At 58.4% G+C, this 57,671-nt stretch carries 44 protein-coding genes and 1 pseudogene (1 of these 45 running past the window's edge); 9 read left to right on the top strand and 36 right to left on the bottom strand.

Going from position 1 to position 57,671, the window contains the following annotated elements:
• A protein-coding gene (locus PA598K_RS22495; protein ID WP_128659117.1) for an ABC transporter substrate-binding protein crosses the window boundary here: on the bottom strand, positions 1 to 310 show its 5' end (the start). 1,061 nt of this gene lie to the left of the window's left edge; 310 of the gene's 1,371 nt are visible here — the first part of the coding sequence; its start codon is at positions 308 to 310; its stop codon lies beyond the left edge, outside the window.
• Between the two features lie 353 nt (positions 311 to 663).
• Entirely contained in the window at positions 664 to 1,689 is a 1,026-nt protein-coding gene (locus PA598K_RS22490; RefSeq protein ID WP_128659116.1) for a LacI family DNA-binding transcriptional regulator, read from the bottom strand.
• A gap of 577 nt (positions 1,690 to 2,266) precedes the next feature.
• On the opposite strand from PA598K_RS22490, the gene PA598K_RS22485 reads away from it, so the two are divergent.
• The 4 genes from PA598K_RS22485 (at position 2,267) to PA598K_RS22470 (ending at position 6,830) form a co-directional block, all read left to right on the top strand.
• Positions 2,267 to 3,175, top strand: coding sequence for an FMN-binding protein (locus tag PA598K_RS22485; protein ID WP_128659115.1), 909 nt, complete (start codon positions 2,267 to 2,269; stop codon positions 3,173 to 3,175).
• A 51-nt stretch (positions 3,176 to 3,226) separates the two neighbouring features.
• Positions 3,227 to 5,083, top strand: coding sequence for an FAD-dependent oxidoreductase (locus PA598K_RS22480; protein WP_128659114.1), 1,857 nt, complete (start codon positions 3,227 to 3,229; stop codon positions 5,081 to 5,083).
• 54 nt (positions 5,084 to 5,137) lie between these two features.
• Positions 5,138 to 5,572 (top strand): hypothetical protein, encoded by a 435-nt coding sequence (locus PA598K_RS22475; protein WP_128659113.1) that lies wholly within the window; start codon positions 5,138 to 5,140, stop codon positions 5,570 to 5,572.
• Positions 5,573 to 5,834: 262 nt separating this feature from the next.
• On the top strand, positions 5,835 to 6,830 hold the full coding sequence (locus PA598K_RS22470) for a polyprenyl synthetase family protein (RefSeq protein WP_128659112.1): 996 nt from the start codon (positions 5,835 to 5,837) through the stop codon (positions 6,828 to 6,830).
• Between the two features lie 727 nt (positions 6,831 to 7,557).
• Here PA598K_RS22470 and PA598K_RS22465 read toward each other — a convergent pair.
• The 5 genes from PA598K_RS22465 to PA598K_RS22445 are packed head-to-tail and all read right to left on the bottom strand — an operon-like array spanning position 7,558 to position 10,958.
• The gene (locus PA598K_RS22465) at positions 7,558 to 8,349 is read right to left on the bottom strand and encodes an energy-coupling factor transporter transmembrane component T family protein (RefSeq protein ID WP_128659111.1); all 792 of its coding nucleotides are present in this window, start codon (positions 8,347 to 8,349) and stop codon (positions 7,558 to 7,560) included.
• The gene (locus PA598K_RS22460; protein WP_128659110.1) at positions 8,334 to 9,200 is read right to left on the bottom strand and encodes an ATP-binding cassette domain-containing protein; all 867 of its coding nucleotides are present in this window, start codon (positions 9,198 to 9,200) and stop codon (positions 8,334 to 8,336) included. The genes PA598K_RS22465 and PA598K_RS22460 overlap by 16 nt, the downstream gene beginning before the upstream one ends.
• Positions 9,143 to 10,033 (bottom strand): ATP-binding cassette domain-containing protein, encoded by an 891-nt coding sequence (locus PA598K_RS22455; protein WP_260405549.1) that lies wholly within the window; start codon positions 10,031 to 10,033, stop codon positions 9,143 to 9,145. The genes PA598K_RS22460 and PA598K_RS22455 overlap by 58 nt, the downstream gene beginning before the upstream one ends.
• Before the next feature lie 15 nt (positions 10,034 to 10,048).
• Entirely contained in the window at positions 10,049 to 10,594 is a 546-nt protein-coding gene (locus tag PA598K_RS22450) for a Gx transporter family protein (RefSeq protein WP_128659109.1), read from the bottom strand.
• Positions 10,578 to 10,958: a NusG domain II-containing protein gene (locus tag PA598K_RS22445; RefSeq protein WP_128659108.1), complete on the bottom strand. Its 381-nt coding sequence runs from the start codon at positions 10,956 to 10,958 to the stop codon at positions 10,578 to 10,580. Before PA598K_RS22445 ends, PA598K_RS22450 begins: the two co-directional genes overlap by 17 nt.
• Positions 10,959 to 11,090: 132 nt before the next feature.
• Between PA598K_RS22445 and PA598K_RS22440 the strand changes: the two genes are divergently transcribed.
• Positions 11,091 to 12,161: an FAD:protein FMN transferase gene (locus PA598K_RS22440; protein ID WP_128659107.1), complete on the top strand. Its 1,071-nt coding sequence runs from the start codon at positions 11,091 to 11,093 to the stop codon at positions 12,159 to 12,161.
• 266 nt (positions 12,162 to 12,427) lie between these two features.
• Positions 12,428 to 13,381, top strand: a complete 954-nt coding sequence (locus PA598K_RS22435) for a cation diffusion facilitator family transporter (protein ID WP_128659106.1) — start codon at positions 12,428 to 12,430, stop codon at positions 13,379 to 13,381.
• A gap of 64 nt (positions 13,382 to 13,445) precedes the next feature.
• Here the strand turns inward: PA598K_RS22435 and PA598K_RS22430 are convergent, their stop codons facing one another.
• The gene (locus tag PA598K_RS22430) at positions 13,446 to 13,949 is read right to left on the bottom strand and encodes a DUF2569 domain-containing protein (protein ID WP_185602172.1); all 504 of its coding nucleotides are present in this window, start codon (positions 13,947 to 13,949) and stop codon (positions 13,446 to 13,448) included.
• 286 nt (positions 13,950 to 14,235) lie between these two features.
• Between PA598K_RS22430 and PA598K_RS22425 the strand changes: the two genes are divergently transcribed.
• From PA598K_RS22425 to PA598K_RS22415, 3 genes are read left to right on the top strand one after another with little or no spacing between them, the layout of a single operon-like run.
• Positions 14,236 to 15,771, top strand: a complete 1,536-nt coding sequence (locus PA598K_RS22425) for a spore germination protein (protein ID WP_128659104.1) — start codon at positions 14,236 to 14,238, stop codon at positions 15,769 to 15,771.
• A gap of 15 nt (positions 15,772 to 15,786) precedes the next feature.
• A complete protein-coding gene (locus PA598K_RS22420) occupies positions 15,787 to 17,004 on the top strand; it encodes a Ger(x)C family spore germination protein (RefSeq protein WP_128659103.1) in 1,218 nt (405 codons plus the stop codon).
• Positions 17,005 to 17,019: 15 nt separating this feature from the next.
• The gene (locus PA598K_RS22415) at positions 17,020 to 18,123 is read left to right on the top strand and encodes a GerAB/ArcD/ProY family transporter (protein WP_128659102.1); all 1,104 of its coding nucleotides are present in this window, start codon (positions 17,020 to 17,022) and stop codon (positions 18,121 to 18,123) included.
• A 142-nt stretch (positions 18,124 to 18,265) separates the two neighbouring features.
• On the opposite strand, the gene PA598K_RS22410 is transcribed toward PA598K_RS22415, so the two are convergent.
• From PA598K_RS22410 to PA598K_RS22275, 28 genes and pseudogenes are all read right to left on the bottom strand, one after another.
• Positions 18,266 to 24,463, bottom strand: coding sequence for a fibronectin type III domain-containing protein (locus PA598K_RS22410; protein WP_128659101.1), 6,198 nt, complete (start codon positions 24,461 to 24,463; stop codon positions 18,266 to 18,268).
• A gap of 255 nt (positions 24,464 to 24,718) precedes the next feature.
• Complete coding sequence (locus PA598K_RS22405) at positions 24,719 to 26,395, bottom strand: extracellular solute-binding protein (protein ID WP_128659100.1); 1,677 nt, start codon at positions 26,393 to 26,395, stop codon at positions 24,719 to 24,721.
• A 16-nt stretch (positions 26,396 to 26,411) separates the two neighbouring features.
• Positions 26,412 to 28,187, bottom strand: coding sequence for a sensor histidine kinase (locus PA598K_RS22400; RefSeq protein WP_260405548.1), 1,776 nt, complete (start codon positions 28,185 to 28,187; stop codon positions 26,412 to 26,414).
• Positions 28,188 to 28,200: 13 nt separating this feature from the next.
• Positions 28,201 to 29,760 (bottom strand): response regulator transcription factor, encoded by a 1,560-nt coding sequence (locus PA598K_RS22395; protein ID WP_185602171.1) that lies wholly within the window; start codon positions 29,758 to 29,760, stop codon positions 28,201 to 28,203.
• 335 nt (positions 29,761 to 30,095) lie between these two features.
• Complete coding sequence (locus tag PA598K_RS22390) at positions 30,096 to 30,563, bottom strand: DUF1572 family protein (protein ID WP_128659098.1); 468 nt, start codon at positions 30,561 to 30,563, stop codon at positions 30,096 to 30,098.
• Positions 30,560 to 31,054 carry an NUDIX hydrolase gene (locus PA598K_RS22385; RefSeq protein ID WP_128659097.1) on the bottom strand — a complete coding sequence of 165 codons (495 nt, stop codon included), beginning with the start codon at positions 31,052 to 31,054 and terminating at the stop codon, positions 30,560 to 30,562. Before PA598K_RS22385 ends, PA598K_RS22390 begins: the two co-directional genes overlap by 4 nt.
• Positions 31,055 to 31,081: 27 nt before the next feature.
• Positions 31,082 to 31,837, bottom strand: coding sequence for a class I SAM-dependent methyltransferase (locus PA598K_RS22380; RefSeq protein ID WP_128659096.1), 756 nt, complete (start codon positions 31,835 to 31,837; stop codon positions 31,082 to 31,084).
• A 17-nt stretch (positions 31,838 to 31,854) separates the two neighbouring features.
• Positions 31,855 to 32,757, bottom strand: coding sequence for a PhzF family phenazine biosynthesis protein (locus PA598K_RS22375; RefSeq protein ID WP_128659095.1), 903 nt, complete (start codon positions 32,755 to 32,757; stop codon positions 31,855 to 31,857).
• A gap of 17 nt (positions 32,758 to 32,774) precedes the next feature.
• A pseudogene (locus PA598K_RS38160) lies at positions 32,775 to 32,966 on the bottom strand (HIT family protein); the annotation flags it as partial.
• A 54-nt stretch (positions 32,967 to 33,020) separates the two neighbouring features.
• On the bottom strand, positions 33,021 to 33,497 hold the full coding sequence (locus PA598K_RS22365) for an NUDIX hydrolase (protein ID WP_307719892.1): 477 nt from the start codon (positions 33,495 to 33,497) through the stop codon (positions 33,021 to 33,023).
• Positions 33,498 to 33,516: 19 nt separating this feature from the next.
• Positions 33,517 to 33,969: a DinB family protein gene (locus tag PA598K_RS22360; RefSeq protein ID WP_185602170.1), complete on the bottom strand. Its 453-nt coding sequence runs from the start codon at positions 33,967 to 33,969 to the stop codon at positions 33,517 to 33,519.
• Between the two features lie 450 nt (positions 33,970 to 34,419).
• Positions 34,420 to 34,860 (bottom strand): GNAT family N-acetyltransferase, encoded by a 441-nt coding sequence (locus tag PA598K_RS22355; protein ID WP_128659092.1) that lies wholly within the window; start codon positions 34,858 to 34,860, stop codon positions 34,420 to 34,422.
• A 516-nt stretch (positions 34,861 to 35,376) separates the two neighbouring features.
• On the bottom strand, positions 35,377 to 35,772 hold the full coding sequence (locus PA598K_RS22350) for a DUF6979 family protein (protein ID WP_128659091.1): 396 nt from the start codon (positions 35,770 to 35,772) through the stop codon (positions 35,377 to 35,379).
• Positions 35,773 to 35,800: 28 nt separating this feature from the next.
• On the bottom strand, positions 35,801 to 36,265 hold the full coding sequence (locus PA598K_RS22345) for an NUDIX domain-containing protein (RefSeq protein WP_128659090.1): 465 nt from the start codon (positions 36,263 to 36,265) through the stop codon (positions 35,801 to 35,803).
• A 34-nt stretch (positions 36,266 to 36,299) separates the two neighbouring features.
• Positions 36,300 to 36,743: a GNAT family N-acetyltransferase gene (locus tag PA598K_RS22340; RefSeq protein WP_128659089.1), complete on the bottom strand. Its 444-nt coding sequence runs from the start codon at positions 36,741 to 36,743 to the stop codon at positions 36,300 to 36,302.
• Between the two features lie 72 nt (positions 36,744 to 36,815).
• Entirely contained in the window at positions 36,816 to 37,130 is a 315-nt protein-coding gene (locus PA598K_RS22335) for a hypothetical protein (RefSeq protein WP_128659088.1), read from the bottom strand.
• A gap of 126 nt (positions 37,131 to 37,256) precedes the next feature.
• Positions 37,257 to 40,319 (bottom strand): glycoside hydrolase domain-containing protein, encoded by a 3,063-nt coding sequence (locus tag PA598K_RS22330; RefSeq protein WP_128659087.1) that lies wholly within the window; start codon positions 40,317 to 40,319, stop codon positions 37,257 to 37,259.
• 19 nt (positions 40,320 to 40,338) lie between these two features.
• Positions 40,339 to 42,252: an alpha-L-rhamnosidase-related protein gene (locus PA598K_RS22325; protein WP_128659086.1), complete on the bottom strand. Its 1,914-nt coding sequence runs from the start codon at positions 42,250 to 42,252 to the stop codon at positions 40,339 to 40,341.
• Positions 42,253 to 42,267: 15 nt separating this feature from the next.
• Positions 42,268 to 43,104 carry a carbohydrate ABC transporter permease gene (locus tag PA598K_RS22320; protein WP_128659085.1) on the bottom strand — a complete coding sequence of 279 codons (837 nt, stop codon included), beginning with the start codon at positions 43,102 to 43,104 and terminating at the stop codon, positions 42,268 to 42,270.
• A complete protein-coding gene (locus PA598K_RS22315; RefSeq protein WP_128659084.1) occupies positions 43,101 to 43,979 on the bottom strand; it encodes a carbohydrate ABC transporter permease in 879 nt (292 codons plus the stop codon). The genes PA598K_RS22320 and PA598K_RS22315 overlap by 4 nt, the downstream gene beginning before the upstream one ends.
• A gap of 74 nt (positions 43,980 to 44,053) precedes the next feature.
• A complete protein-coding gene (locus PA598K_RS22310) occupies positions 44,054 to 45,376 on the bottom strand; it encodes an ABC transporter substrate-binding protein (RefSeq protein ID WP_185602169.1) in 1,323 nt (440 codons plus the stop codon).
• Positions 45,377 to 45,484: 108 nt separating this feature from the next.
• Positions 45,485 to 47,095 carry a response regulator gene (locus tag PA598K_RS22305; protein ID WP_128659082.1) on the bottom strand — a complete coding sequence of 537 codons (1,611 nt, stop codon included), beginning with the start codon at positions 47,093 to 47,095 and terminating at the stop codon, positions 45,485 to 45,487.
• 12 nt (positions 47,096 to 47,107) lie between these two features.
• Positions 47,108 to 48,967 (bottom strand): cache domain-containing sensor histidine kinase, encoded by a 1,860-nt coding sequence (locus PA598K_RS22300; protein ID WP_128659081.1) that lies wholly within the window; start codon positions 48,965 to 48,967, stop codon positions 47,108 to 47,110.
• Between the two features lie 70 nt (positions 48,968 to 49,037).
• A complete protein-coding gene (locus PA598K_RS22295) occupies positions 49,038 to 51,491 on the bottom strand; it encodes a fibronectin type III domain-containing protein (protein ID WP_260405556.1) in 2,454 nt (817 codons plus the stop codon).
• Positions 51,492 to 51,543: 52 nt separating this feature from the next.
• Positions 51,544 to 52,419, bottom strand: a complete 876-nt coding sequence (locus PA598K_RS22290; protein ID WP_128659198.1) for a carbohydrate ABC transporter permease — start codon at positions 52,417 to 52,419, stop codon at positions 51,544 to 51,546.
• Positions 52,420 to 52,495: 76 nt separating this feature from the next.
• Positions 52,496 to 54,055: an extracellular solute-binding protein gene (locus tag PA598K_RS22285; RefSeq protein WP_185602168.1), complete on the bottom strand. Its 1,560-nt coding sequence runs from the start codon at positions 54,053 to 54,055 to the stop codon at positions 52,496 to 52,498.
• 46 nt (positions 54,056 to 54,101) lie between these two features.
• The gene (locus PA598K_RS22280; protein ID WP_128659078.1) at positions 54,102 to 55,058 is read right to left on the bottom strand and encodes an ABC transporter permease; all 957 of its coding nucleotides are present in this window, start codon (positions 55,056 to 55,058) and stop codon (positions 54,102 to 54,104) included.
• A 195-nt stretch (positions 55,059 to 55,253) separates the two neighbouring features.
• Entirely contained in the window at positions 55,254 to 57,515 is a 2,262-nt protein-coding gene (locus PA598K_RS22275; RefSeq protein WP_185602167.1) for an AraC family transcriptional regulator, read from the bottom strand.
• Positions 57,516 to 57,671 lie beyond the last annotated feature (156 nt).

Here is a 57,671-nt window from a genome sequence, read left to right as displayed (position 1 = left end):
ATTCGAACGTAAAATTATACGCTTGCTCAAGCTCGGCCATTTTCTCCAGACGGGCAATCTCGTCTGCGGTCTCGCCCTTGGGCTTGTCGTCCCACCAGGCAGCGACGCGAATCGTGCGGCCGTTCAGGTTAAGCGCAGGCTTTTCCGGCTCTGGCTCCGGCTCGGGTTCTGCCTCTTTTGGCGTCTCTTCCTTAGGCGTCTCCTTCTCTGCCGGCGGAGTCGTCGTCTCCGTGCTATTGCCGCTGCTGCAGCCTGCCACCACGATTGTAAGCGCTAACATAACTAACAAAAGCCATTTTACCGATTTCATTGTTGCCTTCCTCCCCTAAATAAATGATTGGGTTACGATACCGTCCCCGATAGTGAAGCCGCTTCAATCAACATCGCAAACGCTTACAACCCCCTTTTAAAAAACGAACGCTATCCACGAGATTCATGATCAGGAAAAGGCTGGATAATGATCACAAAAAGATAATAACACGGAGCTAAATTTACGTCAACGTTTTATATGTTTTTGTTTGTTTTTGTTATTTTATTGTTTTTGTTATCACAGGCTGTCCGTTAGGTCAAAACTACTGGAGCAAATCCGTCTCCGCGCCCTTCCCGCGCTCACAGCAAAAAGCCCTCCTCGCGCCAGGGCGAAGAAGGCGATTGCATCTGTCTCTATTGGCTGACCGGCTTGCGGCCGTACTGCTCCCGCATGATCAGCTCGCCGGATATCAGCTTGCGCTCGGGGCTGCCGTCGGGATATTCCAATCGCCACAGCAGCTGATCGACGGCGCGTATGCCGATCCACTCCTTGTCGGTGTGGACCGTCGCCATGATCGGCTGATCCTGCACCGTGTTGTCGAAGCCGGTGACGACGCAATCCTCGGGCACCCGGATCCCTCGCTTGGCCAGCTCGATGATCAGGTACGAGGCGTTGGCATCATGCGCGCACACAAAAACCTCCGGCAGCTCCTCGACGGTATAGTGATGCATCATCTCGTACATATCGTAGGCATAAGGTCCGATCAACAGCGGCTCCTGCGCCAGCGGAATATCATGCTCCTCCAGCGCCGCCTTGAACGCTAGCCAGCGCAGCTGAAAGCTGAGCGCGTCCTGGACATGACCGACGAACTGAAAGGATCGGTATCCCTTGCTGATCATACGAATCATCAATTGTCTCATATCATGAAAGTTATCCACGAACACGGTGTCGCACCGGAAGGCCGGGTCGTCGTGATCGACCATAACGGTCGGAATATGCAGCTCGCCGATATCGAGCAAAATCTGCGTCGAGACCGCTCCGATCGTAATAATGCCGCGAATCGCGCCAGGGTTGAGGAGACTGAACAGGTTGTCGCCGGAAGGCTCTGTGACCGTCAGGATGTCCATGCCGTTCTGATTGAGGCGGGCCGTGATGCCCTCAAACACCGGTCCCCAGTACATCGATTCACGATTTTGATACCTTACGTTCGGGAACAATACGACGATTGTCCCCTTTTCGACGTTATGCGGCCGCCACGCCTCGGATTTGGAGGATGCCTGTTCGGGCTGCTTAAAGTAGCCGAGCTGCCCGGCCGCCTTCAGGATCGTCTCTCTTGTCTGCGGACTGACGCCGGGCTTGGCGCTTAGCGCGCGAGAGACGGCGAATTTCGATACGCCGACCAGATCGGCGATTTCTTGCAGCGTTACTTTTTTCCTCATGGCTACACCCATCCTCGAACAAAACTGTCATCATGCATACCTTGTCCAGTATACACATTATTACAGGAATTAGCGATTGCTGCTTGTTTATGCTTGCTTCTGTTCAGATCAGCACCTCGCAAGCTCGAACGCTCAACCAAACAAATGATAGTTTTGTTTTCTTGTTTGTTATTCCGAAACTAACTTTACCCACAAAACAGTTCGGCGTCAATAGCGCATAACCGTTTTTCCTTCCACTATCCTTAAAAAATTAAATATACTTCCTATAAAAACTATAGATTAGCTCCCTCCCACCGAGAAGCGCGCCAAAAAAATCCACCTAACGCTCTCGGTCTTATTGCACTCTAAAAACTTAACACACCGATTTCGCTATATGCAGGCATCCGGGCTACACGGAGAGTTGGTCCCCTCGGTGAGATGACTTTCGTCGGGTAGAATCGGCGTGCTTCACTAGGCCCCCTCACACAACGAAAAAAAACGCAATAAAGTGATTTCTTTCACAACCAAGTCCGGAAAAATGAGGTATGGTATATATGTGAAACAATTCACAACACATATTAACTTGGAGGGTTCAGCTATGAAAAAAACATGGATCGGTATTGTCGTCTCGACTCTCGTACTCGCCTTGCTCGCCGGCTGCGGCGGCGCAAACGAGCCGAAGGATCCGGCATCTCCACCTGCCGAGCAACCAGCCACCACTACCCCGGAGAAGACAGTCGATAATGAAACGACAGGACTGGCCGATGGCGCCTACTACGCCGAAGGCGAATATTCCGAGAAGTCGGGCTGGAAGGAAGTCGTCGCCTTGACAGTCGAAGGCGGCAAAATTACGAAGGTCGACTGGAACGCACTGTATAAAGATGGTGGCCTCGACAAAAAAACTTCGTCGAAAACCGGTGCTTACGGCATGGTAGCTAACGGCAACGCGCAAGCCGAATGGGATGAGCAAGCAGCCAAAATGGAAGCTTACCTCATCGCAGAGCAAAGCGCAGACGGTCTCAACCTGAACGACGAAGGCAAAACCGACGCTGTCTCGGGCGTGTCGATCGGTGTAGAAGGCTTCTCCGAGCTGGTCAATAAAGCGCTCGCTGCCGGACCAACCGAAGTCGGACCTTACAAAGACGGCACCTATCGCGCCGAGGCTGCAGAATTCGCCGAAAGTTCGGGCTGGAAAGAAAACGTCACTGTGACGGTCATCAACGGCAAGATCGCAGCGGTCAGCTGGAATGGCGAGCACAAAGACGGCGGCACTGACAAAGTGACCCGTTCGGCATCCGGCGAATACGGCATGGTCGCCAATGGCGGCGCACAAGCGGAATGGCATGAGCAAGCGCACAACGCGGAGCAATATCTGCTCGAGGTCCAAGACCCGGCAAAAATCGTCTACCGCGCTGAAGATGGCAAGACCGATGCAATCGCCGGCGTATCCATCCATGTCAACAGCTTCGTCGAGCTGGCCCAAGAAGCGCTGGCCAGCGCCAAGTAACGCCCGATCGACTCCAATGACTACCACTACACCCGCAAGGGGGCAAACGCCATGAAACAGATCATCGTCCTCGGTGGCGGCTACGGCGGCGTCTTAACCGCCAAAAAGCTCGCTAACCGTCTGCGCAAACGTCGCGACGTATCCATCACGCTTATCGACCGCAAGCCGTTCCATACCCTGTTGACCGAGCTGCACGAAGTTGCAGCCGGTCGCGTCGAAGAGGATTCGATCAAGATCGACCTCAAAAAAATCTTCTCGGGCTTCCGCAATGTCAATGTCGTGCTCGACCATATCGGCGATATCGACTTTGACGCCCGGACGCTGCAGGGACAAAAGCAAACCTACACCTACGATTATCTGGTCATCGGGACGGGCAGCAAGCCGACCTTCTTCGGCATCCCCGGCGCAGACGAGCACGCGCTCACCTTATGGTCTTATGAGGATGCAGTGCGCCTCAAGGAGCATGTCGGGCATATGTTCCGCAGCGCAATCAAGGAATACGATCCGCAAGCCCGCAAGGAGATGCTCACCTTCGTCGTCGTCGGCGGCGGATTCACCGGCGTCGAGATGATCGGCGAGCTGGCGGAGTATACGCAAGAGCTGTGCAAGGAATTCCACGTCGATCCGGAGGAGGTCTCGCTCCATGTCGCGGACATGATGGACCGCATCCTCCCCATCCTGCCGCAGCCGCTGATCAACAAGGCCGAGAAGCGACTGCGCAAGATGGGCGTCCAGATCTCGACCGGCGCCAAAATAACCGAGGTGAAGGCGCGCGGCGTCACCGTCGGCGGCGAGGACATCGCCTCGCGGACGGTCATCTGGACCGCTGGCGTCGAGGGCGCCGATCTGGTCGGCGAGCTCGATGTCGAGCAGAAGGGCCGGCGTCGCATCCTCACCAACGACAAACTGCAAGTCCCGGCACACGAAAATGTGTATGTTGTCGGCGACAACATCTTCTATATCCCTGAGGGGGCTACGAACCCTGTGCCGCAGATGGTCGAAAACGCGGAGCTGGCAGCCCCCGTCATCGCCCACAACATTGCGTCGGAATTCCTGAATACGAAGAAGAAAACGTACCGACCTACGTTCCACGGCACGATGGTGTGCATCGGCAGCCGCTATGGCGTCGCCAATGTCGGCCTGCCAGGGAAGATGTTCAAGCTGAGCGGCTTGCCGGCGATGGCTGTCAAGCATCTGATCAACATGGTCTATCTGTTCCAGGTGTGCGGCTTCAACAAAGTGTATCATTATCTCCTTCATGAATTTGTCCATGTACGCAACAATCGGAGCTTCCTGGGCGGACACTTCGCCAAGCGCTCGCCGAACTTCTGGCTCGTGCCGCTGCGGCTGCTGGCCGGGTGGATGTGGTTCAAGCAGGGCTGGGATAAGATGTTCAAGATCTTCGACGATCCCGGACATATCTTCCTCATCCCGGCCCAGGCGGCAGACGGCGTCTCCGGAGCGAGCGTAAGCGGCGGAGCGGCCGATGCGGTATCCGCGGCCTCTGCCCATACCGAGACCGCCCTCTCGGCGCTGCCGGTGCCGGACTTCGTCCAATCGATCGTCGACTGGTCGATGGGGCTGATGTTCTTCAACGCCGACGGCAGCTTCAATGCGCTGGCGTACATCTTCCAGGCGGCAATGGTCGGCGCCGAGCTGATCGTCGGACTGCTGCTGATCGCCGGACTGTTCACCGCGCCGGCCGCCGTCGTATCCGTAGGGATGGGCGCGATGGTGTGGATCTCCGGGATGGCCCCTTACGAGATGCTCTGGTACATGGCAGCCGGGATCGCGCTGATCGGCGGCTCGGGCAGCATGTTCGGCCTCGACTACTATGTGTATCCGTGGCTCAAGCGTGTATGGCGCCGCCTCCCGCTGGTCCGGCGCTGGTATATCTATACGGACTAAGATATCTAACTGGACTATGCCGGCCTTCCCGGGCCGCCAAGGAGTGTGAGAACGATGACAACCCTGCTGATCCACGAAGCGCTCCGGCTGTTGCAGAGTCAGATGGAGCCGTCGGTCGATATCCCGCTCACCGCCGATGCGGTGCCGTGGGCGGATATCTCGGCGATCTTGCAGCAAAGCGGCCTCGAGCATGGCCGCAAGGTGACCATCCTGGCCTGCTGCATCCTCATCCGGCTGGCGATCCTCAAGCATGCGCAGCTGGCGGTCCGGGACAATGCCTCGCTGACGCGCAGCATCCTCGACGGCGACTACCTGAGCGGCCTGCTGTATCGCCTCGCGTCCCGCCGCCGCGAGTGGAAGCTCCTGCAGCTGCTCGCGCCGCTGCAGAAGCGGATGCAGCTGCAGCTGCTGCGAGGCCGCCCGGTCGAAGCGCTGTATGCGGAGCAGCGGCGGGAGATCGCCGCTTATCTGAACAGACAGTGCGCCTAAGCGGCGCGAGCATTCAAGCGCTAGGCAGACGGCGGCGAGAGATCGTCGCCGTTTTGCACAGACAGTGCGCCTAAGGCGCGCAGGCATTCGAGCGGTAGGCAGGCGGCGGCGAGAGATCGTCGCCGTTCTGCACAGACAGTGCGCCTAAGGCGCGCAGGCATTCGAGCGGTAGGCAGGCGGCGGCGAGAGATCGCGGCCATTCTGCACAGTCGTGCGCCTTAAGCGGCGCGAGCAGCCGGAGCAACAAAGGAGGCGTCCAGCCATGGCAAAACTGCACGAGCAATTAGGCATCGACCTGCAAGTTATCGATACGACGCTGCGCGAGGTCATCCTCACCGATCGCGAGTTGGACGCCGACTCTGTCGTCCGCTCCGGCGTCCTTCACCTGATCGATGCCGGGGGCAAGCGGCTGCGCCCGCTGCTGGTCATCGTCGGCAGCCGCTTCGGCAAGCTGATGCGCCGCCGCCCTGTCCTGAAGGCGGCGGCAATCGCCGAATACATCCACATGGCTTCGCTGATCCATGACGATATTATCGACGAAGCCGACTGCCGCCGGGGCGCGCCGACGCTGCACAAGCTCACCGACATCCCAACCGCGGTGCTGACGGGCAATTACATGATGGCGCGGGTGATGGAGTGGGCAACCGAGGGCGTCCCCGAGCGAGAGCCGGACGCCAGTCAGCAGCGCCGCTCCGAGCCGCTCGCCGACGTATCGGAGCTCTGCATCGGCGAGTACCATCAGCTGCACAACCGCTTCAACTTCGATCTGTCGATGGAGCTCTACCTGGATAAGACCAGACGCAAAACTGCCCTGCTGCTGGCATTGTGCCTGCAAGCGGGAGCTGATGCGAGCAATGCGGATAACCGCACATCGGAACTGCTGTACCAGTTCGGCGAAGCGCTTGGCCTCGCCTTCCAAATCCGCGACGATGTGCTGGACTTCACAACGCCGCAAGCATCGCTCGGCAAGCCGGCCGGAGCCGATCTGCGCAACGGCAACATTACGTTGCCTGTTCTCTACGCGTTGGAGGACCCGGAGCTGTCGGTATCCATCCGTGCCCTTGGCCCGGAAGCGGATCCGCAAGCATTTGACGACGTGATCGCGCAGATCGCGGCCAGCTCTGCCATCGCCCGCTGCCATGCGCAGGTCGCCGCCTACTCCGAGCGTGCGTTGGACTTGGCCGACCAGTTGGCCTGGCATCCGGCTAGCCCGCAACTGCAGGTGCTGGCGCGTTACTTTCTTCCATCAGAACACTGAAGCGATCTCTACGCGCACAACCTCCAGTACGCAGGTAAGGCAGCATGATGGCGGTCGAACCTCCAGTATGCGGGAGGACGACAATACGATGATGGTCGAACCTCCAGTATGTGGGAGGACGACAATACGATGATGATCGAACCTCCATAAGCATTGGCCAGATGCATAGGCAACATGGATAGACACCGCCACGCAAGGCGCACGTGCCGCAGGGTTACCCTCCCCCCTGCCGGTTCGTGCGCTTCATTATGTCTGGGATGCAGCATGCCATCTGATTGACAGCAGCGATTAAAGGAACAAAGGTACACTGGAGATCGCTGCGTCAGCGTATTATATTACGTGAAATCACAGCACTTTGTCTATCACTTGCTCTCTCCTGCACTAATACCTTACACCTATGTCAAAAGTACGCCCCCCGCCTTCTCCGCTTCCTCATCTAGCCCGCCCGCCGAGCATCGCCCTAATCCCGCGCAAAATCGCTGACCAAGTATCGGTCAGCGATCGGAACAACGGGATCGAATCTGTAGAAGCGAAGCTTATGCTTACGAAGTCGCTTTCTTGCAGAAAGCGTAGTCTATGCTTACGAAGTCGCTTTCTTGCAGAAAGCGTGTAGTCCCCGGAATTAAACCGCTAATGCGGTTAACAACCAAGAAATCTGGGGACAACAGCGATCGGAAGATCGATCCCGTGACCATAGGCCCTGTTTTGAGGGCAGCCTGAACCCTCCCTACACAAACGCTACAGCGACGATCGGCACGAGCAGCAACAGGACGAAGCCAGTGTCCGCAGCTCCCCAGCCGAACGTGCGATACGAGGTGCGAGGCGCGCCGATCCGATAGCCTCGCGACTCCATCGCATCGGCCAACGCTAGCGCCCGGCGGATCGCCCCCGCACATACCGGGATCAGCAAGGCGATGAGCAAGCGAGCTCTGCGCAGCAGCGAGCCGGAGCGCAGATCGAGTCCGCGAGACACCTGTGCTCGCCATATACGCTCCGCCTCGTCGAACAGCGTCGGCACGAACCGCAGGGCGATGCCCAGCATCAAAGCCAGGCGATCGGTCGGCACGCGCAGTCGGCGCAGCGGCGAGAGTACGCTGCCGAGCCCTTGCGCCAGCTGATCCGGCGGCGTAGTGAACGTCAGCGCAGCGGCGAATACGATGAACAGCACCATTCGCCCGGCGGCGACGATGCCCCGTTCCAAGCCGCCGCTGTAAAGTGCGAACGAGCCGAGCTGCAGCCACTTCGACCCGCCGGGGCTAAAGAGCAAGTGGAACAGGAATATGAACAGTAGCAGAAACAAAAGCGGCCGCACCGCTCTGGCGAACGGCCGCAGGCCGATCCCGCTAAAGCGTAGCAGCGCGACCGTGAACAAAAGCAGCGCTCCTGCGGCGATATAACCGTCTACCAGAAACACGGCGATCATAAATAAAGGCATCGCCACAATCTTGGCGCGCGGGTCGAGCCCATGCATCCAGGAATCCCCGGCGATATACCGGCCGATCATCATCCGTTGCCGCATGTCATCCGCCTCCTCTGCAATGACTCATGGAGCGCTCGCGCCAGCTGCGCAGGCTCCGGGCACAATCCGGGCATCTGATCGCCAGTCAGCTTCGTCAGCGAGCTTGCGAGGCTCGAGCCTGGCGGCACCAGCACACCTGCCTGCTCCAGGACATCCGGACGCTGCATGAGCGAAGCGCCGTCGCCAGCATACAGCACACCACCCTCATGAAGTACAGCATAATCCGCGGCATACGGCGCCACCTCCTCGATCCGGTGCGTCGCGATGACGATCGTCTTGCCCTCGTCGCGACACATCGCGCCCAGCAGTGACATCAGCTCGCGACGGCCTGCGGCATCAAGCGAGGCTGTCGGTTCATCCAGCACGATGATCTCCGGGTCCGAGGCCAGGACAGCGGCCACCGCCGCACGCCGTCGCTCGCCCGAGCTGAGCTGCCACGGACTCCTCGCCAGGAGCGTCGCGTCGAGTCCCATCTGGTGCGCTGCCCGCTCCGCCGAAGCCTCCGCCTCCGCCTCGGCCTGACCGAAGTTCAATGGGCCGAAGCGCAGATCCTGCGCCACCGTCTCCTCGAACAGCTGTTGCTCGGGATACTGGAATACCAGACCGACCCGTCTGCGCAACGCCGATCGCTCGCTATGGCCGCTGCCAGCATGGAGACGCGTCTCGCCGATCCGTACTTCGCCGCTATTAGGCAGCAGCAGGCCGTTCATATGCTGGAGCAACGTCGACTTGCCGGAGCCCGGAGCGCCCAGGATCGCTGTCATGACACCTGCCCGGATGCGCAGATTGACATCTACAAGGCCTGCTCCATCCGGATATCGGTACGAGACATGCTCGAATAATAAGTCCATATCGCATTCACCGCTTCCTCTTCTGTCATCGATTCCTCGATCGGCCATCCCAGCGAACGCAGCTCCCGGCACAGCGCTAGCGCATACGGCAGCTCGAGACATTGCTCGCGCAGCATCGCTTCGTTGCGCAGCAGCTCGGCAGGCGGGCCATCGGCGACGATCCGGCCGTCCTGCAGGACGATCAGTCGATCGGCTGCCGCCATCTCCTCGATATCATGCGTCACCGTGATGATCGTATGGCGTCCAGCCCGCCGGATGCGTCGCAGCCAGCCGAGCAGTTCGGCACGCGAGACTGCGTCCAGCATTGAGGTCGCCTCATCGAGGATGAGGATCTCCGGGTTGATCGCGATGATCGCTGCCAGGGCGACCCGCTGCTTTTGCCCGCCCGAGAGCGTCCCGGGATGGCGATCGAGCAGATGCGAGATATCCAGCTGCGTGGCAGCCTGCCAGATGCGCTGATGGATCTCTTCGGTTGGCAGGCATTGATTCTCCAGTCCGAAGGCAAGGTCATCGGCCACCGTCAGGCCGACGAATTGGTCATCAGGCTGCGGGAAGACCATGCCGACCTGGCAGCGGATGTCCCATAACGTATCCGGACCCAGCACATGGCCGCCCACAGTGATGATGCCGTCGCAGCAGGGCTGCAGCCCGTTGATGAGACGGACCAGCGTCGACTTGCCTGAGCCGTTGGCGCCCGCCACGCAGACCCATTGACCGCGCGGCACTGTCAACGATATATCGTCGATGGCAAGACTCTCCTCCGCGCCTCGCCTGCTGGAGACATGTTCCAGCCACAATGCGGGGGGCTCCTCCATCCGTCGTGTGTTATCCATCGCTCTCTCCTCCTCTCACATGATGTCGCGGATCGGTCGGAACCAGCCGCTCCGCGACATCGCCGCGCCGAGATGCCCGGCGGCGATGCCGACGACGACGCCGGTCGCGATGCCGGCCGCCAGCAGGAAGGGCAAGTAATAGAAGATCTTGGTCGTCCCCAGCACCCAAGACGCAGCCGTCAGCTGCCCCAGATTGTGACAGATGCCGCCGACGATGCTGATCGAGATCAGACTGAAGCTGCCGCGTCCGAGCCGCAGCATCGCCAGCATCGCCAGGAAGCTCGCTAGCGCCCCCAGGATGCTGAACAGGAAGGTCGAGAAGCTGCCGAGGATAAAGGCGGTCAGCAGCGTCTTGACGATGAGCAGCATCAGCGTATCGCGACCGCCGAAGAACAGAAGGCAGACGAGGACGACGATATTGCCCAATCCCAGCTTTGCCCCCGGCACGGCTACGGCAAACGGAATCATCGCCTCGACGATGCCAAGCACGACCGCCAGCGACGCCAGGATCGCGATTACGGTTAGCCGACGCAACGCTTGCGGATCATTGGACCACGGCATCGACTCCGCCTCCCCCGTCCATACTGCCCACGATCTCCACGAAGACGCGATGCGGCAAACATACGATGCGTTCTCCCTCGTGCAGGATGCGTTTCATAAGCAGGCACAAGCCGTCTGGACAGTCGGCCTCCACCATCTTCACGCCATCGGCGGAAATCTCCAGTACATTATGTCCATAGCGGGTCGGCAGCTCGATCCGACGCACTTCGTTGCCTGTGAGCGGCACGGTCTCGAATAGCTCTCCATCCACCTCGATACGGACGGCAGCGCCCTCTGCAGCATCGGCCCCGAACAACTGCACGCCCATCCATACGCCTACAATGGCCAACACCGCCAGCAGCCAGCGGTCTCCCCGTCTGCGCATAACTCATCCCCCCACTTCTTTGTTGCTGACTCCATTATGTCCGTTCGTGAATTTATTCACAATGACATATCTCACAGGAGCGGCTTGCGACATCTGTTACGATGGTAACAAATCGCTATGGAGGGATATCCCATGATCCGTCATCGCCGCCCTATCGCTCTGTTCCTCTCGCTGCTGCTCCTCCTGCCAGCTATCGGCTGCGGGCGGGAATCTGCGGCCGGACAGGATCAGCAGCCCGTATCTCGAACTTACTTCTTGTTCAGCACGATTATTACGATCCGCGTCTTCGACGAGGGGATGACCGAGGCCCGATTCGATCGGATCGGCGAGCTGCTGGAGACGATCGACCGACAGTTGAGTCGCCAGCTGGCGGACAGCGAGATCGATCAGGTCAACCGTCAAGCCGGCATCCAGCCAGTTGCTGTATCGGCGGAGACCTACCGCGTCGTCGAGGAGGCGTTGCAATTCGCCAAAAAATCAGGGGGCCGGTTCAATCCGGCGATTGGCCCCCTCGTCGACCTGTGGGCGATCGGCAACGGCGGCGACAGCGTCCCGTCCAAGGAGCACATCGCCGAGGCGCTCGCTCTGATCGACTATGAAGACGTCGCGTTGTATCCGCAAGAGCGCAAGATCGGGCTCGCCCGGACGGGCATGAGTCTTGATCTGGGTGCGATCGGCAAGGGCTACGCCGCAGATGTGATCGCCGAATACCTGCGCTCGGAAGGGATGAAGAGCGCCCTCATCGATCTCGGCGGCAATCTGCTCGCGCTCGGCGCAAAGCTGGACGGCTCGCCGTGGTCGATCGGCATCCAGGACCCGGCGGAGCAACGCGGCGCTTATCTGGGCACGCTACAGGTCATCGACAAGACGATCGTCACCTCCGGCGTCTACGAACGATTCTTCAAGGCAGACGGTCAAGTGTATCACCATCTGCTCGACTCCGCGACAGGCTACCCGTTCCGCAAAAATCTGCTCAGCGTCTCGATCGTCACAGATCAATCGATGATCGCAGACGGACTGTCCACCTCGGTGTTCGGAATGGGTCTGGAGGAGGGGGTCGCATTTATAGAGCAGTGGGATGGCGTCGAAGCGATCTTCGTCACGGAGGATAACCAGGTCATCGTAACCTCGGGGCTGGACGGACGGTTCCAGCTCACGCATGAGGATTACACGTTGGCGGAACGACCAACGGCGACGCCTTAGCGCTCCCAGAGCGCCATAGACCACCTCTACACGCAGCTGACAGCAGCCGGAGCAACCGCTCCGGCTGCTGTCTTGCGACTGAAGGTACAGGTGTATCGGCTTGCTGACAATAGCCAGCTGGGATGGACAACCGGACCGGACCATGTCTTCCGTACCAAACGACACCAACAACAAAACACCTGTTGCCAAAACCAAAAAAGCAGGCTATAATTCAATTAAACATATGAACAGTTGCTCATATATTAACTAAAAATGAGGTGGACCTTATGCACAACCACAATCATGCCCACGATCATAGCCATGGTCACACAAACAACAAAAAAGTGCTGCTCTTCTCTTTTCTGATCATCACGATCTATATGATCGTGGAGGCGGTCGGCGGCTATGTGACGAACAGTCTCGCCCTGCTGTCCGACGCCGGGCATATGCTCTCCGACTCCGTCGCTCTCGGCATCGCGCTGCTGGCGATGATCTTCGGCCAAAAGGCGGCGAATCGCGGCAAAACCTACGGCTACCGCCGCTTCGAGATGCTCGCCGCCCTGCTGAACGGCATTACCCTTATCGGTATCTCGGGCTACATCTTCTATGAAGCGATCAGCCGTCTGTCTCATCCTCCGGAAGTCGCTACAACCGGCATGCTGATCATCAGCTCCATCGGCTTGTTCGTCAATCTGCTGGTAGCCTGGATGATGATGCGCGGCGGCGACACGGAGCATAACCTGAACATGCGCGGCGCCTATCTCCACGTGATCAGCGATATGCTGGGCTCGGTCGGCGCAATCGTCGCAGCGCTGCTCATGATCTTCTTCGGCTGGGGCTGGGCCGACATCGCAGCGAGCGTGATCGTCGCAGCGCTAGTGCTGCGCAGCGGCTACCAGGTTACGCGCTCCTCGATCCACGTCCTGATGGAGGGCGCTCCCGCCGGCGTCGAGCTGGATGCACTGCTCCAGCAGATCCGCAGCGTCCCAGGGGTGCGCGGCATCCATGACGTCCACATCTGGACGATTACCAGTTCGCAGCATGCCTTTACCGCGCACATCGAAGTGGACGGCGGGCTTACGCTTGACGAGACGTCGGCGATGCGCGAGGAGATCGAGCACCGGCTCGCTCACGAGGACATCCAGCATGTCGTCCTCCAGTTCGAATCATCGTCGCACACGCATGACCGTTCGCTGCTCTGTACGATTCGCGGCGGGGCCGTCCACGCGCATAGCCATTAAATGCTCAAGAGGGGCCTCCAGCGAATGGAGGCCCCTCTTGGATCTTGCCCGCTAATCTACGAGATCAACGCACAAACGTAATGCGCACCCGCTCCGACCGCAGGAAGTACGGGATCCAGATCGCGCAGGCGAGCAAGGCTCTTCCCACATGACGGAAACCGCCCTCGCCGAGCAGCTCTTGGGCGAGCGGTATCTGGCTGAGCATGAGCTGGTTAAAAAAGAGGAACAATAAACTGAGGCTGTAAAAGACAATGATCAGCCTCGGCACGATTGATTTTTTCTGGTAGAACAGCACGAGGATGTAGATCACGAACGCCAAAAAAAACACATTATAAATGGCTTCGAAAACAAGTATATTGCTCCACATCGGATGGTAATACTCAGACTCGGGCGACGTCAGGACAGACCAGACTTCGGTAGTAAAGTTGGGAATACTGCTCGTCACCAATCCCAGCAGCATCTGGATTCCCGTAATGTACAGAGCAACTTGCACGACCACGAGCCAGCCCCCGAGTCCCTGGAGTCCCAAAGCGCTCGACGAGTAGTTCAAGGATGGCTCTCCCCTCAATCCGCGTCCCCCTCCTTGTCCGCTATCGCCCGGGCATATGATCCCCATATAAATTGCACGGCCTGCTCGAACAAATCCGGCCGGTTGCGAACATCGTAGATAGAAATGGCAATCCCTCCTATGTCCTCATCATCCGTTCCCGCTTCCAAAGTATATCAAAGACTGACGTGTGGTTGGGCTTTTTTAACGAATCCTTAGCTTTGTTCATCGAAGGGGATAATTCGCAAGCAAACGAGCCAGATTATGGAGAGGAGTCAGTTAGCGCCAGGAAGGAGGAGCACAGAGCGTGTTTTTTTTCGGGAAAGGCAAGCGACGAACCAATCCGTGCTCTAAAGATACGCAATCCTCCCAGGAAGCAACGTTCAGTCCATCTCTCAAAACGAATCTGGACACCATCAAACGACTGCTGCGCGGCAGCTCTGATCTGACGATTCGGCCGCTGCGCAGCCCGCTCGCCCCGGATGTCGTCATGACGGTGATCTATGTAACGAAATTGATCGACGAGACAACGCTAAACGAGCATGTGCTCCGCCCGTTGATGTCCAGTCCGATCGAGGCAGAGGAGCGCAGCGATCCGCTGGTCCGGCTGATCGGCGAGCGTGTCATCGAGGTGGGCTCAGCGGCAATCGCGCGATCGCCGCAGTCCTCCGCCTCGCGTCTGTTGGACGGCCACTGTCTGCTGCTCATCCAGGAGGCCGCATGCGGACTGCTCGTCGATATCAGCGCCCGGGAGACACGACCAGTCAGCGAGCCCAGCGCAGAGACGGTCGTCCGTGGTCCGCAGATCAGCTTCAACGAGTCTATCCATACGAACATCAACCTGCTACGCCATATTATCCGATCGCCCAATCTCCATGTAGAGGAGCTCGAGGTCGGCAGCGAGACGCGTACACGGCTGGCGCTCCTATATATGAACGGCGTTGCGGCTACAGAGACGATAGACACCATACGCAGCCGCATCCAGGCGATCGAAATCGCGAGCGTTCTGGAGAGCGGCTATGTCGAAGCGCTCATTCAGGATAAGGGGTATACTCCTTTTCCCACGATGAAAAACACCGAGCGTCCCGATGCGATTGCCGGAGGCTTGCTGGAGGGCCAGATCGCCATCATCGTGGACGGCTCCCCCTTTGTATTGCTCGCTCCGGTCACCTTGTTCCAGTTGTTCCAATCGCCGGAGGACTATTACAATCGATTCGATATCTCCACCTTCCTGCGGCTGATCCGCTTCGTCTCCTTCATCATCTCGATGACGCTGCCTGCGCTGTACATCGCCGTGACGACCTTCCACCAGGAGATGCTGCCGACGACGCTCTTGATTACACTGGCTGCCCAGCGGGAGGGCATCCCTTTCCCGGGCCTGGTCGAGGCGCTGCTGATGGAGCTCACCTTCGAGGTGCTGCGCGAAGCGGGCGTCCGGATGCCGCGCGCGATCGGGCCGGCGATCTCGATCGTAGGCGCGCTGGTGCTCGGACAAGCGGCGGTCGACGCCGGCATCGTCTCGGCCGGGATGGTCATTATCGTTTCATTTACCGCGATCTGCAATTTTGTCATTCCCCAGCTCAACGTGGCCATTGCCGCCCGGCTGATCCGCTTCTCCTTTATGCTGCTGGCAGGCGTCTTCGGACTGTTGGGCATCATCGCCGGGGTGCTGGCCGTGATGATCCATCTGGTGCGACTGGAATCGTTTGGCGTCCCTTATATGTCGCCGCTCGCCCCCTTCCACTGGTCCGGGCTGAAGGATACGCTCATCCGCGCGCCGCTGCAGAAGCTTGTCGGTCGGGAGCCGCGAAATATCTTTACCCGCAACAGCAAATCCAAATAAAAGCGAGGGATTGCGATGCTTAAGCGCTGGCTGCCATTGTTGCTCCCGTGCGCCGCGCTGCTCCTGCTGTGCGGCTGCTGGAATCGGGTCGAGATGAATGAGATCGGCATTGTCTCCGCCACAGCCGTCGATTGGATCGATAACAAATGGGTCGTCTCCTACCAATTGGTCATCCCGCAGGCCATCTCCTCGCAGAGCGGCAGCTCGCCTAGAGGAGAAGCGCCGGTCAATGTATTCTCGACGGAGGGCAGCAGCATGCGCAAGGCTATTGGCGAAGCCAGCAAGGAGATGTCCCGCAAGCTTTATTTTTCGCATAACCAAATCGTCGTCGTCAGCGAAAGCGCCGCGCGCAAAGGGATCTCGACCATCCTCGAAATCTACATGCGCAATGCGGACGCTCGCGAGACGGTATCCATGTTCATCACGAAGGGGCGCGCTCGAGAGATGCTCGAGCAACTGCTCCCCATCGAGAAAATCCCGGGCAACGCCATCCAGCGGCTCATCGAAAACGAAGCCAAAACGAACTCGCTCTACCCGGATATGACGATCTACCGCGTCCTGCTCGATCTGCTCGGTCCCGAACAAGCGACAGGCATCCCCGAGCTGATGATCGCCGGCTCCCGCCAACCGCTTAATTCGATGGAAGCGCTCAAAAGAACCTCCAACCGGGCCAAGATCAGATTAGGCGAGCTGGCGATCATCTCCGGAGACCAGTTGAAGGGCTGGCTCAGTCAAACTGATGCTGCAGGGCTCGTATGGCTCAGTGACAATGTCAACCAAATGACGATCTCCTTCGACTGCTCCGGCAGCGCGCAGGAAGAGAATACGTCCGCCGCTCGAGTCGCCCATGCTTCTGTGGCACGCAAGCCCGAGCTGATGCCTGACGGGCGGATCAAGATGCGGGTCGAGGTGAAAGCGAACGGGACGTTGCTCGAATATGCCTGCAATGATAAAAAAATCGCTCCGATGATGCTGCAAAAGATGGAATGGCAAATCGCGGAAGAGATCAAAGGCGATATGGAGCTGAGCTGGAAAGCGTTGCAACGCTTGAAAACGGATATCGTCGGCTTCGGAACGATGGTCTACCGGCACTATCCCAAGCGCTGGAAATCGATTCAGAAAGAATGGAATGAGAATCTGGAGGATGTTGTGCTGGACGTCCAGGTGAAGTTCAATCTCTCCCGCGTCGGCTTTAGCGACAGGAACTTCAAGGAGGTCCAAGAGTCGCTGTAAGAAGAGGAGCATCCTATGACCAAACCTATCCAACTGAGCAACTACCAGCTAGCGATTATGATCATGCTGTTCCTGGTCGGCAATACCCCGCTCATCCAGGTTGCCCTGTCGGCGCAACAGGATTCGTGGCTGGCCTATCTGCTGGGAGCCGCTGTGAGCGGTCTATTCCTGTGGATGCTGTTGTCGCTCCAGCGTTGGTTCCCGGACGCCGATCTGCCCGAGCTGTTCCGGCAATTGTTCGGCCGATGGCTTGGGCTGGCGCTGGCGCTGCCGCAGGGCTTGCTGTTCGCTTACGAGGCATCGCGCAACATTCGAGATTTCAGCGATATGACGGTCATGACGATTCTCAATCAGACGCCGGAGTGGAGCATCAAGCTGATCATTATCTCGCTCTCGCTATATGCGATCTGGGGCGGCGTGCAGCATTATTTCCGTCTCGCCGAGCTGCTGTTTCCGCTCATTTTATTCAGCTACCTGTTTCTGATTATCCTCATCTTCCAGGCTGGCCTGCCAGATTTTCACCGGCTGCAGCCGGTGCTCGGCAACGGCATCCGACCTGTCCTGCAAACGGTGTTTCCCAATGTGATGGCTTTTCCATTCGGCGAGATGGCGGTAATGCTGCTGTTCTGGAAGTATGTGCAGCCGAGAGAACGGCTGAGCAAGACCACCTTTGGCGCGTATAGCGCCATTGCGCTGTTTATCGTCTTCATGAACGCGCTCATCCTCTCTGTCCTCGGGCCGGTCTTGACCAACTACAGCACCACTCCATTCCTGGAGACAGTGCAATTGATCCGATTGGCGGACTTCCTGGAGCGGCTGGACATCCTCGTCACACTGCTGCTCGTGATCGGACTGTTCCTGAAGCTGTCGCTGCTCTTCCTCGCAGCGGTGCTCATCATCAGCTCGCTGCTGAAGCTGCCTTACCGCGCTTGCGCCGTCATACTGGCCCCGATTATCTATGGCGTGTGCTTCCTGGAGCCCAACAGCTCGATCCATCTGTGGATCGGCTCGACGATCGTGATCCGCTATGTGATCCCTGCGCAAATGCTCCTGCTGGTCCTGGCTTTCCTCGTCGGTCTCTTGCGCAAGGGGGCGTCTCGCGGCAAAGCTGACGCCTAGACTGCTCGCCCGCCCCATGATCTGCAAGCGTCACGACAAGCATCGCACCGGCTACGGAGCGAATCGCGCGTGTGCCTGGCGATCATCACCCTCCGTACACACGTCAAGAGGGAGCCTTGGAAGGCCCCCTCTTGTCTTACGTTTACAACATGCGATAGATACGGTAGATGATGACCGCCGTCTCGGCACGTGTCGCTGTGCCAAGCGGGCGGATCGCGGCGCCATCGCCCTGGATCACGTCCAGCTCGACGAGTGCGGCGACAGCGTCGCGCGCGTAGGCCGCAACCTGCGAGCCGTCGACGAATCGGCTCAGGTCGCCATCGCTCTCCATGCTCAGCCGCTCCATCGCTTGCAGCGCCCGGGCGACGATGACCATCATATCCTGTCTGGTAATCTCGCCTCTCGGGTGGAAGGCGCGGCCGTCGACGCCTTGGACCAGCCCGAGCTCCTGGGCGATGCCTACCGCTTCGTAATAGTAATCGCTCGGACTCACATCCGTAAAGGTCGTCCGGCCCTCGGCGGTCAAGCCAAGCGCCCGCACGAGCAGGACGACGAAGTCGGCGCGACTCACCGGACGAGCCGGCTCGAAGGTCGTCTCGGAGGTGCCCCGGACGATGCCCTCGGTATAGAGGGCCGCGATCGCCTCGGCGGCCCAGCCGAAGCGGCCGTCGAGATCGGTGAAGCGATGCTGCGGACGCTCTGGATCTACCGGCGTCTCGGGCTCTGCCGGCTCGGCGATCGGCAGCGTCGAGACGGTCACGGTCGGACCAGCCTTGCTCCAGTTGCCTGCGGCGTCGCCCGCTTGTACGGCGAATGTGTAGCTCATGCCCGGCGCAAGGTCCGTGACCGCATAGGAGGTTACTCCGGCTGCTACCGAGGCGAGCTGTCGATCGCCCTCATAGATCCGGTAGCCCGTCACGCCGCTGGCGTCGCTGGCGGCGGGCCAGCTCAGCGTCAGCGCGGTCTGCGCGATATCGGCTGCGCGCAGCTCGCTGCCCTCCGGCCACGTCGGCGCTATCGTGTCAGTCCATGGTACCGGCTGGTAGTAGACCGGTTCGTAGCGTGTCGTAACGGTGGCAGCGGGGCCGTCTGTACTCCAGTTGCCCGCGGCATCGCCTGCTTGCACCGTGAAGGTATAGCTCGTGCCCTGGGCCAGCCCGCTCACCCGATATGTCGTGACGTCTCCCGCTACGGTCGCTACGGTCTGCGAGCCGTTGTAGATCGTGTAGCTCGTCACGCCCGTATCATCGGCCGCCTCGGTCCAGGACAGCGTCAGCGCGGTTGTCGAGACATCGGTCGCGGCGAGCGCGCTGCCCTCCGGCCAGGTCGGCGCCTCAGCATCGATGACCGGCGCTGGCGCAGTCGTCGCTTCGACGGATGGACCGTCGGTCGTCCAGTTGCCGCCCACATCGCCCGCCTCGACGCGATACGTGTAGGTCGTCTCCGGGGTCAGTCCATCGACCGTATAGGTCAGCGTCAGCCCGGATACGGTCGCCAGCTCCTCCTCGCCTTGGTAGAGCGTGTAGCCGGTCACACCGAGGTCGTCCTCGGCTGCCGTCCAGCTCAGCGTCACAGAGCTCGCCGTGATCTCGCTCGCCGTCAGGGCGCTGCCCTCCGGCCATGTCGGCGCCTCGTCATCGTCCGGCGCGGCAAGTGTCGTCGCGGTCGTCGTCGGACCGCTGGCACTCCAGTTGCCCGCGGCATCGCCTGCCTCGACGCGGAACGTATAAGCCGTCTCCGGCGTCAGGAGGGCTGCGGTATAGCTCCCCGCATCGCCAGGCAGCGTCGCCAACTCCTCCTCGCCCTGATAGACCTTGTAGGCTGCGACGCCTGTATCGTCTGCTGCAGCGGTCCAGCTCAGGGAGACGGTGGTCGCCGTGATGTCGGCAGCCGTCAGCTCGCTGCCCTCCGGCCACGTCGGCGCCTGCTCGTCTTCGACCGTCAGCTGGCTGACGGTCAGCGACCGCTCGATGCTGGCCGCCCCGCGCGTCAGCCTCAGGAGGAAACGGCCGTCATCGTATGCGAGCGCCGCGATGACGCCGAGCTCCTGCAGCGCCGGGAGCGCATCGAGGTAGGCTTGCGCGCTCGCCCGGAGCGCCTCCGGCTCGTCGCTGCCGGCATGCGGCACCTCGATCGAGGCGCCGATCAGCGCCGCCGCTTGCTCGACGGCCAGCTGATCCTCGCCGCCCTCGCCCGGCTCGGCCAGCGTCTTCACGAGACTGACGCTGGAGAAGGTGACGTTAAGGTCCGTCGCGTTGCTGAAGTTTGCGCCATACAGATAGACGCGGGCATTGCTGGCGAATGCATCGGTGTAGGTTGACGAATTGCCCATCGCCATCCAGTTCGCATTCGCATTGGGCTTAAAGTAGCCTTGCACGACATTGCCAGTCTTGACGATACGGATCTCGTACACGGTGCCGAACAGGTTTGTCTGATTGGTCGTGTTGTTGAAGTTGGCTCCGCTCGCCCGGCCCGAGTTGTTGACCTTGATATTGGACCCGACCTTCCTCGCATTGACCCGGTAGAATTCGCCCGTCCCCGCGTCATGGAGACCCAGACCGACCTGCGAGAGCTCGGCATGAGACGCATCGCTGAGCGGCTTGTCGACCGTCAGCGTGGCGGTCAGCGTCCAGTCGCCCTGCGCCGTACCCGGCAGCTGCAGCCGATTGCGGCTGGCCGGGTAGTCGCTGTCTCCCTTGTACGTCCGGACGGCGACTCCGCCCGTCTCAGTGAAGCTGATCGCCTGGAGCGGGTCGGCCGGATTCTCAGGGTCTGCCACCTCCCAGCCTGCCGGGAGTCCCGATGCGAAGTCAAAATACTGCGTCGTACTGAGCGCAATCGTATACGTGCGCGTCGTCTGACCTTTGATGAACCGTACGACGGCTGTCCCTTGCGGACTATCGGCCTGCGAGACGCTGACGATCTCGGCACGGTCGCTGGAGACGGCAGTGACGACCGGGATGCGGTCCCCGGACACTGTATGCGTATAGCTCGTACGCGCCGGATCAAAACCGCTCAGTTGCTCGCCATCGACGAAGATCGTGTACGACGAGATGCTCGCCGGCGTCACCGACAATTGATCCGCATACAGGATGTTCGCGTCCTTGGCGTAGATCGCCAGCACGACCCGCGCTGTGCCAGCTGGCTCGCTGTAGACGAACGACTCGCTGTCGCTCTCATGCCAGTCGGCGACCTTCACCATAAGCGGCTGAAACGAGCTCAGACTGAGCGGTCCGCCCTCGAGGATGCGTCCGACGAACCGACCGTCCCGCCAGAAGCCCGGATCGCCAGCCTCGCGGGCCGGGTACGGCTCCGGCATGTCGCGTCCGCTGATCCGCGTCAGTCCGAGCGACTCGCCCTCCGCATCATAATATGCGAGCGCCACCTCGACATCGCCGGGGTGATCGGCTGCGTGGTCATAGCTCTCCGGACGATGCTGCATGGAGAGGAAGTAGCCCTTGAAGTCATAGCTCTCGCCAGGCGTCAGCTTACCGGTCAGATCCTGCCAGATGCCGTCATACTGAAGCTCGGCGTCGATCCGACCGCTCAGCTTGCCTGAGCCGGCTACCCGCGAGCCGGAGCTGTTCTTCAGATACCGCGACAGGCCCGAGTAGCTCTGGATCGTATCGGCCGCCAGTACCGGACCCGTGACGGATGTCGCGAAGGTCCCGTCCTCGTATCGACCTGTCGACCAATGCTCGGCGCTCGCCGCATTGACGGTATCGAAATCGCCGTTGCGCAACAGATTGCCGGGGATGGCGACGACAGAGTTGTTGCCTGCTGCGCTCCAGTCGCCGTCATTGGCGCCGAACAGGAAGCGGTCGATGACAATCGTGTCGCTCGCTCCATCCGTGTCGGCGACGAGATAGAGATCCTTGTGCCCGTAGGCGCTCAGATCGCCGGTCGCCACCATCGTCTGATAGCTGCCGTAGCGAGCGTTGGCCGGGATCGCGATCTCCGCTACCTTGCGGCCCTTGGTCACGATATCCTCGACGCTCGCTGCCTCCGTACCGACCGGCAGGACATAGCCGCTCAGTCGTCCGCCCTTGGCAGCCTTGGCCTGAGCAGTCAGATAGAGCAGATGTCGGCGGACGACGCCGCCATTGGCTGAGCCATCGGCGAAGTTCACATTGCGATAGGCGAGATAGCCGCCGTCATGCAGCGTGACCGCTTCGTCCGGTCGGCCGGCAGCGCCCTGCGCGTCGCCGCGTACGCCGTTGTCGCCGGCCTCCGCTTCCAGCGAGGAGAAGATATCGCGCTCGCCGCCCAGACTGTTGAAGGTGGCATACCGACCGTCGCTCGGCACGATCGTGACAACGCTCGCCGACGGGATGTCGATGACGAACTTGCCGTCCTGGACCGGGATCGTCCCGAGCTTCTGCTGATTCTCATGACCCGAGGTACGGAATACAGTGACGCTCGCGGTCCCCTTCGGGAAGTCCTTCAGCGTGAACGCCAGCGGCTGGATGCTGTCATCGTTCCTCGCGTTGCTGACCGTGATCGCGAAGTCGCTATGATCCTGCGGCCGGAAGGCGACGATGTTGATATCCTCAGCGGGCGCCCGGGTGACATCGAATCGGACGTCGCCGCGGTTCATAAAGCGCGAGAAATGCCCGAAGCTGTAAAACCGCTTGAAGATCCGATATTCCCCTGTCAGCGTACTGATCCGTCCCGGCTCCTGCTGGGAGTTGGACGTGACAAAACGGATCAGGTCGGAGCCGTCGACTCCGTTGCTGTCCCACATACTCCACCAGATAAAGCCGTTGAAGCCCGGATTGCTCGTAAACATATTCGTCATCAGATTGGACCAGCGTACGGCGTCGTTGATGTTCTGATTGCCGTAGCGGTTCGTATAGGCTCCGGCGGAGCCGTCTCCGGTATCCTGGTTCATGAATTCCGTCTGCCAGAGCTTGTAGCGCGTCAGGTACTCCGGGTAGCGATTGCCAGCCGTCGTATAGTCGAGCGGGCTCTGCGAGAAGTCGCCGGTATGGTACAGCTTGCGCTCGTCCGTACCGATCCCTACCGTGCCGTACAGATGCGTCGAGAAGACGTCGAGGTACGGATTTTTCGGCGTTGCTGTCGCTTCGTCGACCTGCGCGAACGCCTGGCCGCCCCGGCTGATCGAGGCGTTCAGATTGGTGCCGTCGACGGCGACCAGCTCAGGAACGAAGTCGATCGTCTTGCCCTCGGGACTGACGATGTCGTGCAGCGCGCCGCCCGGCTCGACGGACCGCTTCAGCGTCGGCCCGATATAGTCGTTGATGATCTCGGTGACATACACTGCGGTGCCGCCTGCCAGATCGACCTCATTGAACGGGCCGATATGCGTGATCGGGATGCCCCACTGCTCCCACATCCCCTTGATGTAGTAGACGAGATAGTCTGCGAAGGCCTGATAATAGATCTTGACCGGCTTGCCGTCGATTATCGCTGTATCGCCGCGGACGATCTTGCCCGGCGCGTTGGCGTTGGAGTTGCTCATCCAGTACGGGACCGTCCAGACGCAAGCGTAAAATTGGTCGACGCCGTACTGCATCGCTTGGCGCATCGTCCACACCTGGTCGAAGTCGAATAGCTCCTTGCGCGTGCGAGGCCCGTCCTTGTGGATGACAGGGTCCTCTCCGCGCGGGCCGACGAGGTTGGTCGGACCGCCGATGTCATTGGCGATCGGCCGCTCCCAGGTGTCGTACTCCCAGACGAAGCCCTCGAGCGGCACCAGCGTGCCCGGCGCATGGTCGGGCTCTACCGGCCAGATGCTGTCGGTGTTGCCGTCGTAGTAGCGATTCTCGGCCTCGATCTTGTAGCCGTACTGGCCTGCGGTGCCGCGCCGCGGGATCGGATGTCCCTCGATGTCGAAGCCCGGATTGGCCACATCGGCCAGCAGCCCAGTCGCCGGGTTGAAGCCGGGACTGGCTGCCGTGCCGGTAGCGGTGAGACCGCCATTGTCGCCGATGATGACGCGGGCGATGTCGTGGCCGGTCCCGTCCCGCTCGTCGAAGGTCAGATCGAGCAGCCGTCGCACCTTGTCCTGATGACCGGCTGTCGCCAACTGCATCATATGGATGGAGGGCGTGTACGCGTAGGCTGCGCCTACGCCGTCCATCGTCTGGTAGGTCGTATACCAATTGGCCTCGACCTGAGCTGGAGCGGCCACTGGCGCTGCTTGCGCCGTCTGCGACGCCTCATCAGCTTGCAGCGTCGTTTCGGGCTGAGGCACTCCTCCTGCCCCACCCTCCTCCGCTTGCGCCACGGTGGCGAAGGCCGCGGGCGCGAGCAGCGAGAGCAGCATGGACAGTGCGATGAGGATGGCGACCGTTTGTCGCCGGGCGAGTGTAGTCATAGATCTGTTCCTCCTTTATCTTTGTATAACGATGTTTTTTGTCGGATATAGGACCGTTTTAGCATATGTCGACTCCTTTCATCTGCTATTTATGAATCCGCTTTCATTATACCAGTGATTAACGCTGCTGATGATACAAGAGACTTTAGTTTGTAGTATGAAAATTAAAGTGAAAACGGGTCAAGGCAACACCATCTCAGTCAATGAGCGGCGACCTTGACCCGAGCTGTCCGGGGACACTAGGCTTCGGTAATTCTAACCACGACCGGCTGCCCGCTGCCGCACCGCCCGCGTCATCGTCTCCTCGTAGATACGCTTGTCGAGCGCGGCCAGCTCCCCGGCGTAGGCGTCCCATAACGGTTCAAATGCATCCGGCGGCTCCAGGATCAGCCTCGGCAGCTCCCGCCGCTGCAGCTCCTCGGCCCGGCTCAGAAATACTTCGGCGCGCGAGTCCAGCGGCAGCGGGATCGACCAGGCCGGGAACCATGGCCGCGCGAGCGGCTCGCTGAAGTAGCCGGTGAATGTGCTTGCCCCGTAGGCGTCCAGGATCCGGCGATCCCCTTCGGTATACAGCTTGTTGTACACCTCCGGCTGATTGCCCGGATAGTAGGCGTTGCCGTCCGCCAGCACGGAATTAATGCCATAGCGCGGCCAATCGGTGTCAAAATAGGCAAAGCCGTAGCTGCGGCTCAGCTCCGGGTCCTCGTGGTAGCGGATCTGCTCGTCCGTGTAATAGAACCGTCCCTGCGCATCGACACTGTACGTCTCGCCCTCGATCCCCCAGGAGACGAGGATCTGGCTCTCCTCCTTAAGCAGATGGTCAAAGTAGCGAATAATCCGCACCGGGTCCTCGGCTTTGACGGAGATGCCGATGCCATAATTGTTGACGAAGCCGGGCGGGTCCACATATTGATCCCTTGTTCCCTCGTCGAACACGAGCGGCAGCGGCGCATATCGCTTGTCGTCCACGCCAGCGGCCTTCAGCTGCTTGTCCGCCTCGGCGATCTGCCATTGGTAGCTGAAATACCCGAGCACATTGCCCGAGGTCAGCTTGTTTAGATATTGATCCTTGTTCAAGGTGAAGGACTCGGGATCGAAGAGGCCCAGCGCATGCATCTCGTTGAGCTTTTGCAGCCAGCGCTTCTGCTGCCCGGTGCCCGCGACGAGCTTGGCCTCGAGCGTCTGCATGTCGATCATCACAGGGCCATCGTTAGGATAGCCGTCGAGATGCATGGCCGGATTTTGCAGCGTGTAAAAGCTGTTCGTCATGCCTGCCGGGATGACGAAGCCGACCGTCGGCTTGCCATCGACGACAGGATAACGGTCGCGGTACTGCCGGATCAGCTCGACGTATTCGTCGAGCGTGCGAATACGGGGATAGCCGAACTCTCGCAGCACTGAGCGCTGGATGTAGAACGCCCCGCCCCGGATCTCTGCATCGGGCGTATAGCCCTGATGCGCCGTGAATGGCAGCGTATAGAGCTTGCCGTCCTCGGCACGCATCTGGTCGTAGTAAGGACTGTAGACGCGCTCGATGTTCGGCCCGTGCCAGGCGATCAGTTCGTCGAGCGGGATATAGGCCCCGGCATCGAGCAGCTGCGCCATCTCTCCGCTGGAGCTGATCACATCGGGATAATCGCCGCTGGCGACCATCACCCCTGCCTTGGTCGCGCTGTCGCCGGTCAGGTACTGCAATCGGAAGTCCACGCCCGTCTCCGCCAGCAGCCGCTTGCCGATGATCGTCTCGCTCAGCAGCGCATCTCTCCTGCCCTGCCCAAAATGAAAATATGTCAAGGTAACAGGTCGAAGATCGAGCGCATCCGGGTCCCCCGTCAATCGTACATGGGAGCCGTCCTCCTGCGTGCAGCCCGCAGCGCTCAGCAACGCCAGCAATACGGCCATTCCCCATAGACGCCGCCCTGTTTGTCTCATCCTTCCGCAGCTCCTTTCATCCTGTAACGGCATCCCTTGCCGAATCGCCCGCTTCTCCCTGCATCGACGCCTGCAGCGGCAACCGGATCTCGATCCGCGTCCCCTTCCCCTCTTTGCTGTGGATATGGAAGGTGAAGCGATCGCCGTAGATCAGCTTCAGGCGATAATACGTGTTTTTGATCCCGACCCGCTCTCCCATCGCATCGTCTCGGGCCAGGTAACGGCGGATCTCCTCGAGCTGTGCGGCCGACATCCCCGTGCCGTTGTCCTCCAGCGTAAATCGGAGCCGACTGCCCTGCCTGCCGACACGGATGCGGATGATGCCGATCTGCGGCATCGCCTCGATGCCGTGAAGGCTCGCATTCTCCACAAAGGGGAGGAAGATCATATTGGGCAGCTGCTCCTCCAGTACCGCATCCTCCACCTGGATGTCATAGTCGAACTGGTCATCGAACCGATATTTCTGAATCTCCAGGAAGGAGCGGATCGCACCCAGCTCCTCTCGCAGCGTGATCCACTCGCGGTGCCAGGAGATGGACTTGCGGAACATGACGGCCATGCTGTGGATGATGTCCGCCGTCTCCTCCTCGCCCTTGATGACGCTACGCATCCGTATCGACTCGAGCGCGTTGAACAGGAAGTGCGGGTTGATCTGACTGTGCAGCGCATGCAGCTGTGCCTGCTGACGCTTCAGCTCGAGATCCTTCCTCTGTATATCCGCCCGGTACACATCATTGATCAGCGTGTCGATCTGAGTCGTCATCCGGTTGAATTCGCTCGTCAACTGGCCGATCTCGTCGCGGGACGGCTCCTCCGGGATCCGCTCGAAGTTCTGATGCTTGACCTGCTTCATATGCTTGAGGATGCGCTGAAGCCGCTGATGGAGCGAGCGCGACATGCCCGTGAGGATGAGCGAGGGGACGACGAGGTTGATCAACGCCAATACGATGATGAAGGCGCGCGACTGCTGCACCTCCCGGAAGACGACGGCCTGATCGATGATGCCGTGCAGCGTCCAGCCATCGAGGTAGTGAATGCCGGCGTATGCCGTCTCGAACCGCTCGTCGTCGGCAGATATCGGGATATCCCCCAGCATGACGGGCTGGCCCGGCTGGGAAGCCGACGGGTCATTGCTCAACTGGACGCGTCCCCCCGGATCGACCAGATAGACGTTGCCGTCGAAGCCATGCTCGCGGACATTGGCGCGCATCCGCTCCATGTTCAGATCGATCTTGAGGATCTGACGATACCCGTTGGCCTCGTAGTTGTCCAGCCGCCGGACGAGGCTGAATGCGTCGTTGCTGCTGATCAGCGATGCGTATGGCACGAAAAACGAATTGAATTGAAGGTACCAGCCGGAGCGCTTGACCTCCTCGGTAAGCGGCTCGACATAACCTGTCAGGATGGTCGGGTTATCCGTGTACACCTTGTACTGCAGCTCGCTTAACAGACTTTTGTCCGGGTCGGAGAAGGCTTGCCGGATGTACGTATCGTAGGCGCGCACATATTCGGAGGGGCTTGCATACCGACGAGACAAGTATTCGTTAAATGTGCGATCGGCATAGAGGGCATACGAAAGCGCGGCCGCTTGATCGACCGCCGATCGCAAGGAGCCCTTGATGCTCTCGAGCGCCAGCGTCGCATCGCGGATTTTTTGACTCTGGATATGTCCTGTCGTCACCTGGTAGAAGATGACGTTCGTCAGGACGAGCGGCAAGAATACGGCCAACAGATGGGTAAGCAGCAGCTTGTCCCGCAGCTTCATATGATGCAGCAGACGTCTTATGCGCATGCGCCTCCCCCGTTCAGTCATGATAGCCGAGCCGTTCGCGGTATTCCACAGGCGAGATCCGCTCTCGCTTCTCGAACTGACTGGTAAAATAGTTCGGGACCGGGATGCCAACCTTGGCCGCAATCTCATACACCCGCAGGTCGGTCTGACGGAGCAGCCGCTTCGCTTCCTCCACCCGCAGCTCGAGCAGATAGTCGTTGAAGTAGACGCCGTACGTTTTGCGGAAGAGCTGACCCAGATAGACGGGATTCATGTAGAACTTGCCGGCGATACCCTTCAGATTGAGATTGTCCCGGAAGTGCGTATCGATATACTGCTTGATCCGATCAATGTCTCCCTTGCGCTGAGTCTGACGCAGCCTGGCGATCTGGCTGGCTGCCCGCTCGGTCATCTGTTGGAAATGCCGCCTCAACTGCGCTAGGCTCCAGGTCGGGGACGCGCGCTCCATCGTCTCCAGCAGTTGCTGCTCAATCTCGGCGTCTCCGCCCATCTGCCGGATGACGCCGATGAAGCGAACGCCTAGCTGGCCTAACCCGCTGATGACGGCCGCCAGGGCATATCGCTGCTCGCGGAACATCTGGAACACCGTTGCTGTAGCGTCTGACAGAGCGGCCCGGTCATACTCCTCCAGCGCTACCATCAGCTGCTCTTGCATCGACGGATCAATAGCGGCGAGACAAAGCGGTCGCTCCTTCACGTCCCCATAGCACACCAGCAGGCTGCCTTCCTCGGCGTACTTGTGCTTCATCGCCTCGGACGCGCTGTCGTAGGTGTGTCGCAGCTCGGCGATGCGCGCTACGGAGTCGCCGACGTAGAGGATCACTGTCAGCCGCAGCCTCGCCGCCATCCGGCACTGCAGCTGCTCCAGCGTCAATGTGATGTCTGCATCTCCAGACCCTAGCAGCGGCTCCTGGAGCAGTATCCCGAACAGCCCCGGCTGCCTCTCCAACACAGGAACGTCCAGCAGCAGCTCGTCGTCGGCGACGAGCTGCTCCCGGATGTGCCTGAGGCTGTCGGCCGTTAGCTCGGCCTCGGTCTGAACCTCCGCCCAGACGAAGAGCATCCGTCGCTCGTCCACCAGCCCGAGCGCTTCCGCATATCGCGCCTCTTCCTCAGGCTCCAGACGTTGTTGCACCAGCGTCTCGAGCAGCATACCCGATGTATTACCCTCTCCTGCAAGCGCTATCATTTGTTTGCGTCGCATCTTGTCTGCCAACTTCTCCAGCCGGCTAGCCAGCTCCATGACATCGATCGGCTTCAGGATGTAGTCCTGGACGCCGTAACGGATTGCTTGCTGCGCGTATTTGAACTCATTGTGCCCGCTGACGAGGATGAACTCCGGCGTGGCGCAAGCCTCCTCCTGCGCCAGTCGGACCAGCTCCAGCCCGTCCAGCACCGGCATCATTATGTCTGTCACGACCAGATCCGGCTCGAGTTGGCGGATCAGCTCCAGCGCCTCGCCCCCATGCTTGGCTTCGCCGACGACCGCGCAATCGTAGTCGCTCCATCGGATCAGCTTTTGCAGTCCCTTCCGCACGAACACCTCGTCATCCACCAGCAATACTTTGAACATAGCTGTAGCCCCCTGCACCCTTGCACATCTGTACCACATTTTACTGCGCGCGCAAGGATTGTACAATGAGCGGTTGTACATAGGCCACGATGGGTCGTTAGTACGAACCTTCCCGGTTTTTCTCGGTTTTTCTCGGTTTTCTTCGGATTTTCTAGCCTTATCGACAAATTCTTCGTCCGATTGTCACACCTTGATCAGAACGGAGGCACACCAAAAACAGCGCCTCTGCATACGGCGCCGTTTCGGTGGTGCGTTGTATAGGGCGCGCGCCTTCTGGATCGCGTCTGCATCCGAGCTACGATCGCCTGCGCGGCCCTGCCCTTGGAAGGGCCAGACTACACCGATGTCGACCGGTAGCTCGCTTGCTTGTGCTGCTTGGCAATAAACAGGATCTGTCCCATATGCTCCGAGTAATGCGCCGCGCATTGCAGCAGCATGTCCAGATGGGTACGATCCCTGCCTCTCACGACTTGAGTGTCTTCGAATTGCGCCTCCGTCATCCCTGTTACCGTACGGACGATCTCATCCATCGTGTCGCCGATCAGGGCAAGCGCCTCCTCCCGACTCATCCCGTCCTTGGCGAATTCCCGCTCCCGGTCACGCGTGATCGGCTCACCCCGGATGCCCTTCACGATACGCTCCTTCATATTGCCCTCGATATGGCGCAACAGGGCCGGGATGTTGTGACTATGCACGTCCGGGTCCCAGTTCAGTTGGGAGTCGTCGAGCTGCTCGATTGCCTTTTGCGTCCGCCGCTTGATCTCCTCGAACTTACGGATCAACCACTCGCGATAGATCGTCATGTTGATCGCCCCTTACCCGAGTTCAGATAATACAGGATGCCCGCCCGGTCCACATCGGCGAAGGCAAGCGGGTCTTGATCGAATAGCGCTTGCAGCTCGCCGACCGCCATCCACCTCACCTCTGACGTATCGTCGCCCGCTTCCAGCAGCTCGCCGCTTGCCTCGCAGCGGAAGTAATAGCCGAGCGAGTCTACGGGACCTCGCACCGTCTGATAGGCTGCGAACGGCCGCAAGCATTCCACAACAAAGTCAGGATTGATCCCTGTCGTAGCGACACGTGTCTCCTGACCTTCGATCGTAATCACATCTAGTCCGGTCTCTTCCTTCACCTCGCGGACCAACGCATCCAGCAACGGCTCGAAGGGCTCGATCCGTCCGCCGGGCAGCTCGAGCTTCCCGGGCGCATCCGGCTTCATCCGTCGCTGGATGACGATCTCACGCTTTCCATCGACCGCTCTTTCGATAATCGCTCTCGCATTCACATAGAACATCGGCTGCCTCCTCTCACGAATGACTAGCTACACCCGCGTCGCTTCATAGGTGATCATCTGTCCGGCACGCTCCGGCTGCCGCTTGTACTGGTAGTCGGCCGAGACGACGATGTCCGCAAATCCGGCCTTCTCCAGCATCAGCTCGAACTCATACACGCCATACCAGCTGAGAGGCAATCGCTGCAGCTCGGTTTGGAGCAGGCTGCCGTCCTTCCACTTCTCATACTTCAACAACGAGACGACGCGCTGCTCCAGCAGATCGCGCTCGATGCGGCGATCCTCCAGCACCAGCACCTCCTGATCCGGCGTCGTCCACGTCTTGGTGGAGTGGGCATGCTCCTGCACATCCGTTGGGATGAACAGATCCAGGATGAGTCGACCGCCAGACGTCAGGCAGGCTTTGAAATGCGCCAACGCAGTGATAGCCAGCGCACGCCCCTCGATAAGCTGGAACGACCCGCCCGGGATGATGATCGCCTCATACGGATGAGGCAGCTCAAAATCATACATCTCCTCTTGATACAAACGCGGCGTTAGCTGCAGCTGCGCGCACTGTCTCCTGCAGGAGTCCAGCATCGCCGGGGAATTGTCCAGCCCCTCCACATCCAGACCGGCCTGGATGAGCGGGATCATCACTCTTCCCGAGCCGCAGCCGACCTCGAGCACTTTGCCAGTCACGCCAGACAGACGCTCGGTATAATACTCCACATCGCCAAACGAAAAACCAAGCGGCTTGGTCAGATCATACACTTCTGTGCACAAGGCACCATAAGAGCTATACATGAAATTGAATCCTCCATTTACTTGGCTATGCGATATGCTACTTCAAACTCCTCTACAAACACACCGGTACCCGAGATATGGACCTCCAGCCCGTCGGGCTGCCGGTCGACACGGACATAGACTTTGCCCTCCCGGCCCAGCTCCTTGCCCTGCTCTACGACGAACTCGACCTGCTGACGATCCGGGTGGAGATAGGTCAAGTAGTAGGCGCCCATGACGCCTGAGGCGGTGCCGGTTACCGCATCCTCGATCGTGCCCGAATACGGGGAGGAGAAATGCCTTGCCTGCATCCGCAGCTCCTGCGGCCGTTCGTCGATGACGAAGGGATGGACCGAGGACCTCGGATTCTCGGCGAGGATGTCCGGGAAGTCCTGATTGACGGACTGCATCCGCCCGAGCGTCTCGGCGGAGCGGATCGGCACTAGCAGCGTCCAGGTGCCAGTGCTCCCGTAGACGACAGGCAGCCTGTCGTCTACCTCGTCCGTGGCAATGCCCATACTTTGCGCCAGCTTGGCCACCGACCCGTGGAACGGGAGGAATTGCGGCCGGTCCTGCCTCATCGTCACGACCAGCTCGCCGTCCTTCGTCTCAAAGGAAACCGGCAAAACGCCGACATTGGTCTCGATGACAATCTCATTCGTGTCGGCGTTGATCCGACCGGTTGTTTTGAGCGCATACGTCGCAGCTACCGTCGCATGGCCGCATAGATTGATCTCATGGCCGGGCGTAAAGTAGCGCAGCCTGTAGTCGGCTTTGTCCGATTGCACCACAAAAACCGTCTCATTGAAGCCAACCGCTTTGGCTATCGCCTGCATCTTCGCCTCGTCAATCGCATCTGCCTCCAGGACAACGCCCGCCGGATTTCCTTTCGTCTGCTCTGTCGAAAATGCGTTGTAGTGCAATACCTTCTGGCTGTTCATCGTATACCCCTCTCTCTTTAGTTGACCCGGAACCCTTGCATCCCTGCTCGCAATGCCTCGATGCCGCTCAGGACGCTTGCCATCTGGTTATCGTCGTTCATGTGATGTCGGGCATGCAAGAGTGCAGGACGCAACGACTCGACCGAATGACCGAAGGACTTCATCCACTCATATCGCGGTACCATCCAGGTATGAAAATGATGCGTAGTATGTAATCTGTCTTGGCATCGCGCGCCCTCCATTTCATCAGATGAGTTAGTTGATCAGATGCTGCGCTGCATCTCGATACGGAAGTCGGGCTTGGTCGTATACGCCATATACGTCACTTGATCGTCCCCGTCGAGATAAGCCTGGTACCGCGTACGGATCGCTGGCGCAGTGATCCGCTCGAGCACCTGCTCCCGATGCACCCACTCGCTCGCCGAAGTCTCGTCCGAGATGCCCAGCCTCCCGCCGACCGGACGACACAGATAATCAAGGATAACCTTGGTCGGGATGTGCGCGACGCCGCTATGTCCTGCGTAGGAGGAGGTGTTGGAGTAGACGCCGATCAGGCAGGACACCTCGATCTCGATCCCGCTCTCCTCGAGCACCTCGCGGACCAGCGCCTCGATCAGGCTCTCCCCGTTCTCCACCTGGCCACCGGGAAACACCCAGCCGCCTCTGTGATCCTGTACGAGCAGGATCTCCCCCTCAGGATTTTCTACAATGCCGCCAACCGCTACGATATGCAAAGGCATGTTCACGGGCTGGCCCTCCCTAAAGCGCTTGCTTCTCGATCTGCTTCATATGATGACGGTCGTGCCAGAGGAAGTCTTTGAGGTATACGGCGACAGCGAAGGGCTTGCCCTCGGCATCGGTGTATTCCCGATCGAACTTGTCCGCATCGTGACTGCGAATCTCCTCGATGATCGCCAGTCTGACTTGTCGAGTCCGCTGGATCAGCTCCTCCTTCGTCATCGCTCGCCCCTTAGCTACAGCCTGGGCGTTGAAGCTATCGAAGTCCAGATGCTGAAGCGTCAACGGACGATCTGCGGAGATGGGCAGGATCGCCGCCTCCAGGAAGTATTCATCCCATCCATACATATGGCTGACCACCTCATGGAGGTTCCATTTGCCTTCCTCCAAGGGCTTGGACCAATCCAGGTCCTCGATGCGCGTCAGGAATTGGAGCCAGTCTTGAAACTCGGCGAGCTTTTTTTCCTTTTTCATATGCATAACCTCCGGTTTGGTTGAATTAGGGAATCAATGATCCCCGACCAGAAAAGCTACTACCGTATCTGTATACCTGACCGGCTCTTCTGCTCGTGGCATATGCCCGCTGTGTTCGAAGTGAACGATGTCTCCATTCACAGCGAATCGGGCAAAGTCGTTCTGTTGTTGCTGGGTGCAGACGGGAGCATGTCTACCTTGAATGTGTAGACTGCGGTGCTGCGCCTCCGCGAGCTTGGAGTCATTGTACCATTATGTGTAACAAGCTTTAACTAAAGATTACATTAAATTGTGCGTCACAGTCCCTAATAGCGCTAAGAACTCTATGGCCTCCCGGTTTGTAATGTATCGCTTCATACTGATGCTCTACGATTAGCAAAAACCGCCCCTCGATAGGAGAGACGGTTTGCTTGAAGGGAGAATGCGTAATGACAGAGCTTGCGTCCGTCCCTAGTTGAACCGATACTCCGCCAGCACCTCGCCCCAGGACGACGGACCTGTTTCTACAAAACCTACGCTAGCATAAAACCGACGCGCCGTCTCGTTATCCGGGTGGTAGCCAAGCTTAAGGACGTCCGTACGATCCGGCTTTCTCTCGATCTCCTGGATGATCTGTGCCATCGCCTGCTTGCCGTATCCCCGGCTCTGATAACGTTCATCGATCATAAAGCGATAGATCCAGTAGTTGCGATCATCGGGATCAAGCCCGTACATCGCAAAACCAACCAAGGTATCTCCATGATATAGCGCCCGGACTTCGAATCCCGGAAGAAATTGAACCTCGGCGATCGAATACAAATTACTAGCGATGTGCCGCTCCTGTTCCGCGCTTACCTTCAGTTGCGCACATGCTTCCCAGTTACTCCCGTCTACCTTTCCTACACGAATCATCTGGATTCCTCCCATGTCGTGGAGCAACCCGGGTGGTTCTCCACGAGTTTATTTTAGGCTCACCGTTTCAACCGCTAGACATCCGTTTTTTGTATGCATATCACATCACTCCTCTCAAGTATGAATAACGAAAGATCATCCTGAATTGCCAAAAATCAGGGTCAGGAATAGAAGGATGAAGATCACTAACAAATATTTCATGAATCTGAACTTGATCTTTAACAGATTTTTTAGGCCTTCGCCATGGACGTAATAAAACACGCTCCCAAACACAACCGCAATCGCAAACGCAGTAACGAAGACCCATCCCAGTTCCAGTTGCTTCGATGAAAAGATAAAAAAGCACACGTAGACGAGTGATAAAAGCAGACCACCCAGATAGTACTTCACTCGTTCTGACCATCTGAATCGCGCTCTGTTCTTTATACCCTCATAGAAGCTTGCTAGTGACAATAGCAAAACTCCCCCGAACACAATCCAAATGATTACCATATGTGATCGACCCTTAATCTTCTTTTATACAATCAAGTTTTCTGCCCATAGTGCTTTAACCATTTCGACTTGATAATTGGACTGAATATTTTTCCCGCGCGTAACAAGGCTCCATAACTCTTTATTCGATCTTTGAATGTTGGATGCATCCTGTTTGAAGAGCGCAATCGCATGCAACGCATATTGCTTGTTCAAGGAATGGGGTCTTTTATTGTACCGACCCGGCTTTACTCCCTTGACCAGCCCCTCCTCGCATATGCCCAAGAATGCTGTTCGCGGACATCCCTTTGCCTGTCCCCAGCTACCTTCGCCAAATTGCTCGCCCGTAGCGATGTACCAAGCTTCTACGGGGCTTTCAGTTCTGTTAGATTGCATGTACCTTACCGCGTTAAGTGCGGACTTTGAATATTTGTCCATCATGCTCGCACTCCTTATCAATTAATCTTTTTCACTTCGCCAACTGATGTTCCTCGATCAACTCGATGCATCTTCGATGGTCCATATAGTCTCTGATCTGTTCTTTGATGTTGGGGAAAAGGACGATCTCATCCAGCCTGTCGATGTCGATCCACTTGACTCCGGTTTGATTGGGGTCCGGCCTAGCCGGGAGGGCGGGCACGCCTCGGGTAATCTTGCACTCGAACATCAAGCTCAAGCTATGTCCCTCGCCGTAGATATAAGCATTGGCATGAGGCGCATACTCGTACATGAAGGCCAACGGCCCGACATCCACCTCGATATTCGCTTCCTCGTGAGCCTCGCGCTTGACCGCTTCGATGATCGACTCGCCTGGCTCCGCTCCGCCTGCGGGCAGATTGTAATGAAGGCCAGTCGTCTCGTCGTCGAACTCCACCAAAAGTATCGCATCGTTCTCGATAATTAGCGCACACGCTCTCACACGGATATGAGCCATGCTTCACCTCCCATGCTCGATTATGGAATTGTCGTTACTTGTACATTTGCACATACCACATGTTGAACCCTTGTTTCTCGTAGAAGCGAACCGTGTCTGACCAATTGCGGTTTGACGACCCGACCAGCATTCTTGTCACGCCGTCCGCTTCGCCTCTCGATTGCAAATACTCGACTAATTGCTGCCCTACGCCCTGCGAGCGATAGCTCGATTCGACGTAAACTTCAAAAACATCTATATACCGCTCCTCTTGAGCAATGACAGGCTGGGCCTGACCGATTCGGATCTCTCCGAAGGTATACCCTATCATCTTCTGGTCCGCTTCCGCTACAAAGAAGTAGCCGTTCAGCCGGTGACGTAACTTCTCTACCGACCAGGATACATTCTCATAGCCTAGCGTAAGGCCCTCCTTCGCCCACTGTTCAGACAAGCTGACAACCTGGGCGAGGTCAGTTTCGTTACATTCGCGAATAATCATGATTGAATCGCCCCCGATGCCGTTCCTCTTTGGAAGTTCGCTTTTAATTCTGGCCTAACTAACTCTTACCAGCTACTCATAGTTCACGGTAAGGATCTTTCCGCTTGCTATTTTTTTATTCGTAATCAGCTCAAACTCGCCGCCAACCTCTAGCAGATGATTAGGCGCTTCAGGGCTGTCATGAAACAAAAAATAGAGTTTTGCTCTAGCTGTTCTATATGTATTCGGAAGCTTGATCATTTCGACCACTGCGCTCCACAATCCATGTTTCTGTTCCGGGTCATGCCGAAATACAATGGGCGTAGAAAAGTTGTCTTTCACCAGTTGCTCTTGCCCGCCTTCTGCACCCGTTAAAAAGTAGAGGTCTACCATGGCTATCTTTTTCATTGGAAAGCCCTCCGACACAAACGATGAAGTCTCCCTATTATACCAGAATTATGTAAAAAGTCTTAGTCAAAAATAGAAGCGCCCGCCACCCACAAAAGGTGACAGGCTCTCCTACAGATCCCTATTTTAGTTTGATGTTACGCGAACTTCCCCAACCTGCGGAACCCATGACGTCGCGGATGCCGGAATCTCGAATTTGATATACGCCGTGCCAGCCGGCAGCGCGGATGCTTCGATGATCCGCTTGGACCACGGATAACCGCTCGACGCCGGCTCGGTGGAGAGGACGGTCGGCGCCACGCTCGTCCAACTCGCGCCATCCGGCGAGGCATAGACGTTCAACTGATACGTGCCTTCGTAATATAAGGTCGCCTGCAAGGAGTGGATATCCGAGCGTTGATACACCCAGTAAGCCGTCTGGCCGTCGGTGCGACGGACGCGTCCCGCATCCCCATCCGCAATCTCATCGGCATAGGAGCCATCAACAATCAGATTGTCGCTGCGCGATGCCATCCAGCGGAAGTTGTCCATGCTGTCCGTAAGGACGTCCGGCCCGCTGGACGCGCCGGAGACGATCTCCAGTTTGCCGAGCTGAGGCACCCAGTCCAGCACATTGGTGTCCAGGAAGACGATCTTCAGATAGTTGGTGCCCCAAGGGACATCGTCCGCGCTCAGACGCATCCGCCGCCATGGCGCGTTCGTCTGTAGATCCTCAGCCACTGCGGCCTCGACACGGGTCCAACTGCGGTTGTCCGGCGAAGCATAGAAAGCTAGCTCGGCCGAGCTCTCGTAGTACAAGGTCGCCGCGAACGACTGGATGTTGAGTCGATGATACGTCATATACTGCTCCGTGCCGGAGGTTCTGCGGACACGTCCGGCGTCGCCGTCCGCGATCGTCGCCGCATACGAGCCGTCGATGACCAGCGCAGAGCTGCGTTCGAAGATCTTATCGAACGAGTCCAGCTCATCCGTCAGCAGCTCATTGGCGCCGTTGCCCGTCAGGTTATCCAGCACCGCCCGCCGCGCCGCCGCGATCGCGGTAGTATCGCTGTTGTAGCTCGTACCGGTGGCGATCAGCGCCTGGGCGATATTGTGCGCCAGATCGGGCCGCGTCTGGGCCAGCATCGACAGCAGCTCGCGGTCCTGGATGCCCTCCAGCTCGGCTTCGCCCCGGATCGACTCGTACAGTCCCAGATTGACGCGGTCCGGATAGGCGATCCACCGGTCGCCTGGGGTCGGAGTATCCGCCTCCTGCAATACATCGTCGAGACCGTAGACGGCAATCTCTGCCAGCTGCATCCGATAGGCGCCTCCGTCGTGCGGGTTGGCGCGCAGGCCGGTCGCATGGATGCGAACATAACGAGCGCTCTGCGGGGCAAAGGAGAAGCTCGGCGCTTCATCGTAGATGCCCGGCTTCGCATGTCCAGTCTGCGTTACGACCGTCGTCCAGTTCGTCTGATCGTCGGAGATGTCGATCGTGAAGTCGACCGGAAATCCATAGCCCCTGTTGTCGCCGTCGTCGCGAGGGAACATCGTCACCTTGCGAATCTCGGTGCTCTGTCCCAGGTCGACGCTCACCCACTCGGTATGATTGACGCCGGTCGAGGCATTGCTGCTCCAGCCCATCGAGCTTGGCAGCGTACTGATGACCCCGTCCGTCAGATGAGCGGTCGACCAGCCGCCCGCCTCATAGGAGCTTGAGGCGGCGACCGGCTGATTGCCCGAGGCCGAGTTCAAATTCCAGAAGTTAAAGCCCCAGTGCAGGTAGCCCTCGATGCCATGCTGGAACGTATACCAGTGCGGCAGCAGCGTCTTCGCCAGCGGCGCGTCGATGTTGCGCACGAGATAATCCCAGGTCGGATAATTGCAGATGTAGAGCCAGATCGACTGGCCGAAGTCCTGCCTGATCTTGTGATAATCGGCTTCATAGTCATAATTGCTCTGCTTGACGACATGGACATCCAATGTGTCCTCAAAGTCGTAGGTCGGGACAAAGTTGGCTTCCAGCGTGCGAATGCCCGGCGCTAGCGTATGCACCTTGTCGTAGAACCAGTTGTTGTCCTCGCGATCCTGGTCGTTGATTGGCTCGTCGCCGCCGCTCTGATAGAACAACAGATCCCAGCCCTTGCTAGCCAGATGCGCCTTCAGTGCCGGCAGGTAGATATCCAGCCACTGCTCCGCCGCACTCGACTGCGCTGGTACGTAGACAGCCTGCGGCTCGCCCTGCACCTCCTGGATCGTACGCACCTGGTAACGATCGCCCTGCTTCATCATCAGACTGGAGCCATGCAGTTCCTTCATCGCGCCCGCATCGATGAACAACTGCACGAACTGGTCAAACTTGCCCCAGTCGAACGCGTAGCCGCCGGAGGCATCGATCTGCACATCCGGCACCAGGTAGCCGACAGGGTCCACCCAGATGACGTTGTTGCGATGCTTCTTCATATAGTCTGCGAAATGCGCCATCACCGTCCACCAATCGGCCGAAAACTCCGTGATGCCGTATTGATAGCGGAGCGCCTCCAGTCCGACAGGCTCGCCGCCAGCCGAGGAGAACCAGTTGTCCACCCGATAATCCGAATCCTTGGTATCAGGCACGGTCACGCCATAGACCTGGACGCGAACCGGTACGGCGGCGCTGCCTTCGTCGGAGATGAGCTGAGCGGTTCCGGTATACAGACCTGCCGGGGCGCTCCGCGACACATAGACGCTGACCCAGATCGCACGGGTCGTATCAGCTGGCAGCTCGGCGAGAGCCGAATCATGAGTGATGCGGTCGGGGTAGTCCATGCTGCCGTCCGGCGCCAGCACCTGCTCCTCCGTTGGCAACAGATCGGTATGCTGCGGCAGATGGATCGTATCGATGAAGCGGGCGCTCACCTGCTCGGCAGGGATCTGCGCGCCGCCAGGACCGCTCAATGCGCCAACCGTCACCTGCAAGTTATGATGGGCCTGCGAGGAGCGTACGCCGATCTGGCCGGCGCGGTATTCGTTGCGCGCGGCGATCAGCTCCAGCGCAACAGCTGGCTGATCTGGCACGGGCGTCGACTTGAACAGCTTGACCAGCGCATCCGAGGGCCACGCTGCCAATGGCGTAGCCTCCTCGGCTACAGCAGGTGGCGAGAGCGGCATCAGCCCTCCCGACAACAACAAGGCCATTGCAAGCAGAAGGGCAGTCAACTTCTTCATCCTATGTCATCTCCTCTTGTCAGGTAGCGACGGAAGACTCATGCTCCCACAACGCCCCGTTCACATAGATGGTCTTGCCATCAAAAAACGAGCTGTCCAGCCGATACGCAACGATGATTTCGCTCGGGTGGCTTACGGCAATAAAGACTTGCTCGCCCTGCCAGGTGATGGCTACCTTCACCTCGCCATGAGGCGTAGGAATCGTGCCTCCGAGCTCGCCGAGCGACTCGCTCGGCCTAGGCGCGATCAGCGTCTCCCGGAATCCGGGCGAGAGCGGCTTCACCCCGAGCACATAGGCTTGCAGGATCGCCGAGATCCAGCCCGACCAACCGTGGCAAGCGCTATTCAGCGCATCGCCCTTGGCGAACTCAAAGAAGGATCGCAGCGGGAACTGACCGTTCTCCGCATCAAGCATCTCCCAGAAGGTGCCCGGCTCCTGCGCCAGCATCGTCCCCCAGCAGCGCCGGATTAGCTCAATCGCCTCCTCGGTCTGATCGAGCAGCAGCCTGGCTTCGACCTCATAGCCATTAATGAACGGCCAGATCTGCCGATTATGCGGCCACATGAAGGAGAGCGTCTCCTCCGAAGTCAGCTTCTTGCCCGGGAGGTACTTCTCGAAATGCCCGCAACCCTGGAGCGGAACCGCCCGCTCCACCTTGCGATCGGTCGTCGCCGAACCGTAAGGCGTCCACATATGCTGTTGCAAATACTCCAGGATCCGAACAGACATTGCTGGCTCAGCGATTCCAAATACGATTGCATAGCCGTTCACATCGCTAAGCACCACCTCGACGTCCTCCAGATTGACGAGGTCCGTGAATACGCCTCTCTCCTCGTCCCAATATGTCGCTAACAGATGACGGCGTGTGTTATCCGCCCATCCGCGGATACGGTCGGCGCGATCTGTCGCCCCCATATGCTCTTCAATCCGAGCGGCGCATTGCAGCGCATGGTAGAGGATGCACTGGGTCGCAGCGCCGTAGCCGTCGCGCGGGAAGGTCCACATCCAGGTCGTATCGTTGTACAGAAAGGAGCGCTCGTCCAGCCGATACTCCAGCCAGGCCACCAGGGAACGGTAGCCCTCGTACATGCGGCTCAGGAACGCGGCATCAGCGGTAAACAGGTAATGCTCCCAGATCGAGATAATCCACCACAGGTTGTACTCGCTGAACGCCTGACGCGAAGCCGCGCTGCCAGGGATCAGTCCGTTGCTCTCCTGTAAACGGTGGAACAGATCCAGACTGCTCTTGACCGTCTCGTCGTTGCCGAAGGCGTAGTAAATATTAAGCGCCTCTGTGCGGATATCCCCGATCCACGCCTCTCTATCGCGGCGCGGGCCGTCGAAGATCACATAGTCGGAGTACACGCTCTGCCAGTTCTCCACGAAGAGCCGGTGCTCCTCAGGAAGCTGGCTACGGAAGGTGCTGGCGAAGCGGGAGCGCTGCAGGCATAGCTGCGTCGTATAGGCGCCGGTGTGCCACAGCTTCTCCCAGAACGGCTCCGACGCACGGAAACCTCCGCGATAGACGCATGGATAAGCGGAGAACTTGACGCCGATGCGGCGAATCTCCGCAGTACATGGGGCTGGCAGCGCCGAGGTGCTGCGAAGCTCCACAGACATGTAGCGCAGCGCGATATATTCCTGGTCCACCCAGAGTACGCCATCCTTGGGCATCGGGACGACCATCGTTTTGATCAGCGCCTCCTGGAGCGGACCGTAACGGATGACCAACTCGTCAGCGGTATGATGGCCCATCTCCAGATAGAGATAGCCCGTTGTCTTGATGCCGAAGTCGAGCAATACAGAGGGCGCTTGTCCTCCATCCGTCGCAAGATAAGCCCCCGTATCAGAGGCCTCCGTCATATAGACAGCGCCCCGCACCTGTCCATCGCCTTCATCGATATGGATGATTGTTGGGGTTAAATAAGCCACGTCTCTCCTCGCTCCTTATCCTTTGACTGCTCCGACGGTCAGGCCGCCGATAAAATACTTTTGCATGACCGAGAACGCCAACATCAGCGGCAAGGTCGTCAGCACGCACGCAGCGAACAATTGGTTCCACTGGGTCGGATTTTCCCGATCGCCGAGGAAGCGGATCATCACCAGCGGCAACGGCTTGGCATCATGCTGCGAGATGAATACGAGCGGGTACAGAAAATCGTTCCAGATCCAGACGCCTTGGGTAATGACGACCGCCGTCGTCGCCGGTAACAGCAACGGGAACACGATCACCCAAAATCTGCGCCACAGGCTGGCGCCGTCCATCACTGCCGACTCCTCCAGCTCGTAAGGCACGCTGCTGCGGATAAAGCCAGTGTACAAAAAGGTCGAGAACGGCAGACTGCATGTCACAAACATAAATATGCTGGCGAGCTGCCCGTTCGATACATGCAGCGAGTGCATGACCGTATAGATGGGGATCAAGGCCATCTGTCCCGCCACGACCAGGCCAGACAAGAAAAACATCGAGAAGAAGTTGCTCGTCCGGGTCCTCAAGCGGGCCATCGGATAAGCAGCCGCAGCCGCTAGTAGCACAATAGCTACGACAGATACGCTCGTCAGCAGGATACTATTGCCTAGCGCCACAGGGTAGTCCATATTTTTGAAAGCGACCTTGTAGCTACCCAGATCGATACGGGCGAAGAGCTGGAGCGGCGACGCCGAGTCGCGCGGCGCCCGTAGCGAGCTGGAGAGGACGATGAGCAGCGGGAACAAGCTGATGACGATGGTGGCGAGAATCGCCGCATTCATCCAGACATGACCGATACGTTGACGCAGCTTCATGCGCTCACCTCCTTCGTGCGCAGGAAATGCACCAGTGCAAAAGTAGCGATCGAAATGAAGACAAAGGAAATAACGCCTAAGGCTGCCGCCTTGCCAAACTGGCTCTCGGTGAACGCCATCCTGAACATATCGAACATAAGCGTGCGCGTCGACTTGCCCGGACCGCCCTGCGTCATCGTATAGATGTAGTCAAATTGCTTGAGACCGTTCACCAGACCAAGCGACAGATTGATCGTAATTGCCGGCGCGATCAAGGGAAGCTTGATATGCCGCAGAATATGCCAGCTCCGGGCCCCATCGATCTGCGCGGACTCGACGAGCTCACCCGGGACGGACTGAAGGCCCGCCAGATAGATAATCATAACGCCGCCGAATCCCTTCCAGACATCGACGATGACCGTTGCCCACAGCGCCGTCGAGGCGTCGCCGAGCAGATTAAGCTCGAGATCCGCGAAACCTACGCTCTGCCCCAGCAAGGCCAGCATGCCATAGTCCGGCAGATAGATGAAGCCCCAGATGAAGCCGACGACGATCGTACTGAACAGCGTCGGCAGATAGGTGAAGGTGCGGTATATCCCTCTTAGCCGCAGCTTGGCATTGAGCAACAGCGCCAGTCCGAGCGCTAACAGATTCGTCAGGATGATGGAGGCGACCGTGTATTGGAGCGTATTGCCCGCCGAATTGACCAGCGTCCCATCCTTGAGCAGCGCACGATAGTTGTCGAGGCCAACATAGTTGTACAAGCTGCCAAAGCCGTTCGTATCAGTCAGACTGTAATGAAAGGTTAAAAGGATCGGTAAAATCCAGAATGTAACATAGACGAGCAAGCCCGGAACCATAAACCAGTAGATGGATCGTTTGAAAACGGCATTCATTCTTGCTAACTCCCTCTCGCTGGATATGAAAGAAAGGGGCGACTCCTGCATCCCCTTTCCTCTGTGAAACCTGATTAATTCGTCACTTTTTTGCTAAGCTCCGCCATCTTGAGGTCGGCTGCCTGGAGCACGTCCTCGACGGTCGCCGCCCCGGTGATCAGCTCCTGGTACTTCGCGACCAGCTCGTCGACGACGCCTGCCGGCCATCCTTGATTGCTAAAGGCATACGAAGGGTTGGTCTGGAACAGGGAATAGAAGTTCTGATACAGCTCGCTACCGTTGAAGGCCAGACCGTTGTATGTTGGAATCTGGCCGTCATTGTAGCTCACCCATGCCTCGAATAACGGCGATCCTTCTTCATACATATACTCCAAAATACTGACGATGGTATCGTAGTTCTCCGTCTTGGCGTTGACGAAGGTGCCCCCGCTCGGCGCGGCAGACAGAGCCAGCGGTTGACCCGCATCATTGCCGGGCAGCGGGAAGAAGCCTCGCTCGAAGTCGGCCGCGCCTTGCTGCATGACATTGGCGTTGGCCCAGTTGCCGTCGATCGTCATCGCTGCCTTGCCATCGATGAACATTTGCTGCGCCTGTGTGTTGCCTGCTCCAAGCGAGTTCTTCTGCACATAACCCGCATCGTACAACTCCTTGTAGCGTGTCAGCACATCGACCCAGGGCGAGTCGGCAAAGCTGGCTTCGCCTGCTACCATCTGCTCGTCCAGATCGGGAATCGTTGGATAGACCATTGAGGCTGCCAACTGATACAGTCCGAACTGGATGACGTAGGCGTCCTTATCGCCGGAGACGATCGGCTGAATGCCTGCCTCCTGCAGCTTGCGACACGCCTCTAGGAATGCAGCCCAGTCCTGAGGCGTCTCCTCGATGCCAGCCTGACGGAACAAGTCCTTGTTGTAATACACGCCTAGAATATTCACGCCGGACGGGATCGCATACTTCGCTCCACCTACTGCAAAGGCATCGACAACGCTCGGGTTAAATTTGTCCAGCAGCGCCAGTTCGGACAGGTCTTTGGCAAAACCCGGCTTGATGACCTCGAGCGACTGCATCTTTGGCCAGTAGAAGAAAATATCCGGTCCTTCTCCGGTCGACATTCTTGCCTTCAAGGTGGTAATAAACTGATCCTGGGGAAGCAGCTCCGACACAACCGTTACATGCGGGAATTTCTCTTTGACCAGCTCTGGGAAAATTTCCGTATTGAAATCCTTGCGATCGGTCGACGCATTGCCTGGACCTAGCATCGTAATCGTAATCGGCTTTGGACCGTCGACCTCCTTGGTTCCGCTTACATCTTTTCCTGATGGCTTGTTGCCGCTGCAGCCAGCCAATGTAATTGCCAGCAGCAGCGCAAGCATAGCCAATACGCCTTTCTGCTTCACTTGCATGACCTCCCTGTACCTTCTCTTTGATGTCGACAAGCTTGCCCTTCTGTGCACAACCTAAGTATAGCGCAGGATAGCGTACCGCTTTTTAGCATTTCGGGTGCATTATTTTTGGGATTGGCTATGAGCAATGCGATAAGCTTGCGGCGTCATGCCTGTTGCTTTTTTGAAGAGACGCATAAAATATTTGGCGTTGCTGTAGCCAACCATCCTGGCGATGCTATCCAGGGAGTAGCTTGTCTCGCTCAACAGCTCCCGAGCTTTGGCGATCCGCTTGGCCAATATAAAATCAGTCAGATTCGTACCGGTCTTCTCCTTGAAAATAAAACTGCAGTAGCTGGCATTAACGAAAAAGCGCTGCGACAGCCGGGTCAGCGTAATCTCCTCGCGGTAATGACGCTCGATATACGCCTCAATCTGCTGTACGAGCTCCTGGGCCGAACGGGACGATGATCCAGACGAAGGTGCAGCGACCGTATCCAACAGATGGTATAGATAGGCTGTACAGCCGGCGACGTCATATCCGGACTCCAATACCGTCTCGGCCTCTTGCGCCCAGTCCGCAGGGAGGATCAGCGTCGATCGGCTGGCTGCGAGGCGCACCGCCGCGATGAACTGCCGCCCTCTCGTCTTCAGCTCGCTCCAGGTGAGCGGCGGCGCCTCGGGGACAATGGCCCGGGAGGGAAGCAATTGCGAGAACGCCTGCTGCGCCTGCTCCCGCTCGCCGCGCTCCAGGAAGAAGACGATTCGCTCCCAGCCCTCCCACAACCCTACCGCCTGCTCAGGATGTGCCGAGCCGAGCCTCACATAGCCGCAACTGCGATGCACAGAGCATCGATCCATCGCTGTCCGACATTCGAGGTATGCTTCATGGAGCTCGGCGAGCGTCTTCTTCATGCTGCTCGCCGCCAGCAGTCTCGTCTCCGAGAGAGCGGACAGACTCTCCTGGAGCGCTAACTGCGCCCGCTCCGTATCCGAAGCCACTTGGAAGGCCGCGATGATATACGACCAGTGCGCTGATCGACCGGGAATCCGGTAAAGTCTGGATCCGGCATCCGCAGCCTGAAGCTCGCACAGCCCCCGCCCGTTCCCTGCCTCGTGCTCCGACCCCTCGTGGTCTGACGGCTCGGCGCTATAGCAGACGATCACCATGTAACCTAGCGCTTGGGACAGCTCGCGCATGCTCCGCGATCGCAGATCCGTCATCGGCTCGCCAGCAGCCGGGCCAGTCTCAATCCACATCCGACAGCGATCCGCATCATGCTGCTCATACATACGCTCCTGCTCGCTTTGCAGCCCATCGATTCGCTCGACCAGCTTCTCTCGCCTGCGTGCCGTCTCGATGGTCTGGATCGCCTTGACCATGACCGCCTGCACTTCTTCGCGGCTGAACGGCTTCAGCAGATAGCCGAGCGCTTGAGCCTCGATAGCGCCCCGCATATATTCATAATCCTTGTAGCCGCTGATGACGATGATTGGCTTGTCGGGATAATGGCTCTTCAGCCGCGCCAGCAGCTCCTGCCCGTCGATACCCGGCATGCGCATATCGCTAAGGATCATATCCGGGTCGCGCTCGGCGATCACCTGCAGCCCCTCTCTGCCGTTGCCCGCCTCCCCTACGCATAGGAGCCCAATGGATGAAGCGAAGCTGTCGATCTTGCTGCGGATGCCGCTGCGGATCACTGGCTCGTCGTCGATGATGATGTAGCTGTACATGATGTCGTCCCCCTAAGCTTGTGAGTGTATCCGAGGCACGTGGACGATGACCGTCGTCCCTTGGCCGCGTTGGCTATCGATCGCGACGCCGATCGGCGTCACGCTGGCACCGTAGTACAGTCGGATGCGAGCGTCAATATTGGCGATGCCGATATGCCCCATCTCCCTGCGCCCCAGCTCAGTGAAGCGGGGCAACTGCTCCAGTTGCCTGCGCAGCTTGCCCAGCGCCTCCTCGTCCATGCCGCAGCCGTTATCCTCGATGCGAATCGCGATGGATCGATCGTCCATCCTTGCCGTGACGAGGAGCAGCCCCCGCTCCTCGCTCGCTTCGAGGCCGTGCACGATGGCATTTTCCACGAGCGGCTGCAGGATCAGCTTGAGGATCGACTCCTCTTGCAGCAACTCGTCGATGTCGATGCGATAGTCGAGCCGGTCACCGAAGCGGATTTTTTGAATCGTCAAGTAATTGGTCACATGGGCGATTTCGTCTCGCAGGCGCACCCGCTCGCTCTCGGTTTTGATGCTATAGCGGAACATGTCTCCGAGTGCCTTGGTCATGACCGTGATGCTCAGGACGCCCTCCATGTCGGCGATGCTGTTCATCGTCTCTAGCGTATTGTAGAGGAAGTGCGAGTTGATCTGCGCTTCGAGCGCCTGCATCTGGGCGTCCAGCGTAATGATCTGGTTCTCGTACCGTTCCTTGATGACCGCTTTGTTCTCGAGCATCATCGCGTGATATTCATAGTACAGGGCGGCAATCTCGTCATTGCCCTTGAGGAATTTGCTCTCAAGCACGACATCCGTCGATTTGGACGACTTCATGATGCGGCTAAGATTGACGATCGGCCGGGTGACGCGGCGCGAGAGCACATAAGAGATGCCCCCAAACATCAGGACGCAGGTCGCCGCAATCGTAATCAGCGCATCGCGCGTTGGCATATATTCGCTTCCCAGCTCCGCCATCGCCACTCGCAGCACAAGCTTCCAGGGATAGTCCGGCATCGTCTTGTAGATGGTCACATATTGCCCGTCCTCATCCCAGAACTGCCCTTGCTCCTGCCCCGCCAATCGCTGCCGGTAATCTGCCGCCGGCGCCAGCTTGTCCACTCCGCCGTTGACTCCGGCATACTCCAGCTCCCCGGAGAGGCTCGTCATGAACATCGCCGATTGCTGCGGCAGGATCGCGCTGCTCGCACTGTCGAACAGCCCGAGATTACAGTCGATGGCGACGACGCCGAGCGGCTGCTTGGTGTCGGGATCGACGATCAGGCGGGAGAACAGCACGGAGCGCTTCTGCGAGCGCGCGAAGGGCTGCGGTTCGATGCCGCTCACATAGCTGCCGTGCTGCAGTGTCTGCTCGTACCACTGCGCGCCGGTTGGATCGTACCCCGGCGGCAAGCCGTGGTCGCTTCGCGCGTAGTAGAACGAGTTGCCGCTCGCGGTGAACAGATAGATGCCGTTGGCATAACGGTAGGAGTATAGTATATTGCCAAATAGAAACTTCAGATCGCGCTGGCTCTGTAGCAGCGAGTAGTCGTTGAGATTTTCCGTGTAGCTGCGATGTCGGCGCAATATATCGATCACCGACAGGTTCTCGGGAGAGTAAGGCTGATACGCGAGCGTTTGCGTCAGATTGGCCATCTCATCTAAGGCATCAATCGTCTTGCTCATGCTATGATCCAGCAGGTTGGCAGCCGTAGCGGTCACATGGCGCTGGATGAGCTTCGAGTAGCCGTCATAGGAAAGATAAGTGATCAGACAGATCGGCACAATCGATACGCTGAGAAAGATCGCAAACAGCTTGCGCTTGATGCTGGAGGATTGGGGGGGCACTTCTCTTTCACCGTCTTCCCTTGCGGTTCTTTTTGCCATTATACCAGAATCGCCGCAACCAAAAAGCCCCCTCCCGCTATATGCGGAAGGGAAGCTGTGCAACAGAGGATTAGCTTGCCGTATAACAGACAGTCGCGCTGGCAGCCGAAGCCTGCCATGACGTATCTCTGGCAACGATGCTGAAATGATAGGTTCGTCCGGGCTGAATATCGGCTATCGTCGCCGAGGCGGCATCCCCGGAAGCCAGTCTCAGTCGCTCGTTCCCATCGTAGATCACATAGTGCAAAATGTCGGGATCGGCAGGCGGCGACCAGGACAACGTTACGGTGCCGTCCAGGTTCGGCGTCGCCGAGAGCGCTGTTGGCGACACTGGCGCAACCGTATCGGGCGCTGCGGCGGCGGCAGGTTCGCCATACCAGACGCCGGTTCCGTCGGTCGCGACATAGACTCTGCCGTACACTTGCCGATCTCCCTCCATATCTCGCGGATTGCCGCCGATCAGATGCTGATCGTCGTTGATTCTTGTCCAGGTCGCCCCGCTATCGTCGGAGCGGTAGATGCCCATTCGCGTGGCGCCGTTCGCCTTGCCATACAGGTACACAGCAGAGGTATTCGTGCCGGGAGCCGCTTTGCCAAATCCGAATAGCAACGCCTCCTGGACATTCGCAAGCTTGCTGAACGTCGCTCCGCGATCAGTCGTCCGATACAAGCCATGCGTACTCAGACTTACCCAGACTTCTCCCGCCTGACCCGGCGCTGCCTTCACATAACCCGCACCGGTCGTCGGGAGATTCGCGTGGGTGACCGCCCACTCGATGCCGCCGTCATCGCTTCGGTAGAACTTCCCGGCATGATACAGGTAGAACACCTCGCCTTCGATCTTGTCGGCGGCGATCACCTGCGACCAGTTCCAGAAGGACAGCTTGATCTTATCCGGCGTCCCGACGCCTGCGGCCCATGTCTGTCCGCCATCGTCCGAGCGCATCGGAGGCGAGTTGATCGGCAGCGTTACGATCAGCTCAGGATTGGTCGCGGATACAGCGACATTGCCATGCGGGAGCTTGACGCCGACAGCATCCTTGGGGAAGTCGCCGAATTCAGTCCAGGTCAGACCGCCATCTGAGGAAGACGCCCCGCCTCCCCGCGCACCATGACTGTAGCCGCCGACACGAACCATTTCGTTGGGATCAGCCTCCACATAATCCAGGGCGGTCGTCTCGCTTAGCGCAGGATGGCCGAATTTCTTCAATGGAAATTGCGTCAGGTCGTCGTGCCGCATCCCGTCGTTGTCGGCATAGGCGGCTAAAAGGGGAGCCCCTGTCGGCGGCGAGATCAGATCGAAGCCGACCATCTCCTCATGGCCTTTCGTGTACGTCGTCCATATGACCTTGCTCTGCGCCACATCCTCCGTACGATAGATGCCGAGCCAGTCCGACATCCAGACCCGTCCGGGCACATGCGGGTCGAACAGGATCGAGGACAACGCGCCCGCCAGATAACCGGGGTTCCACCAAGGCGAGCTGTGATTCACCTGGAAGGAGCGGTTCATATTGCTCCAGGTCGCGCCGCCGTCGGTGGAGCGGAACATATCCTCCGGCACGCTGCCGGCCCGCCGGGCGGCGATCAGATGATCGGCGTCGGCCGGGTCCACGGTCAGGCCGTTATAATTGGTCGAGGCACTGCTCGTATTCAAGTGCTGCGACGTCGGCGGCGTAATATTCGACCATACGCCCGCTTTATATTTAGCGACACCGGCCGAATGCGTCGCATACATCACGCTACCGTCGGTGGATAGCTGGAGCCGTCTCGGATGGACGGGCGATGCAGGCATATGCGTCCAGCTGCTGCCGCCGTCCGTACTCTCATAGACTCCGTACCCCGGCACGCCGGCATAGACGGTGGCGGCATCCTTGTACACGATGCTTCGCACGCCTCGACCTTCCGTATCGAGCGGAATTCCCGTCGCTTGCGTCCAGTTGTTGACATCGGTCGCCGAGCCCGTGCCGTCCGTCCGGGATGCGCCGTTGACGCTTTTCCATATGCCGTCATTCCGGGTGCCTACCAGCAGTTGATTGCTGTCGCTCGGATGGACGGCAATCGCCTCGCCATAGGAGCGCTCGAGGTTGCCGTTGGCTGCGAACGGCTTGTTCAGATTGGTACGGCTCCATGTAGTGCCACGATCCGTCGATTTCAACACATCTGACGGCGTTGCGCCATTATTATACATACCGGCTGCAGCATAGATGACCTGATCGTCGCTCGGATCGACCGCGATCGCGTCGATGCCGTACAGATTTTTGTCCTCGTAGCTGATGCTGTTCAGCAGTTGGATCCAGCTCTGCGTCAGCGGGTCCCAGCGGTACGCGCCGCCGACATCCGTCCGGGCATAGACCAGATCCGGCGTCTCCGGGTGTATGGCCAGCCCGGTCACATAACCGCCGCCGCCGATGGCTACGTTGTCCCAGCGATACGCCGGAGCAGTACTGCCCGAAGCCTCCAGCAGCGGCTGCCAGCCGGTCGGCAACAAGACCAGCGCTGCGGCCAGAGCAAGTCCTTTGATCATGCTTTTCAAATGCGCTCAGCTCCTTATATTAAGATCGATTCTGTCAGAGAGATCACCCTTTGACCGCGCCCAATGTGAGTCCTTGTACAAAATACCGCTGCAAAAAAGGATATACGATGACGATCGGCAAGGAGGCCAGCACGACCGTCGCCATCTGAATCGTCAGCGGCTGGGGCAGCGCTTCCCCGTATTCCATCGCCGAGTAGATGTCCGCTTGACCGACCAGCACGACTTGACGGAGCAGGATCTGCAGCGGCCACAGCGCAGAATTGTTCAGATACAAGATGGCCGAAAAATATTGGTTCCAGTTGCCGACGGCATAGAACAGCGTAAACGTCGCCAGCGCTGGCTTGGACAATGGCAGCACGATCCGGAAAAAGATGCCCAGGTCGTTGCAGCCGTCGATCTTCGCCGATTCGATAATGCTGTCATGGATCGATTCGAAAAACTCCCGCATGACCAGGATGTTGAAAGCCGACGCTGCCGTCGGGATGACCAGCGCCCATAAGCTGTTCATCAGACCCGTCGCTTTGACGACCAGGAAGGTCGGGATCATCCCGCCGGCGAACAGCATCGTAAAGACGATCATGAACAGCAGCGGCCGCCGTCCGCTAAAATGTCCCCGGGAGCAAACATAGGCCAGCAGCGCCGTGACCGCCATGTTGACTGCCGTGCCGACGCCGGTAATCCAGACCGTGTTCTTCAACGAGCTGAAAAAAATACCGGTGTTGAAAATATAACGGTACGAAGAAAAATCGAAGCTCTCCGGCCAAAGAATCAGCTTGCCGGACACTACCTCCGCTGTGGAGGCGACCGAGACCGCAAGTACATTTACGAACGGCAGCAAGGTGATGAGCGTGAACGCTCCGATCGCCAAATAAATCAAGGCATCCAGCCAAAAGTCAGATCGCTTCTGTCGCAACCCCATCATTCCTCCGATCCAGACCAGAGCGGGCAAGGCCGAGCCCGGCCTGCTCTGGACTCTTGTTGCGGCAATATACGGCCTACCCGCCGTTTCTTGCCTTCCAGGCTTCGTTCATTTCCTGCAGTATTTTATCCCCGCCGCGACGCTTCCATTGCTCGAAGATCTCATCGAGATAGTCGACTGGCTGTTGACCCATGACGATGCTGACGGTCCCGTCGGCGACGATTTTGTTCAGCTCTGCGCCCAGCTCGGCATTGGTCGGCGAGAACAGCCCTTCCGCCTCATTCAGATACGGCTCGCCGAGCAGCGCCGCCGCATAGGAGGCTTGCTTCAGCTTGACGATCTCGGGCGTGTCCTTGGCTGTCAGGATCCAGTCGCCCTCTTGCGGTGGATTGGTCAGCATGTACTGGCCCGGCCCCTCTCGCGATCCGAGCTCGGTGAGGATCTTCTCGCCATTCTCCGTCGTATGATGCTCTCCCTCCACGCCGTATTTAAAAAACAATCCGCCCTCTTCGCTGATCTGATCGTCGAGCATGCTCAACATCCGCTTCAGCTTGCCTTCGTCCTTTGCCGCCTCGGCGGAAATCGCGAATACGCCGAAGAAGCCGGGCGACTTCATATACCCTTGACTGCCGTCGGGCATGACGAGCGGTTCGATCGGGAGCAGTTCAAACTGGGGATTGGCAGCGACAGCCTTTTCGAATCTGGAGGCGCTATAATACGTGTAGCCTGCCGCCGCATGATGACCCGCTTTGCCGAGCAGGAAGTCGTCCTCGACCTGCTGATCCTTTTTGATCGAGAAATCCGGGGCGATGATGCCCTCGCGATACAACTTCGCCAAAAACGCATATGCCTGCTTCGCCGTCGGCGAAAACTCGGTGGGCACGATGCCTCCCTGCCCGTCGTCCACCCACTGTCCCATGTTCCAGGGCCCGCCCTTGAACATCGAGGTGACGGCATTCATGAACGTGATGCCGTTATCGCTCGTCCCGACGGCCGGACCAAAGGTGTCGGGCTTGCCATTGCCATCCGGGTCCTTGTCCTTAAACGCCCGCAGCACCTCATAATACTCATCCAGCGTCTTCGGCGCTTCGATACCTAGTCGATCGAGCCAATCCTTGCGCAGCACGACCGTATGCAGCGCAACACCGCGCAAGCGGGGCACGCCGTAGATATGATCGTTGTACGTCAGGATTTTCTTCAGCTCGGCGGGAATGTTGGCCAGGTTCGGGTAAGCCTCCGCGTCGTTCAGATAGGCCTCGATCGGCACGAACTGGCCGCTTTCCACGGCGCTGAAATATTTTTGATCCAGATTGGGGAACAACACGAGGTCGGGAATATCGCCCGAGGCCAGCGTCACGCCAATTTTGTTGGTGTATTCGCTGGACGTCACCGGGATGTACTCGAACTCGATGTTGTAACGTTCCTCAATCGCTTTTTTACCGGAGCCATCCTCTGGCGGAGCCGGGCCGTACAAGATGTTCATCGCACGAATGGTATATTTTTTGTTTTGCTCGGACGTCGCGCTGCCGCTATCCTGGTTCGGGGTCGCGTTATTTTCTCCGCTGGCGCAAGCCGATAGCGCCAATCCCATGACGAGGGTCGCCAATGCTGCCGTCCCTGCTTTTTTTATGATCATCGTCCATCCTCTTTCTGTTCGCATTTAGGATCTCATAGTACCGCTGCTAGTAGATGCCCTTCTCTCCCCATCGTCGTACGAGCGTATTGGCTCCCATGACCAGCACCAGACCGACGAGCCCCTTGAGCAAGCCTACGGCTGTCGTAAAGCTGAAGTTGCCGTTGACAACTCCTGCCCGGTAGACATAGGTTTCCAGCACCTCGCCTACTCGCGAGACGGATGGATTAAGCATCAGATAGATCTGCTCGAAGCCGACGTCGAGCACGCTGCCCAGTCGCAGGATGAATAGCATCAGGATGATCGATTTCATCCCCGGCAATGTAATATGCCAGATCTGCCTGAGCCTTCCGGCCCCGTCGATCTTCGCCGCCTCGTACAAGTCCGGCGATATGCCGGTCAACGCAGCCAGATAGATTATCGTTCCCCAGCCCGCTTCCTTCCAGATGACTTGCAGGACGATCATCCCTCGGAAGTTGTCCGGGTTAGCCAGGATATCGATCGGCCCTAGTCCCCAGGAGGCCAGCAATACATTGACGCTGCCATCGCTGCGGAACAGGAGATAGAAGATCCCTGCGACCACTACCCAGGACAGAAAGTGCGGCAAATAAAGCGCCGTCTGAATGAAGCGCTTGATCGCATGGACGCGAATCTCATTCAACATTAACGCCAGCACGATCGGAAAAGAGAATGCAAAAGCAATCTGATAGAAGCTGATAATGATCGTGTTCCACAAAAACTGGGCAATATCCGGATTGTCCAGGATGCGGACAAAATTAGCGAGCCCCACCCATTCGCTTCCAAGGATGCCCTTGCTCGGGCTATACTTTTGGAACGCGATGACGATTCCGAGCATCGGGACATATTTGTAGATCAAGAAGAAGAGAATGCCCGGCAAGGCCATCAGCCATAAATATTTTTCTTGCCGAAGTCGGTGCTTCACTCCCTTCTTGCCCTGGCGGATCGGCTTGGTCTTCTCGGCCTGCGATGCGATCGTAGATGCCATATCTGTTGGTTTCCCTCCCTTCTGGCCCTTATCGTAAAGGGAAATCCAAACGCGCTCAATCCACATTTTTTGAAGCGAATGCTGGCAAAAACCGCGTAACGACGCGGTTTCCCCGCCCGATTCCCACAACTTGCGCAAAAGATGTGGTGGCAGCAAAAGAAGGGAACCGTTGATTCGGCCCCCTCCATTCCCCGTTTAGCCTTCGTGATCTGCAAGTCCGCTTGCTTCCTTGCGATAATGGCCCGGCGTCGTCCCCGTCACTTTTTTGAATACGCGAATAAAGCTCTTCACGGAGCCGTATCGCAGCTTGTCCGAGATATCCTGCATCTTGTACTGAGGATCGCCCAGCATCTGCTTGGCCACGCCCATCCGGTAGTGGATAACATAATCGACGAAATTCATATCCATCACCTTCTTGAACATTCGGCTAAGCTGGAAGGTATTCAAACCGACCGCCTCCGCACAGGATTGGAGCGAGAGGTCCTCGTCGTATCGATCATGGATATCCGCCACGACGCGCCGGATCGTCTCCTCCTCGCTCCCTGCGCTCCGGGTACGGCGACGGCTGCGGAGCATCGCGAATAGGCGGCGGGCAAAATAATCCTCCATCTCCGCCAAGGTGCGCACCTCGGAGAGATCAAACACCAGCTCGCGAGCGGTCAGGTTGTCCATAATCGCCTCGTCCTGCATCCGCAGGACGCCCAAAAGACTGCTGAGCAGATAGGAGAAATAGGCAAACAGCCCTTCCCGAGACAGCGAATACTCCTCGCTCAACAGCTCGACGATGGACCCGACATACTGCTCGCCGCGCTCCCACTCCTCGGCTTGCGCCGCCTCGATCAATTGCTGTTCCAGTTGCTCCAGTGCGGCGGCTTCGAAGGTCATCGCTGCATCCAGCTCGCTGCTCATCACCACCGTATTGTCGCCGATGATGAATCGATACCGTAGCGCCCGACGTCCCCCGGCGTACAGCTCGGACAGCCCGGCTGCTCCGCTTGATGAATGGTTCACCGAGATGATGCAGGACAGCTTCAGGTACTGGCGAATCGCATCTAGCAGTTGCTCGGCGCAGCGCCTTAGCTCTTGCGCATCCAGGCTCGCGCCCGACTCCTCGATGATGGCGAACAGTCCCGGCTCAATCATCAGCATCATCAGATGGCCATGGGAGGGCAGCAGCTCCGATGCGATGTTCTGAACGGCAAAGTAGTACAGGAACTGATCCTGGCGAGAGAAGCGGCGTTCCAGCTCCAACTGGTCTAACTGGACCAGATATAAGGCAAGATGCGGTTCATTCAGACCGATATCCGCGAAAGGACCCATATCCTTGACATTGCCGAGCAGCAGCTGCAGCAGCATATGATTTTTGACATCCCGGGAATAGCGCTCGATCCGCTCCTGCAGCTCGAGATTGGAGCTCTCTACGTCATCGATATAAGCAATGATCGACTGAACCTCGTCACCCGCATCCGAAGCCTTGGACGGCAAGACCCGTCGCATGAGCCGCTGGACGGGCCGATAGAGCCGGGCCCCGGCCTGCAGAGACAAGAGCATCGCCGCCCCGACCAGCGCGACGCTGATCAGCAGCAAAATGTTGCGCAACTGTACGGCTTCGCGTGTAAGGTCGCTCATCGCCACGGCGGAGACGTAGAACCAGTCATGCAAGCTGACGTAGTTTATATTCAGGAGTGTCGGTACGCCGTCAAGACGGATCTCCACCTGTCGCTCGCTCCGGCCGGCATCAGGCAGCAGATGAGCCAGCAGGCCAGGGTCTGTCTGATGCGTGCCGATACGTTCCGGCTCCGTGTGCAGGAGCACCTGACCGGCGGCGTCCAGCACCATGTAAGAGCTGTCGGTCGTGCCTGGATGGAGCAGCTTGCGGCTTAACCCCCTGGCATCGACATACAAGATGAGCATCCCGTCAGGCGTCGAGGCTCCGTTGATGACGGGGCGCGTATAGGTGATCAGATCGGCGGGCAATCTGTCGTTGATCGTCTGACGCGTGTCGATCCAGGCGCTTTGTCTGTTCTTGTGCCTGGCTTGCTCCAGGATGGCCGGATCATCGAACATCGCTTCAGTGAGCACGTAGCCGCTGGACGTCATGATTTTGCCATAGGGCATATTGTAAAAGGCGATCTCATGTACATCGTCCAGGCCGCTATGCAGGTTGCGCAGCACCGTGTGCAGTTCTTCTACCAGCATATAGTTGGTCGGAGTGAAGTCCTCTTGGGCAAACCGGTTCAACGACGTGTTTTCATACGAATACTGAAGCATCAATTGATCGATTTGCTTGAACACCGTATTCATTTCTTTCTCTACGTGACGAAGCGCCGTCGTATTAAACACCGAGGCTTGCCGCGTCACCGCCGCAGAGCTGTAGAGGGCCGAGATGAAACCGATTACAGCTACGGGCACGCTTGATAACAACATCAGGTAGACCAGTATTTTCCGTCTCAGCATCGCGTCCACCCTCCATTCTTTATGACTTTCCCCCAATGAATGCATACGCTATCATATCACGATCTTCCAGCAATGCACATCAATATTACCTAAAATTTTCTTCTCTTGGGGGATCTGCGGCTGCTAAGCAGGCTCGTCATCGAGTAGGCCTATGCG

The sequence above is a fragment of the Paenibacillus sp. 598K genome (assembly GCF_003851045.1).
GTDB lineage: Bacteria > Bacillota > Bacilli > Paenibacillales > Paenibacillaceae > Paenibacillus_D.
Note: the sequence above shows the minus strand (reverse complement) of the source record. Positions and strands in the feature narration are given on the sequence as shown.

Excerpts from the sequence above, each read along its gene's own strand:
- PA598K_RS22490 (WP_128659116.1), bottom strand. The coding sequence starts at position 1,689 with ATGAGGAAAAAAGTAACGCTGCAAGAAATCGCCGATCTGGTCGGCGTA.
- PA598K_RS22485 (WP_128659115.1), top strand. The coding sequence starts at position 2,267 with ATGAAAAAAACATGGATCGGTATTGTCGTCTCGACTCTCGTACTCGCC.
- PA598K_RS22480 (WP_128659114.1), top strand. The coding sequence starts at position 3,227 with ATGAAACAGATCATCGTCCTCGGTGGCGGCTACGGCGGCGTCTTAACC.
- PA598K_RS22475 (WP_128659113.1), top strand. The coding sequence starts at position 5,138 with ATGACAACCCTGCTGATCCACGAAGCGCTCCGGCTGTTGCAGAGTCAG.
- PA598K_RS22470 (WP_128659112.1), top strand. The coding sequence starts at position 5,835 with ATGGCAAAACTGCACGAGCAATTAGGCATCGACCTGCAAGTTATCGAT.
- PA598K_RS22465 (WP_128659111.1), bottom strand. The coding sequence starts at position 8,349 with ATGCGGCAACGGATGATGATCGGCCGGTATATCGCCGGGGATTCCTGG.
- PA598K_RS22460 (WP_128659110.1), bottom strand. The coding sequence starts at position 9,200 with ATGGACTTATTATTCGAGCATGTCTCGTACCGATATCCGGATGGAGCA.
- PA598K_RS22455 (WP_260405549.1), bottom strand. The coding sequence starts at position 10,033 with ATGGATAACACACGACGGATGGAGGAGCCCCCCGCATTGTGGCTGGAA.
- PA598K_RS22450 (WP_128659109.1), bottom strand. The coding sequence starts at position 10,594 with ATGCCGTGGTCCAATGATCCGCAAGCGTTGCGTCGGCTAACCGTAATC.
- PA598K_RS22445 (WP_128659108.1), bottom strand. The coding sequence starts at position 10,958 with ATGCGCAGACGGGGAGACCGCTGGCTGCTGGCGGTGTTGGCCATTGTA.
- PA598K_RS22440 (WP_128659107.1), top strand. The coding sequence starts at position 11,091 with ATGATCCGTCATCGCCGCCCTATCGCTCTGTTCCTCTCGCTGCTGCTC.
- PA598K_RS22435 (WP_128659106.1), top strand. The coding sequence starts at position 12,428 with ATGCACAACCACAATCATGCCCACGATCATAGCCATGGTCACACAAAC.
- PA598K_RS22420 (WP_128659103.1), top strand. The coding sequence starts at position 15,787 with ATGCTTAAGCGCTGGCTGCCATTGTTGCTCCCGTGCGCCGCGCTGCTC.
- PA598K_RS22415 (WP_128659102.1), top strand. The coding sequence starts at position 17,020 with ATGACCAAACCTATCCAACTGAGCAACTACCAGCTAGCGATTATGATC.
- PA598K_RS22410 (WP_128659101.1), bottom strand. The coding sequence starts at position 24,463 with ATGACTACACTCGCCCGGCGACAAACGGTCGCCATCCTCATCGCACTG.
- PA598K_RS22405 (WP_128659100.1), bottom strand. The coding sequence starts at position 26,395 with ATGAGACAAACAGGGCGGCGTCTATGGGGAATGGCCGTATTGCTGGCG.
- PA598K_RS22400 (WP_260405548.1), bottom strand. The coding sequence starts at position 28,187 with ATGCGCATAAGACGTCTGCTGCATCATATGAAGCTGCGGGACAAGCTG.
- PA598K_RS22395 (WP_185602171.1), bottom strand. The coding sequence starts at position 29,760 with ATGTTCAAAGTATTGCTGGTGGATGACGAGGTGTTCGTGCGGAAGGGA.
- PA598K_RS22390 (WP_128659098.1), bottom strand. The coding sequence starts at position 30,563 with ATGACGATCTATCGCGAGTGGTTGATCCGTAAGTTCGAGGAGATCAAG.
- PA598K_RS22385 (WP_128659097.1), bottom strand. The coding sequence starts at position 31,054 with ATGTTCTATGTGAATGCGAGAGCGATTATCGAAAGAGCGGTCGATGGA.
- PA598K_RS22380 (WP_128659096.1), bottom strand. The coding sequence starts at position 31,837 with ATGTATAGCTCTTATGGTGCCTTGTGCACAGAAGTGTATGATCTGACC.
- PA598K_RS22375 (WP_128659095.1), bottom strand. The coding sequence starts at position 32,757 with ATGAACAGCCAGAAGGTATTGCACTACAACGCATTTTCGACAGAGCAG.
- PA598K_RS22365 (WP_307719892.1), bottom strand. The coding sequence starts at position 33,497 with ATGCCTTTGCATATCGTAGCGGTTGGCGGCATTGTAGAAAATCCTGAG.
- PA598K_RS22360 (WP_185602170.1), bottom strand. The coding sequence starts at position 33,969 with ATGAAAAAGGAAAAAAAGCTCGCCGAGTTTCAAGACTGGCTCCAATTC.
- PA598K_RS22355 (WP_128659092.1), bottom strand. The coding sequence starts at position 34,860 with ATGATTCGTGTAGGAAAGGTAGACGGGAGTAACTGGGAAGCATGTGCG.
- PA598K_RS22350 (WP_128659091.1), bottom strand. The coding sequence starts at position 35,772 with ATGATGGACAAATATTCAAAGTCCGCACTTAACGCGGTAAGGTACATG.
- PA598K_RS22345 (WP_128659090.1), bottom strand. The coding sequence starts at position 36,265 with ATGGCTCATATCCGTGTGAGAGCGTGTGCGCTAATTATCGAGAACGAT.
- PA598K_RS22340 (WP_128659089.1), bottom strand. The coding sequence starts at position 36,743 with ATGATTATTCGCGAATGTAACGAAACTGACCTCGCCCAGGTTGTCAGC.
- PA598K_RS22335 (WP_128659088.1), bottom strand. The coding sequence starts at position 37,130 with ATGAAAAAGATAGCCATGGTAGACCTCTACTTTTTAACGGGTGCAGAA.
- PA598K_RS22330 (WP_128659087.1), bottom strand. The coding sequence starts at position 40,319 with ATGAAGAAGTTGACTGCCCTTCTGCTTGCAATGGCCTTGTTGTTGTCG.
- PA598K_RS22320 (WP_128659085.1), bottom strand. The coding sequence starts at position 43,104 with ATGAAGCTGCGTCAACGTATCGGTCATGTCTGGATGAATGCGGCGATT.
- PA598K_RS22315 (WP_128659084.1), bottom strand. The coding sequence starts at position 43,979 with ATGAATGCCGTTTTCAAACGATCCATCTACTGGTTTATGGTTCCGGGC.
- PA598K_RS22305 (WP_128659082.1), bottom strand. The coding sequence starts at position 47,095 with ATGTACAGCTACATCATCATCGACGACGAGCCAGTGATCCGCAGCGGC.
- PA598K_RS22300 (WP_128659081.1), bottom strand. The coding sequence starts at position 48,967 with ATGGCAAAAAGAACCGCAAGGGAAGACGGTGAAAGAGAAGTGCCCCCC.
- PA598K_RS22295 (WP_260405556.1), bottom strand. The coding sequence starts at position 51,491 with ATGATCAAAGGACTTGCTCTGGCCGCAGCGCTGGTCTTGTTGCCGACC.
- PA598K_RS22290 (WP_128659198.1), bottom strand. The coding sequence starts at position 52,419 with ATGGGGTTGCGACAGAAGCGATCTGACTTTTGGCTGGATGCCTTGATT.
- PA598K_RS22285 (WP_185602168.1), bottom strand. The coding sequence starts at position 54,055 with ATGATCATAAAAAAAGCAGGGACGGCAGCATTGGCGACCCTCGTCATG.
- PA598K_RS22280 (WP_128659078.1), bottom strand. The coding sequence starts at position 55,058 with ATGGCATCTACGATCGCATCGCAGGCCGAGAAGACCAAGCCGATCCGC.
- PA598K_RS22275 (WP_185602167.1), bottom strand. The coding sequence starts at position 57,515 with ATGCTGAGACGGAAAATACTGGTCTACCTGATGTTGTTATCAAGCGTG.